Here is a 56328-nt window from a genome sequence, read left to right as displayed (position 1 = left end):
CTTGTTGGGTTGGTACGGCATCGGAGTTATCCTGATCAATGTGCTCATACCGTTTTTCTGGAAAAAGCTGACGATCTCCCTTTATTTAGCCGGCTCTCTTGTATGGGGAATGGGAATCCTAGTATTGGGGTTCGCCACCCACCTTCCCCTTTACTTTCTAGGGGTGCTGATCGCGGCAGTCGGTTTGCCAATCTCCAGTCTTTCTCGTGTCTACTTGATTCAGACATTGGTTCCAGCTCAAAAGCTGGGCCGGGCATTCAGTTCCAATGCGGTCTTTCTCTACGGCTCAAATGCTATTTCCCTCATGCTGTTTGGCGCACTTGCTTCTTTCATCGAGATCAGCGCCATCTTTCTCTTCTGTGGCAGCATGATGGTCCTTTGCGCTGTCTTTTACTTAATTCGAATAACGCTCACGGAAAAAGCTCGGCGGAAATCCGTAGAGGCGTTTAAATAATTGGTTGCAAACCGAAACGGAAGAAAAGCCGCAGCTATGGACGATATCCGTTATGGTTCGCTTTGTATGCAAAAGCAGTTCCTGGCTTCGTACCAATCGATAGAGCTGAAGCCAAGAATACGGGGAAACACCGATCTTTTCTTTAAACAGATGGGCAAATTGAAATTTGCTGATTCCCAGCAGTGCCGCCATTTCTTCCAAGGTCCAAGCATGTTGATAATCGTCTTTTAACGCTGCCACCACTTGAATAAGTGCAGGTTGAACCGCGCGAAATGGGTCCGTATTCAAGTCGGAAGTATGTGTACCAATAGCGGACTTGACCAACAACAGGCTGAGTTGGGCAAAGCTGTGCTCCAAGAATACTTCAGAAGACGGGCTTCCAGCTTCACCTTCCAGCAGCATGTATTGTTGCACAAAATGGACCCATTGTTCCACGAGTGGATGTTTTTGCGTGGTTTGTGCAAAGAAAAGGTCTCCCTGAATATTTGCAATGGCAGCCGTTGCTTCGTTGAGGAATGCGGCGTCTAGTTCCACCAAAAACTTATGATCGTCTACGGCAAGCTGCCGATGCTCGTCATGGGGATTGAACACCATGAACTCCTTTTCCATTAGCGAAAATTCGTTTCGGTTGCTTTGGTAGTTCATGAAACCTTTCAATGAAAACAGGAATTTATAGCAGGGGTCGTTCCGCCAAAGACCTTCCGATTTCTTTTGGTCGGTGGATAACAACAAACAATTAGACGCTTCCACTAGAGTAGTCATGCGTTACACCCTTTCTAGCAATTTAATAAGAAATTCAAGTTAGATACAAAAACTCCATTTCACTTAGCAAAGGAATGATTGAAATGAAACATGCACTTGCAATAGGCGGCACAGGAATGCTGGCTACCGTCTCCACCTGGTTATCGGAAAACGGCTACCACGTTTCGGTGATTGGTCGGAATCCCGAGAAGATGCAGCGGCTCCTGGACCAAAACCCAGCACAGTTGACTCCAGTATTGGTTGACTACACGAATACGAATGAATTAGCGGAACAACTACATCATGTCCAGCAACAGAATGGCCCCATCCAGTTGGTGGTTGCTTGGATCCATTCCAACGGAACACAAGTGATTCCTTGTTTAACGGAATCCCTCCAACGGCTTCAATCATGGGACCTGTTTCACGTTAATAGCAGCAGTTCAAAACTGGAGGACATCAAAGCCAATACGACAGTTCCTCCACATGTTGATTATCATCAAATCCTGCTAGGGTTCAAGATTGAAAGTGGCTTGTCTCGCTGGTTGACCCATGACGAGATTTCTAATGGGGTGATAGAAGCCATCCAGGAAAACAAATCTAAAAATACTATTGGAACGATTACCCCTTGGGAGAAACGGCCATAGGACTGACGATATTATCAATTCTGCTACCTTATCTTTACTTAATACTACTATACGCTTAAATCCCACTAAATCATTTCATCCATAGGTCTGGTTTTTTTATCGACGTGTTTTCCCTCTTTAAGAAGAGTTTACCGATACAATCATTCAGCTCTTTCTTAAAAGTATACTTTTATAGACAAAAGAGGAGGACGGACGCTGATCAGCACCCATCTTCCTCTTTATGTTTTGCTATTGAAATTATACTTACTTCCGCTAACCTCATGATATGTAAACTTGTTTATTTACTATTAGAAGATGCTCATGCTCTTTTTTTCTTTTTGTCCTTACGTCTTTATTTGGATTCTTCTATTTTAATTTAGGAAGAATCTCTCAATGCTAACATATAGCATAAAGGCAGCTGCTAGCATAATAAAATAAGCGAATGCTTTTTTCTCTTTTCGAAGCTCTCTGATCCCCATTACTAAGACCATCAGCCCCATCGAGAGGAGCATCAAATTTTGGTATTCAAAGTTCTCAGTATGGAGTCCAAAGATGGCAAACCCGAATGTAAGTGCCGAAAACAAGAGCTGTAAGATCGTTAACAAGAAACCCATCCTTCCTGATGCCCTTTTTTCACTTTCAACCTAATTGTTTAGTTCTTATCTTTTGCATTCAAACGAATAGCTCGCAAGAAGAGCACTATGTATTTCCAAGCTGGTGTTTCCTCCATTTTCTGCACACTGCAGGCTCAACGAATTAATTTCTCTGGTATTAAAATAACTGGAAGTAATGACTAAAAAAGAAGTCACCAATATAATCCCCATAACCGTCAACCAACCAGTTTTAGCGTTTAGTTTAAACAAAATTATTTCCTCCTTATCCTTGGTTCTTTTTAATTCCAAATATTCTCTCCAATATCTTACCACTAAATCCCTATTTTACCCATATATTACTTTGAAATACCATACGGATATAAAATCGTTTGTAAAAGTACAATTAGATGAAGAAAAAAGGATAGAAGCTGATTTTATCAGTTTCTATCCTTCCTATAATTTCTCATATGTGAGCCTGAGTCCTACTAAAATCCAAACTTCAAACCTTATAGAATAGACTTTTGAATGGATCATTTTTTCTACTAAAATCAGTTTCGTTAATATCAGTTTCGTTAATTTTTTAGAGAAGTTAATGGAATGGGGGTTTTGAATGTAACTTACTTACCAATAAGTTTCATTCAGAACCTTATTATATAGAATTAATTTTAAGTAAAAATAGTCCTTCGTTTATTTGAGTTCCCCTGCAAACCAAACTTCACTTTCATAGTAACCATCCTCATCATCTTCAATTACTTTATAACCTGCGATAGCTACATCGTCCGGAATGGCTAATCCCCATTCAGTTTGAATGTTTCTGTTAGCCGAAAGAGGAATCCATTTGTAGTAGTCGCTATCTCTGTTAAAGAATTCGTTAAAATAATCTTCCCCTTTGAAGATGATGATTTGTGAATTCCATAAACCAGGCAAGTCAATTAAGACAACTACACGATATTTCTCGTCATCATGTGGCTGTAGTTCTTTCAGATACTCTGAACGATCCAATAGCGTTTGAATGCACAGCCGTTGGACCTTCCGAGGAGTTTTATCGGAACTGATAAAACCTTGCGCAAGCGGTAAGCGCATATGCCAGTAACCATTGTAAAATTCTGTTGGAAACACCATCGTATTTTCTTCAATCCGGTTGACCATATCCTCCGTTTTCCGTTTGATTCCTCGAATTTTTTTCTCACGCATCTTTAATTTCTCCCCACTTTAAGTATCATGCTTAGTCATGTGCTAGAATTCATACGAACCAAATTTCTTAGAATTGAATGCAACTAGATTCACATTAAGTTACATTCGTTTTGAATAAATTAAAATAACCTGAGTCGATTTGACAGCGCTGTTCCTTTTCCATTGAGTCCAAGCCGGTCTAGCAATGAACTGGGAAGGACACAGGTCATATAGGGCTTGTTTTGCATAAGCTCTATCGTAATTTCTTCTTGATTGGTCTCCCCAGAAATTTCCTCGCCGATCATCGCAAAATCGAAAGGAGATTTGTGGTAGATGCTCTCTGCTAACCGTACATACACGTCATTGATTTTCTCTAACCAGGGATTCAGCTTGGTTGTGAGAGGATAGCGGCAAGGAAACACCTTATCAAATGCAGCCTGTGGAATTGAAATATCTAACCAGTCCGACTCGCCGTTTACCCTGATGATTGTAATCAGACAAGGCAACTCCTCTTTAGTGGAATTGTGAAGAGATAGGCTGCCGTAAAATGACTTCACACTTTCTTCTTCGATCGTTATCGGCAGGGAAATCGAATGCTTTTGGAAGTCCTTTTTCTCTTCCCAGAACCCGTTGAAGTAACGACTTTCCTCCAAAGCAACAAGTGCTTCATTTACCCTTTTATCGTCCCCATATGGGTGGTATTCGATTGATAGTTCGTAAAATCCATCCATCCAATGATCGGGATTATTGTAGAAATCATAATTCATTTGTCTTCCCCTTCATTTCAATAAACTTTTATATAATTTAGTATCTCAATTTTAAAATTGATTTCTGCTAGTGTGAATGTACCTTAACTGCACTTAAGTTACATTCAGATCCCCTAAATCAGCGCCTTTTATTTGTTCCAGAACCTGTCTCTAGTGGACTGCCGATAATTCCACATGTGTAAATAAAATTCTTTTAAATATCATCTATATCCTTACAATAATCTACTACAAAGTACGTGTTTGAGCATTCTCAGTTATATGAAAATGAATACCAAATGATTCCGCTCCATCGATATGTCTTTGAACATCTGATAGATCAAGTAATTCCTTTATTTGAATAGATTCTTTTTGATTAGCTTCTATCGTAATACGATACGGACCAGCTAAATTCATAAGTGATTCCATTTGAACATCGTCTTCCATGAAAAACGAATCTATAAATTCTAATTCAAATGACACCGCCTCATTACTTCGATTATGTAATACCAGATTACATTCGCCACTCATTTTTTGGTCCATTAACTCAAAATTGCATTGACCATTATTATCATATGAGATGGCTGCAATGCCACTTGCTAAGGTTTCTTGATATATCGTGATTAAAAGATTCGGTAGAAATGTATACACTAGGACAACTGCGAGTATTGTTCTAACTTGATATTTCTTCATGCCGATGAAAAGTAGTATTAAAGCGACTATAAACAGGACAGACCCTATTATCCCAAGTGAAACATATCCTTCTTGATCCTGAATTGGAAATGACATAAATGTGGTGCGAGTCTCTAGCATTACATTATTCGGAAAAGGAAAGAATAAATACATGCATATACATAAAATAACAAATGAACTAAAGAGTGCTAATTTATTTTTCACCATGCCATCCCTGTTCTCCATATTTTCTCCCCTTACTAATGTTTACGATATGTAACTCGTTTCTTAACTCCATCGAGTACTTACATTTATTTTTCACTTCTTGTTTTCTACACTTCAGTAATTATTTATTAAGCCAACATCTTTTTTAACGCGCCTAAAACACAAAAATCCATTCTTTATTGTAGATATTGTAAAATTTGTTAATTTGATTATACCTTGTAAATTCCTCCATACAATAGAGAAAATTAATTCTATCCCTCTCTCAAAACCATTCCTAAAAGTAAACTTATTCAAACTAAAAGAAGAGAAAAGCTCAACTGGCTTCTTCCCTTCTGATAAATCGTGATATGTAAACCCCTAAATACTTTGTAATTCAGGCTTTAAAACTTTATAGTGCAGCCATTTGAATGTAACTTAATTAACATTAAGTTACATTCATTTTCATACTCTTTACTTTACCCAATAGGTCAATCAAAAAAGTTATCGAAATAGGTCTTTCTCCTGCAGCTTACTAAAAACAGGTTGGTTGAAGTTCACAGCAAGTATTATATCGCCTTTTTTTGCGCATTTATAAAAGAAATTGTGAAAACAACAATAGCTAGTGCAAAGAAAAAAACGCTTATAAACATTGGTATGTATGTAAATCCATTCATCATGCTTTCAGATGTTGTCCAAAATCCAGCACCCGAAGGTCTCGAAACAATAATAGCAAGTGATTCTCCGTTGACGCCTACTATTAAAGCTAAAACCCCTAAGCAAAAGAAAACTACAAATAATTTAAATGAATTTAAAAAGCTGTTTTTCACATAAATTTCTCCCTTCTTATTTGTCCTTAATGACTTTTTGAGTGTCACTCAACTGCCTGCATTCTGCATTCAAAAAATAATATTTTCTCCATTCCTATTATTTTATTTTAATTCGTATAAATAGAATAGATACTCTTACGTTAAATATACATAAAGCTTAAAATAATAGCTAGATAATTCTGGAAATTAAACCGTTCGTAAAAGTACTAAAACACTTTACGAACGTTCACTTCATTTAAGGACTTTTACGAACAAAATTGTTTATATTTCTACTCAATATAAACTCAGATAGAAGAAACTCAAAAGTAAATGAAACGAAAAGAGGAAAAATCCAAGGCATTTCAACTTTCACGACAATGAGCAACCGGTGCTCTCCCCGCAGTTTCTTTCGGCTTCGCACCCTTCGTTAATCTTCCAGCGGCTCAATTTATTAAACACGTCCTGGCAAACCAGCCCCGAATACCAGGCAGTTTTGTTTATCCTCACGAGTGATGATGAACTCTATGCAAAGATGGGTCCGATCGAGGAGCAGTAACGAGAAATTAGCCAGTATTTCAAAAGGAAAAAACTGACAATGTTAATTTACATCACTCTACAATAAAATATCGCTCTTGATTTTATTCTTTGAAACAAATTCTTTTAATATCCAATACGGTCGGGAAAGCATACTCCAGCACAATAATATAAAGTACATTACTTGCCTGACAAATTAGGGAACGCAGCTCCTTCCTCAAAGCTAAAAGAATTATGAAGCTATTGCCGTGCTTAACAATCCGCATGCAAAAACTTGTCCTTGATAGATTCCAACAGATATTCCGGCAACAAATCCATTAAGCAAAAAAGGAGCAGTCTTCTCATTAGAAGAAGTCTGCTCCTTTTTGCTAAACTTTATAAACGAAAAAACATCTGCCTTAGGCTTCTTTGCAAGAAGAAAAAGGCAGGCGTTTTTCAAATCTTAATTGTAATACAGGTTCTCAGATGGATATACCGGATCATTGGTGATGTCGATTCCAAGCTTCTTAAAGGTCTGTTCGTTTTCCCTATTCAATATAACCGTGGAATGTGCTTGTGTATCTCTTAAATTTGGAAGTTGCTTATAAGCCAGCTCAGAAGTAGGGTTGGTGACCGCGCTGATTGCCAGTGCAATCAGCACTTCATTGGCGCTTAATGTCGGAACTCGGCTGTTCAAATCATCGGTTTTCAACCGTTGAATCGTCTGCAGAATCATTGGTGACAACAAATTAATTTCCTCCGCAATATTGGTCAATTTCTTCAACCCATTCAGAATCGCTGCTGCTGAAGCATCCATCAAAGTTGTCGTTCGACCGGTAATCATCTCACCATTTGGCAGTTCTATCGCAATTACGGCTTGTAAATTCGTGCTGCCAATTTGCTCTTGGACTGCTTCCGCATAATTACGGGCTGGCAATACAGGTGGCCGATCCTCTTTCTTTAAGTCAGTCTCTTCCAGAATCACTTGCATGTGGCGTATACTATCTTCATCAGCAAGCCCTTTTTTATAGTCGTTCTCTACGCTGAAACTGCGACGAATGATTTCCTGCTTGGCAGCTTCCTGCACGACCATATCGTCGGTGATGCCCGATTTCAGACGATTAACCCCCATATCAGTCGGCGAGCTGTAAACAGACTCTTTACCAGTAATCCGTTCAATAATCCGTTTGATGACAGGAAACGTCTCAATATCACGATTGTAATTGATCGCGACTTTCCCGTATGCTTCATAGTGATAATTGTCAATCATATTTACATCTTTCAAATCGACGGTAGCCGCTTCATAAGCGATGTTTACCGGGTGCTTTAACGGCAAGTTCCAAACCGGAAAAGTCTCAAACTTGGCATAGCCGACTTCATTCCCCAGTTTGTTCTCATGGTACATTTGGTTAAGGCAGGTGGCAAGCTTTCCGCTGCCCGGGCCAGGTGCCGTTACTACCACGATTGGCTTTGTCGTTTTGATATAGGGATTCGTCGCAAACCCCTCTTCCCCAAGGACCGCGTCCACATTTGTCGGATAACCTTCGATTTCGTGGTGAATACAGACGCTAATTCCGCTTCTCTCAAGCTTTGTCATAAATACTTTGACTGTTGGTTGTCCCTGATAACGAGTGATTAAGACACTGTTGACAGAAATGCCATATGCCCGATATTCATCGATCAAGCGCAAGACATCTTGATCATAAGTGATGCCGTAATCTTCACGGACTTTGTTTCGTTCGATGTCTCCAGCGTACACACAAATGATGATTTCCGCATTTTCTTTCAGTGTATGCAATAGTTTGATTTTGGCATCTTCATCAAATCCAGGCAAGACACGCTTGGCGTGTTTGTCACCTATTAATTTTCCGCCAAATTCCAAGTAAAGTTTATCATACTGCTGTACCCGTTCTAAGATGTAGGCAGATTGTTCCTGCAAATATTTCTCCGAATCAAATCCAATTTTTTTCATTTATTTTCCGTCCCGCCTTCTATACTTCAAACTTTCTCTTAAACCGATAGATAAAAACGCTTTAAGAAAAACTACCAACTAAAATGCATCTTTTATCATTATAAAGCTTTGAAAAAAAAAGACAAATGGAAACCTGGCCCAATCATTTCAATGATTGGGTTGTTCTTGTATGTGCAGTGACCATATCATAAATATATTCAACCAAAATAACAGAATCTAGACCCGTGTTTAAGACATTCAAACGACAAAACCTGATGTACTTTGGATAGGTTTTAATAACTAAGATAATTTGATGTATCGACGTAAGAAAACAGTAGAATTCGATTTAATAACTGTATATCTTTAGTATTTGTACAAAACATGCATAAGCTAGAGTTTATTTAATATTATCAGCCTCGTTTAGTTTTGTTACGGTTCTCCTTCATGTTATACCGATTACGTTCTAAAAAGCACACCTATAGAGACAAAAGGGAAAAAGCAGTGCCGCCAGCACTGCTCTTTCTCTTTTTATATTTTGCTATTAGAATTACTGCTACTTCTGGTAATCCTTCAAATGTTAACTATTTCTTTCTCTTTTCTGATTGGCATTCCCTTTCAAGACCATACAGGTACTCGTTGAATGGGCGACCAGGCTCCCTTTTTCATCGTAGATGTGGCATTCCAGCAATCCGATTGTGCCGCCTTTTTTGATTATTCTCCCTTCAGCCCGCAGTTTTGATTTGAAAACCGGTTTAAGGAAATTCAATTTAAGTTCGACCGTTGTAAACAATTCGTCATCGGCAAGCGTACTGACGAAAGTATAGCCCATCGCGGCATCCGCTATATCCCCTAGGATTCCGCCATGCAGCGTGCCCATCGGATTATGTAATCGCTCAGAAGCTTCCAGTTCGATGACCACCCTGCCTTCTTCCACTTCTACCACTTCAAAGCCCAACACTTGTGCTATCGGGGCACCGGGCAATTCACCTGTCATCATTTTCTTTAATCGTTCTAAGTGGCTCATGCTCCACAACTCCCTTTTCGATTCTATGCATTAAGAAACAGTTTTACATGTTCGGCAAACAACTGCGGATATTGGAACAGGTGTCCATGCCCGGAATCCGGGTAAATGATCAGCTGGGCATCCGGCAATTGCTGTGCAAGAATGTAACTGTTCTCCGTAGGAACCATGATATCGACCACGCCGTTCGTCACCAGTACTGGCTGCTTGATTTGATGAAGCCGATCGTAGGATTGGTTATGCACCCGGTCACTCCACTGTTCCAGCGCTTTTGATTGGGCGTTTAACACCTGCTTTGAACTGTTCATTTTTTTCTGTTCCATGATCCGTTTCAGAGAAGCGGTTCCGGCTGCGCGACTGCTTTCGGTCGGGTGATAAAAAAGGAACAGGAAATTTTCGAAGGCTTTTTCTTTGTCATCGGTGCTCGCTGCCATCAATACATCGTGCCGTGTTTTAAGGTTAACGCCGGATTGTGGGGCGGTACCCGAAAGGATTAAACGGCGAACCAAATCCGGCTGCTGCAAAGCCACTTCCTGCGCAACCATTCCGCCAATGGAAAAGCCCAGAACATCGACTTGCGGTAAGCCCAGTGCTGTGATGAAGGATATTGCGTCTTTGGCCATTTCGGCTATCGTAGACGGTGTTTCCCCACTGGATTCCCCGACGCCTGTATTATCAAACAGGATAATCGGTCTGTCCGCAGCCAGCGATCCGATCAGCTCAGGGTCCCAGTTTTCCATCGTTCCGCGGAAATGGATAAAAAATACCAAGGGAATTCCTGTTTCCTGCCCGAACTTTCGATAGGCAAACCGGATTCCTTCAGCTTCGATATAACTTGATTGGGTTGGAATTTTAACTATTGACATGGTTTTCTCTCCTTTTGAATGTATCGTTCGAGTAGTCGTTACTTTATCGCTAAGATAATTTTTCCTTTAGCTCTTCCTGACTCTGAATATTCCATCGCCTTCTGCGCTTCCTTGAATGAAAAAACACGGTCAATCACCGGTTTAATTTTTCCGGATTCGATTAATTCAGTGATAATTTTTAATTGTTCTCCGCTTGATCTCATGAACAAATACGTATACCGGACATCATGCTTCTTTTCAAGTCCAGTAATTTTTTTACTTACTGCATAGAGCAGCATCGTTTTCAAAAAACCTAATTCCCGTTCCTTGGCAAAACGGCCATTCGGCAAACCTGCAACGGATACAAGCTCTCCTCCGTTTTTTAACACAGAAAAAGATTTTTCCAAATTCTCGCCGCCAAGTGTATCAAATGCAGCATCATAATTTTTTAGGATATTTTCAAATTTATCTGCTTTGTAATTAATGATTTTGTCTGCACCAAAAGACTTCACTAAATCCGCCCCCGCTTCACTCGCCGTGGTTGCCACGTAAGCACCCATTACTTTCGCCAATTGAAGCGCAAAGGTTCCCACACCTCCAGCCCCAGCATGAATCAATATTTTCTGGCCTTTTTGCAAGTGAAGGATATCGTGCAAGGCCTGGTAGGACGTCAAGCCAACCAATGGAATCGAAGCTGCTTCCACAAAGCTCAAATTTACAGGTTTTAACGCGATATCGTCTTCATGAACGGAAATATACTCAGCAAAGGTACCAATCTTTTTCTCATGCGGCCGTCCATATATTTCATCACCTACCTTGAAACGGGTCACTTTTGCCCCAACCTGTGCCACAACACCGGAAAAGTCATTCCCCAGGACAAGAGGCATTTTATAGTCAAGCAATAATTTCACTTCTCCGTTGCGGATCTTTGAATCCAGCGGATTTACACTTGCTGCCCGTATTTCTGCAAGCACTTCGTATTCGCCAACTTCAGGTAACGGTATTTCCATCAAACGCAGCGCTGCCTTTCCATACTTATCAATAACCATCGCTTTCATTTCTGTACCTCGACTTCCCTAAGTATTATTTCCAAATTAAAGAACGACCGTTCTCGAATGAACAAAAAAAGAAAGCTTAATCCAAGACGGATAGTGTCGTGTCGATGATGCTTTCTAATTTTTCTCGATTCTCAGTCGTTTTCGTCAATACGCGCAATCCCACTAATGAATTATGGAGAAACATGGAGGTTTTTGCAGCATCCAGGGATTCGGATATTTCTCCCGACTCCTGGCCACTCATCAAAAGTTCATACAGCAGATGTTCCGTCTTGGAAAAGCTGTCTACCACCTTTTCCGCCACTTCTTCGTCATGCAAGGATAATTCAACGGCAGAATTCACGGTCAAACAACCTTTTGGACTTTGTCCGCCGCGAAGGATTGTGATCTCAAACAAACGTCTGATGGACTGTTTTACTGAATCCGACGGTTTGATTTGCGAAGTCATGCTGTTTCCTACCATCTGTTCATAGCGTTCCAATGATTTCAGGTATAACGTGTGCTTGTCTCCAAACGTATCATAGATGCTTCTGCGATGGATGCCCATATGTTCGACCAAGTCTTGCATGGAGGTCTTTTCATAACCCTGCATCCAAAAAAGTTCCATCGCTTTATGCAATACTTCATGTTCATCATATTCTCTGTTTCTCGCCATGCGATTTCTCCTCTTCATTCATAAGATTCGAGAACGATCATTCTAATTTCTTTAAAATGGTTCCTCGCCCTATACATGCTACATTATCATTTTGAGAACGATTAGTAAAGAATTAGAATTGCTGCCTAATTGGTTCGTCATTTTGAAATTCAAAACCACTAAAATTTGTTTCTCCTCAACGTGCCTATCACTCAATAGAATTTGAAAGGGATGCTCTGACGGACAAAAAAGAAGAAGCACATGCTTGAGCTTCTCTTCCCATAATCTGATGATATGTAACTCTAGTTCATTTTAGATGAACTCTTACAAAGCTTGGAAAGCAATACTTGATATAATAATGGTTACGCAGTCAGTTTTTTTAGGCCAAGCCGTTTCAATGCTCGTCAAGAAAGTACTTAAATGCCTTTCCGCTAATAATCGGAAAGGCATTTCTTTATTATTCAGTTTTGTTCCAGTCCTTTAATACCAAGATAATAATGAAAAGGCTGTAAATAAGCAAAAACCATGAATTTTGCCGGTTCCGGATAGTATCGCCAACTAAACGGAGAATTCGACTACCAAATGCTTCAGCTTGCCATGCGTTTTGCGCTTCCCTTGTCACTCCACCGTCACTTCCGCAGCAAGAGAATACGAAAAGTCAGCGGGCAGATCGAACGGCATCACACGCACCAAATCTCCCTCCTTCAATTCTTCATACGCCTCCACTTTTCCCTTGAAAACCGTGGCATCCGTCAAATGCACTTCCTCGACAGATGAATCGCCCCAAAAGCCAGTTGATACCCTTTCCACAGTAAAACTTGCTTCCGCTTTTTCAGTCACGACGCCCTCAATGATTCCTAAAAAGAATGAACTTGACTGGATCAGCAAGGCAACCGCAACGAGCAAGACAAACATTTCGCTCAACATGAAAAGGGACTGCTTCGGGTGCTTGGAAGCTTTCCACTCAAAGTACGCCTCCACTGCATAAGTCAGAATGATAAATACAATGAGATAGACGAGCATATAAACAATTGAATTCTCTTCGGCAATGACATAAAACAACGTTGCCATCCCTGCAATCAACAGGATCCCCCGCACAAACCAGTCCACTTTCAAGTGAGTCTCATTCACATAATTATTCGAAAAGAACTTCTTCTTCCGCGGCTCGACCTTCAGCCACTTCTTGAGAGCGAATTTGATGATGGCGTTCACTGCGTACACGATGAATAGGAACAGTAATAGCTTAAACCACATATTGCGGACCTCCCTTCACTTACTTTTGCTGAATAATCAAAAGAACTCCTTAGGTTAAAATAGAATGGGAGTACTTCCTTGTTTTTTCACTGGATAGAAGCAGGAATACACCTTCGCTACCTATCATATTACCTTACTATTTGCAGAAAATTCAAAATATTATTTTTTGTTGTTTTTCATCGTATCTAGCTCTCCCTTCAAACGGTTATAAAAACATCAATTCATATGAATATCCGCTACTTTAAAAACCTGCAACAAACCTCCTGAGAATATGACCGTTCGTTAAAGTACACTTCTCCAAGCAAAAAGGGAAGAAACCTTAATTGGGTTCCTTCACTTCTGATAACTTTATGATATGTAAACTTAGATTCTTTCAAAAACACGATTTTATAACCATAAAGAATAGCCTTTTGAATGGATCATTTTTTCTAGCAAATCCATTCTTAGCTCTCGCTCTTCGAAGATTACTGAAATAAAGGTTTTAAATGTAACTTACTTTGGATTAAGTTACATTCGATTAAAAGATATTCTCAAGTGGCAGCTTCACTAAATCTATAATTTATGGATAACTTCAAACCGTTCACATACTAGAAGCATGGTTTTGGAATAGAGTAAATCATGTACTTTTAGTTCACTTTTAAAAAATTGTTCATGAGCATTCCACCAAAAGGTATAATCGCCTTCGCCTTCTGCTAAAGCAAATTCAACTGGAACCTCATTCATCGGTAAGATCGATACCTCTGTCACTCTAATAATTGCAACGGGTAACTCCTTCGAATTTAATACAATGTTGTATTGACCTATCTGTGGTAACGGTTCATTCTCCAATTCGTACAATATGTGAGCCGAACATGTGGCTGTTTTTTTCCCTTCCACTACTAAGCTAGCTAACCAATCCGCATCAGCGCCGAATTGAAATGCTTCTACTTCTTTTGTTTGGATTTGACCTTGAATTGCCCAATAATCGTTCCAAAATTTCCATGCTTGTTCATTCATTTTAAAAAACCTCAATTCTTAAATGATTTTATAATTTAATGTCATTGATAACAAAGTAAGGGAATGTAACATAAATAGTATTATGTTACATTCAAAAACAAAAAATCATTCAGTTTAAAAGCCTTCATAAATTGTTATTTTCCACGGCAGCCACATTAAGTCTTCTTCGGCTCCTACCAGGTCCTTGAGCACATCATTCGTGTAACGAGCAAGTTCTTCGGCCTTCTGCCGTTCCGGAAACAAACCGTATTTATTGATTGAAAGGTTTGGATCAAGTGCCAGAAAATATTTGAAAAAATGATTACCCAAGAAAGAGAGAAACCGGCCGCCCAACTCGTATCCTGCAATGTCGTATCCTGCGAATATTCCGCCACTGCTGGGAGGTTGCTTTTTCTTCAAGCAGTAGACAACTCCTTCCCCTTCACCAATTTCATCATTGATAGGATCCCGCCAGTCATGAAAGTCCGGAAGATGCTTCTTGTCAAGACTGATGCCGATCAGACCCACCAAAGGATCCTGGGGTCTTGCTTCACGATAGCCTTCCAGTGCTTCTTCCTGCGCACCAAATACCATGGATACCAAGACCTTATCCAGCACCGATGCGGATAAGATGGGGGTTTGCTTATTAAGCTTTCCACCTGCCCAAATGTCAAAAATGTTTGGGAAAACACCACCCACTTCCTCATCCATCGAAATCAGCCTTTCGACATGGAATCCGCCATCTTCTAATTGGGTGAGGTAAAAGAATTGATTGGCGCTTGTTGCAGAAAGAAGAAAATAGCCACCACTGTATTCCATCCGTTGCACCTCCATCTTTGGTCTTCCGTTTTGCAACCAAATAGATTGCTGAAGTGAATGTAACTTAATTCACATTGAGTTACACTCAAAACTTGTGGAATTTCTATTGCAAAATCCGAAACCTTACTGGGTACCAATAAGTCTAGTCTTCTGTAGAGCTTTAGCATTTTTCCGGAAAATTTGAAGGGAGATCATTAAATGAACTATTTCTTGAAGTTGAATGTAGTTAGTATGCTGTATGCTTTCATCGTGTTTATCCCCTTTGAATTGATGGTGAATGTTTATCGAATCAGCAGACTCACCAGCTGGGATATTGGTACAGTGAACGCTTTAACGAATGTAACTCTGATTGCTACATTTATAGGAGGATCCATACTGATCTATTTCGTTACCAAAAAGTGGTTGAACAATAGAAAAGTAAACTTTATAACCGCGCTATTCTGGCTGCCTTATTTTGTTCTTTTCGTTTTAATATTCGCATCTTTATTCCCACTGACTTATAGCGGTGATGATCCAAATCCTGTTACTGGTCTTTTAGCAATAGGCGGAACGATAGGGTATCCGTTTTACATCCTTCTCCTCAATTCTATTGCGAGGGGAAGAAATGAAGAAATTGCTAATTAGAACTTCTCTATTGGGATAAATCAAACTAACCGAATGTAACTCAACTCCCACTTCCCTTTGATTCGATTCAATCCACTGCACATCACTTAAATTAAATCGTATTCTTCCGAATTCAAAAACAATTGAATAAGATGATTAAATAAAGCTCGCTGCGCCGGATTCTGCCAATCTTCTTCTACATCCGCCATCAGCCACATTACTTCATCCAGGAAAACATGGTCCAGTGCTTTCGGCCAATTCATTTTCTCCTCATGCGATAAGTTTACGAATTCTCTGTATCCCGCTAAAAACAGGTGCCATTGCTGTTTGGTAAACGGTCGGTCTGGAGCAGAGGCCAGTTCATTATGAAACAACAACAGGACAAGTGCCAAATCAAATATTCGGGGAATCCATCCAGCATTATCCGGATCAATCAAATAAGGTTGAGGGGTATAAACAAGGTTATTCGCTTTAAAATCGTGCGGGCTTGCGACAGAAAACAAGCCGGCTTGCTTCAGTTCGTCTTGTTGCCGGACCGCTTGCAGCAGCCGGACTTCTAATAATGGATTGATTGTTAGTCCGTATGGAGCTGCATGTTGCACAATATGCTGGAAGCTCTCTTTGACTTCATCTTCCGTAAAATCAAATACATCGTATGTATCCAATCCAAATTCATTATCTACTGGGGATAATGAGTGAATTCGTCCAAGCAACCTCCCTGCTTCTGTGATCTCCCAATCCTGCCCGGTATAAGGCACGCCTTGAATAAAAGGATAAACGACATAGGTTTCTTCATCGAACGTCCGTGGATTTTCTGCTTGAATTTTTGCCGGAACAATCACCTCAACGCCTTGTTCGTTTAAAGTGCTTGTATATCTCAATAGACGATGTGCCTTCTCGATTGGATGCTGCGTTTTTTTAACGATAAAGTCGCCTTCAGGCCGTGTCATCCGGTAAACTGGCGAAAACGGATAGATACTGACGGGCTCTTCTTCTCCTTCAAAACCAAATTCCTTGACGATTTCTTTAGCTTTCATTTAATTCTGCCCCTTTCTGTTTACTTTCCTTTATACGGACTGCTTTCATCCTCTATTTAATCCCAATGTATATATGGTTATATTACCAATAATTAGAAAATCTTAAAGCACTTTTTATTTAATTTATAAATAATTTAAAAAGCGTCCGTAAAAGTACAGATATAAAGACAAAGGGAAGAAGAGCTGACTAGTCCCTCTTCTTCCCTTTAGCTTTTTGTTATTAGGATAAATACTACTTCTGATAGGTTATGATATGTAAACTGTTTGTCTATCTATTTATATAAACTATTTCATTTCTCAAAATGAAAAAAGCGCTAAAGTTTTATTAAGATACTTTAATTATTTAATTAATATGGCAGACGAGTGGACTAGTGAAACTTTTTCTCACTGGTACCGTAAATAAAGCATGAACGGCCAGTATTAAATCGGAATTAGATTTGAAATAAATTAACTAAAATATACAAAGGCGAGAGTTACTGTTATTAGAACTAACTTTTTCTGATTGCCAGACCTTTATTTAACAAAATTATTCTCAAACTAATTGCGTTGGAAAGGAGTGGGGAATTTGAAACAATATTATTTTAAAGATGGTCTATACATGGGAAAAGGGAAAGTTCTCCCCGTGGAAAATGAAAAAAAAGAGAGTATCGGCTATATCGAAAAGGAAGATATTTCCGTATTTGAAAAAGGAAGTTCATTTTCATTTACTTTTAATAATGGAACTACAGTTGTAATGGGGATTGAAAAACGAAGCATCAAAAACTTTCTTGTTGCTACATATATTATAAAAATGGAAGGCATTACTTATACCCTTAAAGACAAAGCCGGTAATAGTTTGCTCTACTTTTGTGTTGTAGGTGAAATCGATGGGAAAAATATACGAATTGATGAAAATTGGAGCCAGGAAGTAGAAATTAAAATAGATGGAATACATATCGCTACCATTAAACCAGATGACTTCTCATTTAAAACTAGAATACTTCTCGAAGAGAATTTCGATGAATCATCTACTATTTTTGCCGTTTCGGTATTGATGTACTTTATGTACAAGATTTATAAAAAAGAAGCTGCATTTATTGAGAACCTTATATCTGATGAATAACTCTCCGTATGGATCAGCCTGTTGCTGGACAAGATAAACTATTTTGCACTGCGATAGTCGGATTAATTCGAGAAAAAGGAGCGTTCAATGGAATCTTCAAAATTCAGGATCAGTCGGCTGTTGCTGTACTTTCTCTTCGTAACCTTGTTTCTTTTTATATCAGGAAATACTGGACGATATTTAATCGAAACGCATGGTTTTAGTTGGCAAATTGCGATGCTTTTGCAAGGTGTCATATTTACCGGATTAACGACGATGGTACTTTTTTTGCTGAAACAAAAAAATCCAAGCATCTTTAAAAATATTGGCTTAAGTGGAATAAAGTCATATCCTAAATTGATTATCGGGCTTGTGTTGCCTTTTGCTTTAGTAGTATTAGGAATTCTAACAGCCTATTTCATAGGAGGCATTGAAAATGTCACTATAAACTTATCAGTAAATGTACTTATCGCTATTTTTATTAATTCCGTAATAGCACTTTTATTTGAAGCCTTTCCAGAAGAAGTCTTTATTCGGGGGCTGATCTTTGAAGAGTTGAATAAAAAATATCACTTTATTGTCTCCTTGTTATTACAGCCATTGATATTCATTTGTGTGCCAATTGCAGTGACGGCACTAACATCATTATTTTTAAATGAGTCTTTTGAATTTACGCTAGACTATTTCATATTGCTTTACACCTTTGGAATTGCCTTGCAGCTTTATAGAAAATATACAGGTTCACTATGGATGAGCATGGCTTTTCATATTATTTATCTTGAAGTGACTAGATTTATTTCTATGGGTGGTATATATATTCCAGATATCGCTCTTATGGAGTTTGATGAGTCATTTGAAGGGTTTATGTCATTATACTTATCATTTTTGTTTATAGTGGTAATTAGTGTAATGGTATTAATCATTTTACTGCTAATTGACAAGAGGACTAATAGTGGAAAATAAAAAGTACTTTGCAAAATACATTATAAACTATGGTTTGTCATATTAGATCGAACGGTTAGAAAATAAAAACAGCTCAAGTGGATACAAACAATTAACGAGAATCGACTAAGGATTGTCCTCAACTAAGCCCCTTACATACCATGGGAATATATTGTTACCAAGAGTGATTACTTGGAACAGAAATCGTTATCTTACATCGCTTCGAAATTGAAGCGAAGCAAGAGCACCATTTATTATGAGCTCAAACACTGTCAGCCCTATAACACCTTTACGGCCCAGCTCGACTATGTGTCCAAGCGGGATAACTGCGGCTGTCGGCGACCGATCAATCAAGAAGATGTCGACTATATCCTGTCGAAACTCAAGCTGGGCTGGTCGCTCGAAATATTGGGGACCAATACTGGGAATTGCATAAAACTGTTTCCTGTTATTGTCTTGAACATTTACGGGTTCGCTATACTCGGTCTTTTCTAGTTATTTCAAAAGCTATTGATCTGCAAGCTGTGGAAAAACGAAGTGGAGGCCTGGGGCAATGCTGTACCAATGAGAGTAGCAATGGCCGCATCAGCCGGATAATCCAAAAGGAGACCATGGACTTTCTCTTGATATTCAATCAAATCCCCTCGAAAGTACCGAATTACAATACATCATTTGAGGTATTCATGAATGTCTTGTCTCATTCGACTTGAATTGACAACTATAAAAATGTTCCTATTCTTATGAGTTATAAACTACCAAGTCATTCGTGTTAGATCTCCTAAAATTTTAGTTCTTTATAAACCGTTCGTAAAAGTACGCTTTTACGAACCAAAGGGAGAGAAGAGCTGTTTTTCCAGCATCCTCTCTCCCTCTTTTTTTATCCATGCTTCTTCTGATAAATCATCATATGTAAACCAAAAAGAACCTTATATTTACTTATTTGCTTATTTGCTTATCTATATGCTAGCCACTGTAAAGAATAGAAGCTCTCCTCCCAAATTCCCCTTATTCTCCCTTCAAAAGAAATGTCCGACTCAACTAACACTGTTTTAGAACCGATATTCTTAAGGACATTACATTTATTTTGAAGTAATTTCATATTCCTTAAGATTGTTTCTCTTATTTTGTATAAAAAAATCTATAAATTGATATTTCATATAAAAAAATCTATAATTGAATAAAATCCAATAGAATGAGGGAATTAACCATGGAAGAAATCGAGAAAATATTAGAGAGTTTTGTTCCCATAGCAAAATCCACCGCAAAAATGTTCGGTCCAAACTGTGAAGTGGTGATACACGACTTAACGAATCCTCAAGCATCCGTCATGTTTACCGTAAACAATCACGTTACAGGCAGAGAAGTCGGTCAATCTTTCGATCACCTGGTGAAGACTGTTTTGCAGTCCAAAGACTTTAAAGAAGATCATCTCGCCGGCTATACATTCACCACAGAAGACAAGCGCACGATTCGTTCTTCAACTTCATTGATACGTGATTCTAAGCAAAAAGTGATTGGCGCTTTCTGCATCAATTTTGATGTGGAAGCATTGAATCAGATGCAGCACTTTATGGATGCGTTTCTTTCTCCACCAGTCAATATGCAAGAAAATCGTACTCCTTCCTCAGAAGATGAAATTGAGAATGTTGAAGGAATAGTGGACCAGCTGATTCAGCAGATCATTCAAAACAGTGTTCATCCAGTCATGAAACGCCATGAAAAGATTGAATTAATAAGATTTATGGACGAGAAAGGCATTTTTCTCATGAAAGGGTCGGTTGAGAAAGTCGCCTCTTTACTGGGCATTTCTAAAGTAACGGTTTACAGCTATTTGGACGATATCAAAACTAAATCAAGTTAAGGAGAATGACATGAAAAGTCTTTTTGAAGTAGGAAATTTAAAATCCAACGGCCACTATGCATTGGCCACCATCCACGAGAACACGGTCTACGTATCGGGCCAATTTGCCATCAACCCAGAAACCGGTGAAAAAGAATTTGGCACAATCGAAGAAGAAACATTAAAAGCGCTGAAGAACGTCGAAAAGATCGTGAAAGCAGCCGGAAGTAACAAAGAGCGGATTTTGCGCATGACGCTGTATATACCAGATGTGCAACTCTGGAGTCGAGTGGATGGCGTCTATAAGGCGTTTTTTGGTGAATCCAAACCGGCTCGGACCGTTGTTCCGACCAACGAATTGCACTTTGGTTTTAAAATTGAAGTGGAAGCCATTGCCTATATCTAATTTTTTTATTCATGCCATATAAATAAATCTATTTTATATAAAATATTCTTGAAAGGTTGATAAAAGATGACTCAATTTGTTTGCAATAGCTGCAGTAAAAAATACGATATGACGCCTTCTCTCTGGAGATGTGAATGCGGAGGAGTATTCAATATAGCAAAAGACATCCCTAAAATTGATGTCAGCTCCTGGAACAACTACCCGAATTCGTTGTGGCGTTATTTCGAGACCATGCCCTTCGAAAAAGGTTCCAACAAATGGCAGTCTGTGACAATGGGTGAAGGCCAATCACCTTTAATCGTGTTGGATCCTGCAGAACCGAATGTCTACGTAAAAATCGATTACATGATGCCTACGTTATCCTTTAAAGACCGTGGCGCTGCTGTTTTGATGACAAAGGCAAAAGAGTTGGGCGTCTCGAAAGTGATCGCCGACAGCAGCGGCAATGCAGGAACCGCCATTGCCGCGTATGCAGCCCGCTGTGGGATTCCTTGTGACATTTATTTAAGTGATGAGACTTCACCGAAGAAAGTTGCTCAAGTCAAAGCGCATGGCGCCACCATCAAAGAGATCCGCGGTACACGGGAGGATGTGGCAGCTGCGGCACAGAAAGCTGTGAACGAAGAAAACGTGTTCTATGCCAGCCATGTGTACAATCCCTACTTTTACGAAGGCACGAAAACCTATGCTTATGAAATTTACGAACAATTAAACGCTGCATCTGATGCTTTAATAATTCCGGTTGGCAACGGCACCCTTCTCTTGGGAGCGTATTATGGCTTTAAAGAATTGCTCGAAAATGGCTTAATCGATAAAATGCCAAAGATTGTAGCCATTCAAGCGGACAATTGTGCGCCTCTTTCGAAAGCCTTCCGAACCGGCGAGGAATCAGCAGTGCCTGTTGCCAACACAGGGACTTTAGCAGAAGGTATCGCTATCGCTGCCCCTGCCCGTTCCCAACAGATTTTAGAAGCCGTACGCAATACTGGTGGCACCTTTATTAATATTGAAGAAAACGAAATCTTGAGCGCACGTGCCGCCCTGAGCGACAAAGGATTCTATGTGGAAATAACATCAGCAGTAAACTATGCGGGCTATCTCAAATACAATAAGGCACCCGAAGAAAAAATCATCATCCCTCTTTGCGGTGCAGGGATTAAATCGAAATAAGCTGAAGACAGGCTCGGAAAAAAGAGTGAGGAGCAATAGGATGAAGGATAAGTCGACGATTAAAATCATTGCAACTGGCGGAACTATCGCAGGAGCTGGCAGCTCACGTACCATGACGACAGGCTATAAGCCCGGCGCTCTTCCTATCGAAGAATTACTGACGGCAGTTCCTGATTTGGCAGATGTTGCGAACATACAGTTCGAGCAGCTGTTCAACATTGATAGTGTGGATATGACAACCGAACGGCTTCTGGCATTGGGCACCTATGTGAATGAAACTTTAGCGGATGAAGGAATAGACGGCGTTGTAATCACGCATGGCACAGATACGCTCGAAGAAACGGCTTATTTTTTGCACTTAGTAACCAAAAGCCATAAGCCCGTCGTCATTGTTGGAGCGGTCAGACCCGCAACAGCCATCAGTGCAGAAGGTCCGTTGAACATCTACAATGGCGTGAAAGTCGCATGCAAGGAACAATCATCTGGAAAAGGCGTACTGGTTGTTCTTAACGACCGCATCGGGTCTGCACGGTTTATCACGAAAATGAATACCACCACAGTAGATGCGTTCAATGCCATGGAACAAGGCTACATCGGTTCGATCGTCGGAGGAGAAGTTTACTATTTCTACAAAGATATTGCGCATCTCCATACGACTGAAACCGCCTTCGACTTAAAAATGGCCAATGAGTTGCCCAAGGTATCAATCATCTATGCGCATCAAGGCGACGACCGGTTTTTATATGATGCAGCGGTACAAGCCGGCGCAAAAGGAATCGTCGTAGCCCCACTGGCGGCTATACCCTTTCTGCTCAAGCACAGGCTGGAATTCAAGATGCGTTAACTAGCGGAGTCTCTGTCATACGATCTTCACGGCTCGCTACAGGAATCGTAAGCCGGACTGAGATGGACCATCAACACGGTTATATCGTATCTGGATCATTAAATCCCCCGAAGGCGCGTATTCTTCTGATGCTGGCATTGAGCTTAACAAATGAAAAAAATGAGATTCAAAAGTATTTTCATATCTATTAAGTTTTTAGAGACGCTGTTCATAAAATTGCATTTTTATAGACAAAGAGGGAGAGAAGATGCTAAACAAAGCGCATCTTCTCTCCCTTCTTTTGTATGCAGCTACCGATAACCTCATGATATGTAAACTAGAAGTGGCATTTCTTCGAAATGATATGAAATCGTCTTATTTGTTTCGTTCAATAACCAAGTATTAGTAAAAAAGAAACTGTTAAGGCTTATAAAAGTATGGACCACAGCCTTCTTCATGAGTCAGAACATATGTCCAGGTAAAGTGTTCATCGACGACATAGAAATCTGCACGTAATTCTTCAACAGAGTTAAAGTAGGATGGATTATTTTGGACACTGGTAAAAGTTTTTTCAATAGCAGGGCTATCGGTATGGATGATATCTTCTGCTTTTATTCGATTGGCCTTTTTGATGAACAACGCATCGTCGATATTCGCATAGAACAGATAGCATCCTACCTTCTTTTGCTGATTGAACGCATCGACTGCCACCTGCTCTTTTAGGCACTCAATTTTGTTCCAGCTGAATGCATTCCACATGCACTGCGGAAAAGCGATCTTTCTTTTTTGTGCTTTGCTTAAATCCTTCACAAAAGCATCTTCCCATTGCTGTTCTAACTCGCCTCTCTTGCTCAGCAACAGGTCAGCATCAAAATTCATATCCCGTAACCGCTTTATTTGCATTTGTACTAATTCGTCCAACTGCCTACCCCTTTTCTACATAACCCTTATAATCGTCATCTGGGCGTTCTTTTTAAAATAAATGAGAATTCAATAACCTTTTATTCGAATATACCCAAACACCCTAAAGATAGCTAGCTAATTTTGGAAATGAAAGCGTTCGTAAAAGTACACATTTGCGAACGCCTTAAAATCACCTGAAATCCGCATAAAAAGCGTTCGTAATAGTCTCAGACTACTTTACGAACGTTCACTTTGAGACAATGAACCAAAAGTAGACAAATAGTTTATTGTTCCTTCAAACTTGAACCAAGGAGTGATGACTGTGAACACACGAAAAAGCTATACCTATGAAACCAAGAAGCAGGCGGTAGAACAGTACTTTGAAGGACGATCCGTTAACGAATTAGCCCCCCTCCTGGAGATTCAGAACCCTGCCAATATCCGGCACTGGGCGCGGCTGGTGAAGGAAGCCAAGTCTTTTGAGGTGCTTCGTGAAAAACGCAGAGGGCCACGGGAGTCGGGCAAAGACGCGAAAACAGAATTGGAAATTACCAAAGCTGAATTGGAACGCACGAAGCTTGAAGTGATGTACTTAAAAAAGCTTATTGCGCTCCGAAAGGAGTGAAACCGATCGACCTCGACTTTGTGTTCGTTGAAGAGCACAAGAACCGGTTCCCGATTACAGAGCTCATTGGCATAGTCCAGAACCTGAGCCGCGCGGGCTATTACAAACGGCTGAAAAAAGACCCTGCGCAGTCGCAAACGGAACGGGACCAAGCGCTTTTAAAACAGATGCTTTCGCTCTACGTCACCCATGGTGGGAATTTGGGTCACGAACGGTTTAAGCTGGAGCTCGAGAATGTATACACTCATATCGTCAGTCTCAAACGCATCCGCCGGATGCGGGAAATGTATCGCATGCCGCTCAAGACAGCACGCCGAAAGCCACGTCCTGCCGGAAGCGGCCATGCGGTTATCGATAATCTCCTGAACCGGAACTTCAAGGCCATGCGACCGGGTCTCAAGTTTTCCGTTGATATCAGTTACCTGGAAGTGAAAAAGCCATTCCGGGACTTTATCTACTTATGTGCAATTCTGGATCTATACAATAACGAAATCGTTGCTTACACCATCAGCGACACCCTGGATGTGGATTTTGTCCTGGAGGCCGTTCGTCAGTTGGAAGCACGCGGGTTCGAGAAAGAAGCCCTTCTCCACAGTGATCAGGGCATCCAGTTCACCAGCCATAGCTATCAAGGACTCCTGAAAAAAATGGAACTGACCCAGTCAATGTCCCGTCGGGGCAACTGTTGGGACAATGCGCCGATTGAAAGCTTTTTTGGCAAGCTCAAAACCGAAATGCCCGGTTTCACTGTGCCTGAAACGGCAGCCCAAATGCGCGCAGCAGTAGCCGCCTACATCACGTATTATAACGAGACACGACCGCAACTGAAACTCGGTGCGTCACCGGTTACATACCGCAATTTACAAGCACGGGCCGCTTAAACCGCGCACTTAATCAATAGCCACTTTGAGAAGCGTTTTTAGGCTCGAAGAAATTCGGACGGAAGCGAAATCGGCTCTCCGTCTATAATCGCATATGAGAAAAAACGCCGATAAACTCGTGTCTACTTGACAGGTAGGGAGTCACTTTTCTTTATGAACTTTTACGAACACTTCGTTATCCTTTCGCGTCTATATGCAAGGAGAGTCATACATAAAGTTAACTTTTAATGCTGTTCAAAACTTGTTGGCCTTCAAAATCAAAAATTGCGGTTTTTTCATCAGTCGTGCGTAGCTCTCAGGCGCCAGTTCCTTCATTTTCAAGGTTGGCTTCGGTTCAATCACCTTTTCGATGGAAAAATTGCAAAGCGTGCTATTGAGGATATCGCTGAGCGGCCGTCGGTAAAAGAGGATTTCGTACGTTTTGTCTGATTTCGTCCAGTGGTCGGTCAACAATTCAGTACTGAAGTATTGTGCTTCCGGAAGGAGTTCAATATCCGTCATTGGGTGGTGGACCGAAAACAGCAATTGCCCATCTGGCTTTAAAATGCGCTTAAACTCCTGGAATGTCTTCCCCCAGTCTTTTAGATAATGAAGCGTCAGCGAACTGACAACCAGATCAAACGACTGATCTTCAAAGGGCAAGCCTACCTCCAAATCGTGGCACAGAACTTCTGCCTTCCCCTTCGTCCGCTGCATGACTTCTTTAACCATTTCCGGGCTGAAATCAACCGCTGTCACTTTTGCTCCAGCATTTAATAATTGTTCACTATACCAGCCGGCCGCACATCCCGCATCTAAAACAGTCAACCCAGCTAGATCTGCCGGCATTTGGGCCATCATAGCCGGTCGCTCGTATTCGATGTTATACAGGCTCGAACCGTCTGCCTCATTTGCGTAGTATCCTGCCAGGTGATTGTATACATCCGTTACTTTATCTTTCATCGCGCTTCCTCCTGGCTGTTACAGTTATTGGTAACTCAATTTCTTTCTAGCTTATCTGTAACTCGCGATAGATTCAAGGAAATTCCAGAAAACTCTTGTCCGCTCTTTTTATTTGTATTTGATTAATAGAAAGCAGGAAATTGCATGGCTTTAAGTATAAAACCGATTTCTTCTTCGGACCTTGATCTCTTTGAACAGAAGTCCAAAGCACTTGACCCGAATATTCATAGCTGCGGCACAGTCCGGCCGCACGGAGAACAGGAACTGCGCCAGTCCGAAAAGGATTTTTACATCATCGGCGTGAAAAGCTATGGCTGCACTCCGACTTTCCTGATAGCGACCGGCTATGAACAGGTCCGATTTATTGTTGTGCACTTTTGTGGAGATAGATGCCGCGAAGCACGTAGAGTTGAACGTGCAGGGAACCGGCGTTTGTTCAAGCCGGCCGGTTCGGGTAGTCCTGCTTCAGCTAAAGAAAAGCATAGAAGCACCTTTCCAGCCGGAAGGTGCTTTTTGTACTCTGCAAATAAAATTACTGGTTAATGACTAAATTTTTATAGAATCCATTTCTATCCTCCAAATTAATGGTAAACTATGTAAAATGAATTTCAAAGGAGTGGGATGCAGTTGCTAAAAGTTCTGAGGATTGTGGTGGTTGCGTTCTTTCTAGCTGCTTGCAGCCAAGGTACCGGTTCTGGGAGCTATGCGATGATTGTGGTCGTCAATGATGTCGAGTATAACGGCACTGAAGAACAGATCTCGGGCTATGAAACCGGCCAATTGATCGGCAACATCACCAAAAAAGTATCAGCTTCAACACTTCCAAGCAATTTTCAATCCAATTCTTTCGAGGAAGGCACTAAAATTTATTCCGTTATATATAGCAAAGAGTTCATCATTGCAGAAGATACACAAGGGAACCGGCATTTGCTGCAACAATCGCCTGGACAAAAAGAATGATTGTCTTAAGCTCCAAAACCACAACTGTTGGATTGATGATGAGTATCTAGAAAGCAAATTTAGCCGTTTGGAAATTTCAATGCGTTTTCCGCTGTATATTTAATACAAAAAACACTTAAATCCAGGGCGGAACCCGCGAATTTAAGTGTTTTTTGCTTTTTATAAGCCAGTTCGTATTTATGAGAACCATTCAGCACACAGATTCTTATACTTCGTTTCACTGCCTTAGCGATTTGGGCGTTCCTCACTGCGGTATTCCAGCAAATCGCCCGGCTGGCAGTCAAGCGCTTGGCAGATGGCTTCCAGTGTGGACAGCCGGACCGCTTTGGCTTTGCCGTTTTTCAGGATGGACAAGTTCGCCATCGTAATGCCGACACGTTCTGAAAGTTCGGTAACACTCATTTTTCGTTTTGCGAGCATTACATCAATATTGATGATCATTGCCATTGCTTTCACCTCAGATCAGACGATTAAATCGTTTTCCGCTTTGATGCGGATGGCATCTTGCAGCAGTTTCTGGAGAACTGCCGCAAAGACGGCAATCACCAGTGAAGCGAAAATCACAAACAGACCCATCAGGATGCCCGGCGCGTCGTCCGCTTTCGTCAGCCAGTAAAAGAACGGCAGCTCGAGCACGAACAGGGCGCTGATGATCATCGCGCAGTATTTAATGCGTTTTAATGACTTTACCGCCAATTCCGAGAATGCCTGGTTGCGGTCAATATAACCAAGCAGTTTAAGCGTCTGGTACAACGCGATGAAAAATGGAATCATCGCGGCATACATGCCGATCAACAATGGATACTGCAATTTTTCCAGCTCTGGCGTTGCCCAGTAAGGCGAATTCGGATTAAAGCGCGTCAATCCGTACAAGCAGCCGCCCAGAACCGGAAGCCCCAATAATAGGATGACAATCTTCAAAAAGAGGGTCGAACCGTGTTTCATTATAAGCACCTCGCTTCTTTCTTGTTATTTTGATTTTATCAGCATATTTATCGTTTTGCAATAAAATAATATTGAATTTTACTATAATATTATTGTTTAATTAGAAAAAATACGTTATATCCAAATGAAAAACGCTCTTCCATGCGGAAGAACGTTTCGTCAGTAGTTTTGTTTGTTGGCTGATCAAAGAGATTAACCCAGTGAAAACACCAGCACTGGGACCACGATGAACACCCCGACAGTCAGCCAGACACTGGTTTGCGGATCCATCTGTTTGTCCAAAAATTCAAATCGTCCTTCAAGTGCCCGGCCAGCCACGCGCACCGCCATCCAGATTAACAGGAAAACGGCAAAAGCCAACCAGCGGTTTGAATCCAACAACGGGTCCATAAAGCGGAAATAGACCCCAAAAGCTAAAAGCATGAACAATAAGCTGACAAAAAGTTGATCTTTTCATCCGTTCCCCCCTTTTACGCCTTCCAGCATCGATTATTCATGGCTACTACAACAACTCATTTCAAAAAATCAGTAGCTTTGATTGCTCTATCCAGTATACCAGAAGTTTACAATTAGATGGAATTTAGATTACATAACAATAATATTGTACTTATAAGTGATTGCTTATGAACAAGAAAAAGCGCCTCCCGGCAAGGAGGCGCTTTTGTTTTGCTATTCTTTTTTCTCTAATCGGTAGACGGTCACCGGCGTGCCATCGGTTCCTTCATCAAGGACGAATGATCCGTTCGAATAACGGTCAACCGGTTTTAAGTTGTTGACAGCAAGCGTTAAACGCACGCCTTTTGCCGTTTCAATCAGGATTTCTTCGCCTCTGCCCAAGGTGCCGACAACGGCCACCACACGGTGAGGATTGGCTTTCAATTCACGCAGCATCACCACGCCGCGCTTTGCCCTTCCGCCTGTTTCAAATTCCTGCAGCTTCATCTTCTTAGCAGCTCCTCGGTTCGTTACCAGAACCAGTTCCTGCTTTTCTTCTGCATCCAGCATGATTGCGGACACTGCAAAATCATTGTCTTTCAAATTCACACCTTTGACGCCCGCTGTCCGGAGTCCAGTAATCGGCACTTCGTCTAACGGGAAACGTACGCCGTATGCTTGGTTCGTGGCGATAAACAGTTCGGTTTCATCGGTCACGAGCCCGGCAAAGATCATTGAATCGCCTTTTTTCAGGTTCATCGTCTTGATCGTGCGGGAATAGCGCTGGACGTGGTAGTCCTGAAGCGCTGAACGTTTGACCATGCCCAGCTTCGAAACCGTCAGGATGCTGGCGTCCGCCTCAAAGTTTTCAAACGGATAAACCGACAGGATCGATTCGTTCGGTTCGAGCTGGACGATGCTCGATAAGTGCTGGCCAAGGTCTTTCCACTTGATGTCCGGCAGTTCGTTGACCGGCTGGTAGACGAAGTTGCCGTTTGACGTGAACAACAGAATGGTGTTCTGCGTATTCAAATTGCCTTCATACAGCAGGTGATCGCTGTCTTTCATCGCAAAGCCTTGGCCGTTTGATGCCGCATGCGAACGCGGGCTGGTACGCTTCACATAGCCTTCTTTAGTTACAGTCACGATGACGTCTTCACTTGGAATCATCACTTCACGGGTAATCGTGATTTCCTGGATTTTCTCTTCGATGACGGAACGGCGCGGTTCTGAAAACTGCTTACGGACAGCCGACAATTCTTTTTTGATGACGTTTTTCAGTTTTGTGGCACTGGTTAAAATGCCCGTCAGTTCATCGATTGTTTTCTTCAAGGAAGCTGCCTCGTTTTGCAGATCCGTAATATCGGTATTCGTTAAGCGGTATAGCTGAAGGGAAACAATCGCTTCTGCCTGCGCTTCGGAAAACTCAAATGAAGAAATCAAATTGTTTTTCGCATCCCGCTTGTCTTTCGATGCCCGGATCGTCTTGATCACTTTATCAAGAATCGACAAAGCTTTCATCAAACCGTCGACGATATGCATGCGGTCCTTCGCTTTTTGCAGATCGTATTCTGAACGCTTTGTCACGATTTCCTTGCGGTGGTCGATATAGGCGTCAAGCATCGACTGCAAGGTCATCATCGTCGGACGGCGTTTGTAGATCGCGACCATGTTGAAGTTATAGCTCACTTGCAGGTCGGTATTTTTGTACAGATAGTTCAAAATGCCATTTGCATCGACGTCTTTTTTCAGTTCGATGACAATGCGCAGGCCGGTTCTGTCCGACTCGTCGCGCACTTCCGAAATGCCTTCCAGTTTGCGGTCAAAGCGGTGGTCATCAATTTTTTTGATCATGTTCGCTTTGTTCACTTCAAACGGAATTTCGGTAATGACGATTTGTTCTTTTCCGCCTTTTAACGGCTCGACATCCGCTTTTGAGCGGACGACAATTTTGCCGCGGCCGGTTTCATATGCTTTTTTGATGCCGTCGACGCCTTGGATGATGCCGCCGGTCGGGAAATCGGGGCCTTGGATCACCGTCATCAATTCATCGACTGTCGCGTTGGGCTTGTCCATGCGCATCAGGACTGCATCAAGCACTTCATGCAGTGCATGCGGCGGGATATCCGTAGCGTAACCGGCAGAAATCCCGGTCGACCCGTTCACCAGCAGGTTCGGGAAGCTTGCCGGAAGTACCGTCGGCTCCATATCGGAGTCGTCAAAGTTCGGGATGAATTCCACGGTGCGTTTGTCGATATCACGCAGCAATTCCCCTGAAATCGCCGATAAGCGCGCTTCCGTGTAACGCATTGCAGCCGGCGAATCGCCGTCCATCGAACCGTTGTTGCCGTGCATTTCAACGAGCATATGGCGGATTTTCCAATCCTGGCTCAGCCGCACCATCGCTTCGTAAACAGAAGTGTCTCCGTGCGGGTGGTAGTTGCCGATGACGTTCCCGACCGTTTTGGCCGATTTCCGGAACGCTTTGTCATTCGTGTTGCCTTCTTTGTACATGGCATACAAAATCCGGCGCTGTACAGGTTTCAGCCCGTCCCGCGCGTCCGGCAATGCCCGGTCCTGGATGATGTACTTACTGTAACGCCCAAACCGATCGCCGATGACTTCTTCTAAGGGCAGATCTTGAAAACGTTCGGTTTGTGTCATACAACTTCCTCCTCAGCATGTATCAAATCATTTTCTAAAATATTGGCGTCGTCTTCCATTCCGAAATCGACGTTGTTTTCAATCCACTTGCGGCGCGGTTCTACTTTATCGCCCATGAGTGTCGTAATTCTTCTTTCAGCCCGTGCACCGTCTTCGATCGTCACGCGGATCAAGGTCCGGGTTTCCGGATTCATCGTCGTTTCCCACAATTGGTCGGCGTTCATCTCGCCTAGCCCTTTATAGCGCTGCAGCATATAGCCTTTTCCGACTTTTTTCGTCGACGCTTCCAGGTCCGCTTCCGTCCAGGCGTAATCGACGACTTCTTTTTTGCCGACGCCTTTGGATACTTTGTAGAGCGGCGGCAAGGCAATAAACACTTTCCCCGCTTCGATCAACGGCTTCATGTAGCGGTAGAAGAACGTCAGCAGCAGCACCTGGATGTGGGCGCCGTCCGTATCGGCATCGGTCATGATGATGATTTTGTTGTAGGCAATGTCTTCAATCGAGAAATCGCTCGATACGCCGCCGCCGATAGCGTGGATGATTGTCGAGATTTCCTCGTTTTTCATGATCTCTTCCAGCTTCGCTTTTTCGGTATTGACGACTTTCCCCCGAAGCGGCAAAATCGCCTGGAATGTGCGGTCCCGGCCTTGTTTGGCAGAACCTCCGGCAGAGTCACCCTCCACTAGATACAATTCGTTTTTGGACGCATTCCGCGACTGGGCCGGCGTCAATTTGCCGGACAGCAGCACATCCGACTTTTTGCGCTTTTTGCCGTTTCGGGCATCTTCCCGTGCTTTTCGGGCTGCGAGGCGCGCCTGGGAGGCACGGATGGCTTTACGGACAAGCGACGCACTGAGGTCGGCGTTTTCCTCTAAAAAGTACATCAGTTTCTGGGAAACAATCGCATCAACCGTGCTTCTCGCTTCGCTTGTGCCGAGCTTGCTTTTCGTCTGGCCTTCAAACTGCAAAAGGCCTTCCGGTATCCGGACCGATACGATGGCCGCAAGCCCCTCGCGGATGTCCGATCCTTCCAGGTTTTTGTCTTTGTCTTTCAACAAATTGATCTTTCGTGCGTAATCGTTGAAGACACGCGTCATTGCGGCTTTCGCGCCGGTTTCGTGCGTCCCGCCGTCACGCGTGCGGACGTTGTTGACAAACGATAGGATCGTTTCGGAATAGCCGTCGTTAAACTGGAACGCAAACTCCACTTCCATGTCGTCCTGTTCCCCTTCGATATAGGCAACCGGATGCAACACGTCTTTTTCTTCGTTCAAATAAGCGGCAAACGCTTCAATGCCCGTTTCAAAAAAGAAGGTTTCTTCAGTTTCCGTGCGTTTGTCGATCAGTTCGATTTTCAGGCCTTTCAGCAAGAACGCTGATTCACACAGCCGTTCGCTGAGCGTTTCGTAATTGTATTTGGTGGTTGAGAAAATCGATTCGTCCGGCAAGAAATGGATCGTTGTGCCGGTTTCTTTGGTCGATCCGATTTCTTCGAGCGTCGTGACCGCTTTGCCGCCGTTTTCAAACCGTTGGCGGTATTTTTTGCCGTCCCGGTAAATCGTCACTTCCAGGAATTTCGACAACGCGTTGACAACGGACGCCCCAACTCCGTGGAGGCCTCCGCTCGTTTTATAGCCGCCCTGGCCGAATTTCCCGCCGGCATGAAGCACAGTCAAGATGACTTCAGGCGTCGGTTTTCCGCTTCGGTGCATGCCGGTCGGCATTCCGCGTCCGTAGTCCCGGACGCTGATGCTGTTATCTTCATGGATCGTTACGGTAATTCTATCTCCAAATCCGGCGAGTGCTTCATCGACAGAGTTATCAACAATTTCATAGACCAAATGGTGAAGCCCTCTGGTGTCGGTCGAACCAATATACATACCCGGGCGTTTTCTAACGGCATCTAGGCCTTCGAGTACTTGAATCGCTTCTTCGTTGTATGCCGTATTTTTAGTTTTTGCCATTAAGTTCCCTCCAACAAACATCTGTTCGTACTTTCTTCTCTTTTAATCGTATCGGTAACCCGGCCATCTGTCAATTATCATAGAAAAAAGAGCGCAGAGCGCCCTTCTGCCTAAATCGGATTTACTGCCGGTTGGCCAGCCATTGGAATTATTGATTATGCTGGCTGCCCTTTTCCACTACTTCAGGATGGCGTGTTCCACTTTGATGCAGCGGTCCATAATTACGGTGTAGCCGGCATCCGCCAATTCATTGAAAACGTCTTCATCTACCACATTCAACTGCGTCCAAAACACAGGGCAATCGATCCCGACAAACTCTTTTGCGAGCTCCGGCAAAAATTCACTGCGTCTGAAGACGTTGACGATGTCGACCGGATGCGGGATATCAGCGAGCGTCGCATAACTTTTCTCCCCCAGCACTTCGTCGGCAACGGGGTTGACCGGAATGATGCGGTAACCCGCTTTTTGCATCGCTTCAGATACCATATAAGAAGTCCGGTTCGGATTCGGGCTTAGGCCCACGACTGCGATAGTTTTTGCAGTATCGAGGATTTTCTTGATTTCTTCACGGCTTGGATTGTTCATGAGAATCACCTGTCCTTTTATTCTATCATACCTTATTTGAGGGAGTCAGGTGAACAATCAGAGACATATTGTTCAAAGAACTCGCTTCGTGTTAAACTAAAAACGTAAAGTGAAATGGCATTCCGTGGGCGATCCAGCCCAACCGGCAGTCCCTCGCTTGGGTTTTAATGGCCGTTTTTTGGCTGTTGATGCAGGATAAATAGTATGGTTCAAAGGAGTTCAAAATGGATATATTGCTTCCAGTACTTTTAGCTTATTTGCTTGGCTCAATTCCTTCCGCATTGTGGATTGGAAAAATCTTTTACAACACAGATATCCGGACCAAAGGAAGCGGCAACCTCGGCGCGACCAACACGTTCCGGACCTTAGGCGCCAAAGCGGGGATCGTCGTGACCGTACTGGATATTTTAAAAGGGACAGCAGCCACCTTGATCCCGCTTTATATCGACACCAATATCCACCCGCTGATCTTCGGGGTGATTGCTGTCGTTGGCCACATGTTCCCGGTTTTCGCGAAATTCAAAGGCGGCAAAGCCGTAGCGACTTCCGGCGGCATCCTGCTGGGGTACCAATGGCCGCTTTTCCTGGTAGCGGTGGCGGTCCTATTGATCACCTTGAAAATCACCAAGATGGTTTCGCTGTCCTCCATCATTTTGGCGGTTGTAGCCGTCATCTACACCACCATTTATGCAATCAATACAGGCGACTACTTGTTCCTGGCAGTCATCATTGTTTTGGCAACATTCATCATTTACCGTCACCGGGCGAATATTGGCAGAATCAAGGCAGGAACCGAACCGAAAATCAAATGGTAATGTCTACGAAAGGGCGTGCATGGAGTGAAAATCGACATCAGTGAAGATGCGTTCAAGTGGTTTCATGAAGAAATGGAAGTCGAAGCAGGAGAAGCGGTCCGGTTTTACGTCCGCTATGGCGGTTCGAGCAAACTTCAGCCCGGCTTCTCGCTCGGCGTGACAAAAGATGTCCCATCAGAAGCCACAGTGGTACTTGAACACGACGGCGTCACTTATTATGTGGAACAAACCGATGTCTGGTATTTTGATGGACACGATTTGCACGTTACCGTAAACGATGAATTAAAGGAATTGGACTATTCCTACGAAAAGGAAAGTGCCTAACTGAAAAAGATCGACCTGCACTGCTTCGGCAGTGTTTTTTTATCGGCATTATTGTCATTTGACAGAAAGAAACTTCTCATGGAAAGAAGGAATTGGATATGCGGTTTCGCCAGAAAGAATTCAACGAGTCGTTAAAGCAGGAAATCCATCGCAAGGAAATGGAACTTACTCGCTATGTGGAAAGCTGGCTTCCCCGCTTTCAAGGTTTGTTCCTGCAGGAATACAAAGTGCTCGATGCCGGAGTTGAAAAAGACGGCACCGATCCTTTCCAGCCTGGATACCGTTCTTCGCTTGTCGTCAGCATTTGCGATGACCACGGGGAACTCATTGATTTGCATAACATCCCCATTTGGACATGTGAGCGGCTCTTTTTAGGTTTGCCTGTAACTCAGAACCTCCCCGGCAGCCGGCTGGTCGGAGACTTGCTGGATGAAAATTTACAGGACATTCAACAAGAGCTGCAAGCGTACATCGAAGATTTCATCGATTTGTAGTCCTTCTGGTTTTCTTCGTAAAAAAACTGCGGACAGCTTGTGCGCTGCCCGCAGTCTAAAAAGAAAGGTAATCCTCTAATACAGGTCGAACCGCCGTAGATGTTCCGCCTGTCCTTCTGCCAACAAAATGCGGCGCTGATGCTCTCCGAACAAATCAAAATGCGGGTAGTTGCCCCGCAGATCCATCCACTCACGCTTCAAGCCGTATTGTTTTCCCCATTCTTCCAGCTTATCCAGGTCGCTACAGCCCACTTTTGTGACCGTTGCACAACCCGGAAAACGCTCATCGATCCAGTAATGCGTCAAAAATGCGATTTGGCCCGCCTCGACATTGTGTTTCCAGCGGTTCAGTTCCTCTCGCTTAACTCCGAACGCCATCAGTGGCCTGCTTTTTGATTTCTTCGTATTTCTCGTGCCATTCCGGATAGATTTTCTTCAATGATACCGGGCGGAACGAATCTTTTTTAACTACCACGTGTTCAGAAGTTGCGGTTGCGGCAATCGTTCCGTCTTCGTGCAGTATTTCGTAGCCGTACGTGGTGCGCAGGCGTCCGTGGTCTTCCACCCACGTACGCACCGTCGCTTTTTGGCCGTAGCGCATGGCCGCTTTGTACTGGATCGAAATATCGGTCACCGGTGACAGGTAGCCTTCACTTTCCATCCCGGCATAAGTAAAGCCCAGGTCTTCAATCAATTGCGTCCGGCCGATTTCCAGCCAGATAATATAGTTCGCGTGGTACACCACGCCCATTTGATCGGTTTCCGCGTAGCGGATTTCGATTTCTTTGTCGCTTATATGCATGTTCTCTTTCACCTCTATGTAAGTATACAGAAAATCGTTCGATAAATAAAAAATAAGGCTGCCCGAGGGCAGCCTTATTTGAGTGTAAGGAATTGACTTGCTCAGATTCACACGTCCTGATTCAGGGGACGTCTGATCTTTTTTTACTTCGCAGTTTCCGCTTTTCTTGTCCAGCTGCAGCGTCCAGTCCCTCGAGTCGCTTCGGTCTTACAGCAAATGGCAAAGTTCGCCATTCACAGTAAGCCCTCCAGCGCTTGTCGGGACTAAACGGACGCTTCCGCTTTTCTCTTATGCTTCAACCAGTTTTCTTCTCAATACCATTTGCAGGATACCACCATGGCGGTAGTAGTCTACTTCTACTTCAGAGTCGAAGCGCACAAGTGCGTCGAATTCTGTAACGGTACCGTCTTCAGCAGTTGCTGTTACTTTCAGGACGTCGCGTGGTTTCACGTCGTCAGTCAAGTTGACAGAAATGCTTTCGCGGCCAGTCAAGCCAAGTGAGTCAGCGTTTTGTCCGTTTACAAATTGCAACGGAAGAACACCCATCATCACAAGGTTTGAACGGTGAATACGCTCGTAGCTTTCAGCGATGACTGTTTTGATGCCTAGAAGGAATGTACCTTTGGCAGCCCAGTCACGTGAAGAGCCCATGCCGTAGTCTTTGCCGGCAAGAACAACAAGTCCTGTGCCGCGTTCCTGGTATTTCATCGCTGCATCGTAGATCGGCAGAGTTTCACCAGTTGGCCAGTACGTTGTGAAACCGCCTGTTGTGCCTGGTGCCACTTGGTTACGAATACGGATGTTTGCGAACGTTCCGCGCATCATCACTTCATGGTTACCACGGCGAGATCCGTAAGAGTTGAAGTTACGAGGTTCTACGCCTTTTTCACGCAAGTATTTCCCTGCCGGAGTATCTTTGCCGATTGCGCCAGCTGGTGAAATGTGGTCAGTTGTAATTGAATCTGCGAATTTAGCCACTACGCGCAAGTTATCCAGAGACTGGATCGCTTTTGGCTCAACAGAAAGTCCTTGGAAGAACGGCGGGTTCTGAATATACGTAGACTCTTCGTCAAATGCATATAAAGAATCGTCATTTGTTTCAATCGCATTCCAAGTTTGGTTTTCGTCAAACACGCGTGCATATTCTTTGCGGAACAATTCAGGTGTAACGGTGCTCTTCACGACTTCGTTGACTTCTTCCGTCGTTGGCCAGATGTCGCTCAAGAACACATTGTTGCCTTCTTTGTCTTGTCCGATTGGGTCGTTTTGAAGATCGATATCAACTGTTCCAGCCAGTGCATAAGCAACAACCAACGGCGGTGAAGCCAAGTAGTTCGCTTTTACAAGCGGGTGGATACGTCCTTCAAAGTTACGGTTACCGGAAAGTACAGAAGTTACCAATAGATCGCTGTCTAAAATCGCATCTTCGATTTCAGGAAGCATTGGGCCTGAGTTACCGATACATGTTGTACAGCCGTAACCTACCAAGTTGAAGCGGATTTGCTCCAAGTACTCAAGCAGGCCGCTTTGCTGCAAGTAGCCCGTAACAACTTTTGAACCTGGTGCCAAAGAAGTTTTTACGTAAGCCGGTGGCATTAGGCCTTTTTCAGCTGCTTTTTTCGCAACAAGTCCAGCGCCCAGCATTACGTATGGGTTAGAAGTGTTTGTACATGACGTGATCGCTGCAATGCCGATCGCACCAGTCTTCATAACCGCTGTTGAACCGTCTTTGAAGTTCACAGTCGCTGTTTTGTTGATTTCTTCTTCGCTAAGTGCGAAACCGTGCGGGCCTTCAGGAGCCGTTACCGCTTTGTTGAATTCTGTCTTCATTTCAGACAATGGAATCAAATCCTGCGGACGTTTAGGGCCTGACAAGTTTGGTTCGATTGTCGAAAGATCAAGTTCGATTGTGTCTGTGTAAACAGGATCTTTGTCTGCATCGAAGAACATGTCGTTGGCTTGCAAGTAAGCTTTGACAACTTCAATGTGGCTGTCTTCACGGCCAGTCAGGCGAAGGTAATCAAGCGCTTCTTCGTCAACCGGGAAGAATCCGCAAGTAGCGCCGTATTCAGGAGCCATGTTGGCAATTGTTGAACGGTCAGCAAGCGGCAATGTTGTAACACCAGCGCCGTAGAACTCAACGAATTTCCCAACTACGCCTTTTTGGCGGAGCACTTGAGTGATTTTCAGTGCCAAATCAGTAGCTGTTGCGCCGTTTGGCAATGCATTTGTCAATTTAACGCCGATAACTTCCGGAATTGGGAAGAATGAAGGTTGTCCCAGCATGCCCGCTTCCGCTTCGATACCGCCGACGCCCCATCCAAGTACACCAAGGCCGTTGATCATCGTTGTATGAGAATCCGTACCAACTAGTGTATCCGGGTAAGCTTCAAATGTTCCATCTTCGTTTGCGATGGCATGGACAACGCTTGCCAAGTACTCAAGGTTAACTTGGTGAACGATACCGGTTTCCGGTGGAACAGCACGGTAGTTGTCGTATGCTTTTTGAGCCCAGTTTAGGAACTGGTAGCGCTCTGCGTTGCGTTCAAATTCAAGTTTCGTGTTGATTTTCAACGATTCGTTAGAACCGTAGCTGTCTACTTGGACAGAGTGGTCAACAACAAGATCAACTGGTACATCCGGGTTAATTTTGTTCGGGTCTCCACCTAGTTCAGACATAGCTGAACGAAGTGCTGCCAAGTCAACGACAACCGGTACACCCGTGAAATCCTGAAGGATTACGCGTGACGGCTTGAATGGTACTTCTGCATCTTTGTTGGCGTTTTTGCCCCATTTTGCTAATTCTTCTACATGCTCGTCTTTGATGACATATCCGTCATGCTGACGCAATACGGATTCCAAAAGTACTTTAATTGAGTAAGGAAGGCGTGATACTTTCGCGATTCCTGCTTCTTCTAAAGCAGCTAAACGATAGTAGTTATACGTTTTGCCATTTAGCTCAAAAGAAGTACGGCTGTTGTGCAAACTGCTTTTTGCCATGATCATGTTCCTCCTTTAAATCTTTGAAAAGGCCGGGTAAGCGTCTTTTCTCCTCCTCCATCATATCGAAAAGAGAAGCATAAGTAAATTACATTAAATTTATACATTGTAATAAGTTTTATGAATTACCCAGTCTTTTCTGATTTGAGTTTGTCCAAGGTCTTTTCCAACTGCTTTAAATGCCGTTTCTCGTGAAGTCCGACAAATGGGAACCACTGGATAAGCGGTACCTTGCCGAAGACCGGATGGGGCATCGACTTATTTTCCAGCTCTTCAATCGTAGTCCCATCGTAAACGCGGTGCAAGAGCGCCCTTGAATCTTCCAGCCGTTTTTTCATCTCGGTAAGGGAAATATATTCCTCGGACGGCACGACGTGTTTCGGTGCGTCCACTTTCACCATGCGGCTGACAGTCAGCTGGATCGGTTTCTTGACTGCTTTTTCGCTTTTTTCGCTCTCCAACTGCCGGCCCACATTTTTAGCCACCATCCCTTCCATCAGGTAAAGGTGGTCGAGGATCTGTATCGGCGACCATTCATCCATGGACGGTTTCTTGTTCAGGACTTCGTCCGGCCAGCCTTCCACCGCTTGTAAAATAGCCTTCCTGATTTTAGCGTTCTCTTCTTTAAACATTGCAATCCCCCATCTGTGATATGGACTTCTATAGTAGGCATACCCTTATCGTATTTAAATAAAGCTTTCTTTTCGTGTAATTTTTCCTGTTTCTGGCGTATTCAGCCCCAAAAGGCTAAAAACCTGATAAAACCGCTGTTTTACAGGCTTTTCCCAAGGGAAAGTACGTTCTATTTTTCCGGATTAGTGGTATAATTAAGGATAATTATGGAGGAGGGGTGCTGCTTTATGCCTTATGGTTATGAAAAGTATCGGTTAGAAAATGGCATTAGTCCGAATACGGTTGTCCATGAAGTACAATTGATCCGCTCGCTGTTCGCTTATTTGCGAAAAACATATAAGAAACAAGTGGAACCCCATGAAATTCGTCCGATTGATATTCAAAAGTTTCTGCAGGAAGAATACGCGACCGGCATCAAGGACAGCACCTTGAACCGGAAACTGATTTATATTCGGCAATGGTTCGATTATATGTGGAGAATCGGCCGGATTCCGGTGGATTTTATGCCGAAATTTAAATTCAATCAAAAACTGGATTTGCGGCCATCTGATATCCATATCAATTACGAAGTTCTTTTGGAAAAGAAGGCGTCGGTGCTCGATTCCGACCAATTATCACTGACGGCGAAAATTCTTTTCCTCTTATATATGCGCGGGCTTCGCCTGCGTGACATGGCAGCCATCGAAGTGGAAGATTTTGTCGACCGCGGCGATGTGCTCGAGTTGACCGTTGAAAAGAAAGACGGCTATGTGGTCCATATCGAATTTACGGAAAAGGAAATTCCCGTGATGCTGGACGGCATTGAACGGGCGGTTTTCCGCAATACCCCTTACCTGTTGTCATCCAAAGTGAAAGACGAATACACCATGTTTAAAATGGGATCGCTGTCCGACTATACCGAATCGCTGTCCGCGTTTCTCGGCACGCCGATCCGTTCCGGGGACATCCGTTTTGCCTATGTCCATCATTTATACGCGGTTGAACACAAAAACCTGGAAGAAATCCAGGAAATCATGGGTGTCTCGCTCGACTCGGCTTCCCGGATGCTGAAAGATTCCCTGACCCGCTTGAAACGGGATTAACTTATTCCATTAAAATAACCTGCTCCCCGTTTGTATGCGGGAGCAGGTTATTTTAATGGCTGTTTCACATGAACACCTCAAAATCGATGGCAAAATTGATAATGAGCAAAGTATGAAGGACCACAAACCAGAAAGCCTGGCGGTTCAATTTCTCAGTGTTTTCATATACCATATTCTCATCTCCTTTTAAGGAGTATACAGAAAATTCTTTTTCTTTGCAATAATGAATATCTCTTTTTTTAAAAGTTTAATTGTGATTAGATTAAGAGGATAAAAGATTAGGAGGCAGACAGATGAAAAAAGCGTTATTAGTAGTAGATTATACAGTCGATTTCGTGGCGGATGACGGGGCCTTGACCTGCGGAAAGCCCGGCCAGGCCATTGAAGAAAAGATTTGCTCGTTGACGGAGGAGTTTATACAAGCCGGAGACTACGTCGTTTTTCCAGTTGATCTCCATGAAGTCAACAACGACTTCCACCCCGAATCCAAACTCTTCCCGGACCACAATATCCGAGGCACAGCCGGCAGAAATTTGTATGGCCGCCTTTCAGAGGTGTATGAACAGCATCAAGACCGCATTGTCTGGATGGACAAAACCCGTTACAGTGCATTTGCCGGAACCAATCTGGAAATTCTGCTGCGTGAAAGAGGCATCGAAGAAGTTCACATTGTGGGCGTCTGCACCGACATTTGTGTATTGCATACGGCTGTCGAAGCTTATAACAAAGGATTCAATATTGTGATTCACCAAGACGCGGTTGCAAGTTTCAACCCGGTTGGCCATGAATGGGCGCTCGGCCATTTCCAAAACACGCTTGGCGCCGAAGTGCGCTGAATACGACGCCGAATTTCTGATTGGATTTACCAGTACCTTTAATTTTTTCATGCCTGCAGCCTTCTTTCTTACTGCGGCGGAGGGCTTGCAAAAATGGGCGTTTTAAAAATTATTTTCAACTCCATGTTTCAAAAGTCATGATTAAGGTTATATCTAGAGTGTAGCACTTATTCATTATTAAAAAAGGAGTTGGACAGAATGAGTTTCTTACTATTCTTGATTATGGGTGGCATCATCGGTTGGCTAGCAGGTCTAATCCTTGGTAAAGACATCCCGGGCGGCATTATTGGTAACATTATTGCAGGTATCGTTGGTGCTTGGCTAGGTAGCTTATTACTAGGCGATTGGGGTCCAGAAATTTGGGGCGTTTATCTAATCCCTGCATTGATTGGTGCTTTGGTATTAGTATTTGTCTTAAGCCTAATTCTTGGATCTATGCGTAAAGGCAGAACAAGAAGAACTTAATAAGCCAATAAAAAAAGAGATCCCGTTATGGGGTCTCTTTTTTATTGGTCCGGAAATTGCTCTTCATACAGATGGTAATAATGCAAAACGTCTTCTACGTATTGGTCGCTGTGGTTATACTGGAAAATAGCTTTCTCCAGTTTCCCGTCAGCTGCCCCGTTCTTCGACAAGTAATTTGCCGCACTGTACAGGGCATCCATCAAATTATACGGATCGGCCACTCCGTCTCCATCTCCGTCAAGTCCATATCCTCCGTATTTTGCAATCACGGCCGGATCGGTCTTTTCTTTTTCCGGAATTTCGCCTTGGCCTTTTCCGGAACACGTTGGATGGGTCCAGCCGACAAACGTGCACGGCATAAACTGAAGATGCCCTTCTGCCCCAACCGGCGAAAGCAAAGGATCCATCGTTGAAAACTTCGTTTCAATGCGGTGATGTGCAGCAAGCAAAGTCCATGGAATGCCGAATGCATCTGCAGCCTCTTGATAAAGCGGAATGTTTTCTTCAGGCAATTCGATTTCAAATAATTGTTGTGGCGCTTCTTTTAATGTATTCGCGACCGACACTGGATTAAACATATGAAAAACCACGACAAACAGCGTGGTCAGCACAATAACAGCTGGAAACAGGATAATTAAAAACCACAATTTCAAACGGACGCTCCGCTTGAGCTTTCTTTTTTTCTTCATTCTTCCCACACCTAAATGTCCATTTTCCCCAGTTTACCACAGTTTACCTTACTTATCTGTATCGTTCTCCTGTTCAAAAAGGACGAATTCGAATTGTTTTATGCGAATCATGTGTAAAACCATCCGGCCTTTCTCTATACTGAAGTTTAGGAGGTGTTCGTATGTGGGAAGATTTTAAGAAATTTGCTTTAAAAGGAAATGTATTGGACTTGGCGATTGCAGTCGTTATTGGAGCTGCATTCGGGAAAATCGTTTCCTCATTGGTGGAAGACATCATCATGCCGGCAGTCGGAATTTTGCTTGGCGGTTTTAGCGTGGAAGATTGGACTTATACATTCCAAGGGGCAGAGTTGCGGTACGGTATATTTGCACAATCCGTGATCGACTTTTTCATCGTTGCTTTTTCGATATTCCTTGTTATTCGCATTTTCACGAAACTGAAACGCAAAAAAGATGTGCCTGCTGAAGAAGAGCCCGCAGTGCTCGATAAAAAAGAAGAGCTGCTGATTGAAATCCGCGATTTATTAGCAAAAGAAAAAACCGGTCTATGACCGGTTTTTATTTTTGGATCAATTCTTTTAAGTCGCCGGCAATCTCGTCTACCGGAACATCCGTATAGCCATCGTAATTATTGGCGACGGCCCCTTCTGCATCCATCAAATAAAACGTAGTGCCGTGGACCACTTGATCGCTGTTCGGATCGTTTTTGACCAGCGCCTTGAAATTGTCAACGGCATAATCTGCAATTTCTTCTTGGCTGTACCCCGTCAGCAAATGCCATTTCGACTCATCAGGCACGGAAAAATTGCCCAAGTACGCTTGCATTTTCTCCGGTGTATCTTCTTCGGGATCGACACTGAACGCTACAATTTTATAATCTTCGATGCCTTCTTCCACAAGCTTTTCCTGAATGCTGGCCATGTTAAACGTCATCGGCGGGCAGACCGTCTCACAATTGGTGAAGACAAAAGTGGCAAGCCATGGCTTCCCTTTTAAGCTATCTAGGGAAACTTGCTCCCCTCTATGATCAGTATAGGAAAAATCCTCAATTGATTGATTGCCGCAGGCTGAAAGAATCAGGATCAGCCCCATCAGGAGGGCAATTCGCAGATGTCTCATGATGCATTCCTCCATTCATCCATAACCTTAATCATAGCGAATGCCCTCGGCCAATTCAACTGAACCTCTTCCTTCTTTGTCACAAATCTGTGAAGTCAGGAAAGCTTTAATGTCACCAGTGCATCGTGTATCGCCACTAGCTTCGCTTCCACCCGGTGCATCAAGTAAAAAGATACAAAAATCGGGAAGCCCACTTCTTGGATCAACCGCATCCACTCATCCATTTTTCCACCTCGCTTCTATTCAAAAAGGCTCCCCCGAATCAGGAGAGCCCGCTTGTTAAACTTCGTAATCGACGACGTTGCGTTCCACGATGCGGGCGCCTTTGGCGGCAGCAAAACGTGAACCTTCCACTTCAAAAATGTTTTGTGCAATGATTGTCTGCATGCCCGCCTGAAGTTCAAGCGAAGTGACGTTCTCGCGCGGATCCTCTACCGACAGTGTGACTTCTTTGCCCGCTGCTGTAGCAAAGATCAGTTCCAATGTTTTTGCCATTCGTTAATCCCCCTTTGTCATTATGCGTAAATGTTGAGTCCGGACTGTTTTTCCAGGAACATCAGCTCTTTCGTGCCAAAGCCTGTCAACACGATGGCTACGGCGTGGATTGCGTCAGCCGCAGCTGTTTCCGTTACGTTGTGGTACGCTTTTACTTTTTTCTTCGTCTTGCCTTTGTCGTCCAATCCGTTGTCGTATGTGCACCGAATGCTTGCACTTTTAAATTCGCTTGCTGCCATGTCGATCACCTCCTTTCATTCGCTATATAGACACAAATCAAAAAAAGAGATACCTTTTGGATGAATTTTTACGAAAATCCTTCTATAATAGATGAAGGTACGAATAAACGAGGTGAACAAAGTGGCACTTGAAGGCTGGTTTTTATGGTTTATCCTGTTCTGGGTCGTGGTATTGGTCGGCTTGTTTGCTATCGGCGGCTATTTCATGTTCCGGAAATTTTTAAAGTCGATGCCTAAAAAAGACGGCTTATCGGATTTGAACTGGGAAGAGTATTACGTGGATAAAACCATCCACTTATGGGGTACGGAAGAAAAAGCAATGCTGAACGAATTGGTGCAGCCGGTTCCAGACTTGTTCCGCCCTGTGGCTAAGCAAAAAATCGCTGGCAGAATCGGCCAGATTTTGTTGGAAGAAAAAGTGAAGAAAATGAAGCTCGAACACATTATCCGGGGATATATCATTGCGACGCCAAAACGCGACCATAAATTCCTACGGAAAAAGTTGGCGGAAATGAAAATCGACATTTCGCCGTACGAGCAATATTTCGAGAAATAACAAACGCCATTCCTTTTGAAGGAATGGCGTTTTTCTTGCTTTCTGCGCTATATTGCAACAGATTCGATTAAAAAAGCGCAGCCCTCAATTAGGGACTGCGCTTTCCAGTTTTCCCTGCAATTTTTTATACTGCAGGTACATGGCAAGACGCCATGGAACAATCATGCCAAAAGCCAGAATCCAGAACATGCCGCCCAGTTCCCCGATATCAATCGTAGAACTTAACACGACTTTGCCGATCACCCGGATCAGCAATAAGCCGATCAGGATAAAAACAAAGGCTTTCGATTGCTTTAAGTAAATGTCGCCATCGCGGATTTCAAACTTGGACGACCAAATCAGCACCGTGGAAAACAAAGCACCGACGAGCAATGCTTCACCTATCTGGATAGGCGCGACACGGAAAAACGGGAATACGAACATCAAAGCCCCCGTTGACATAAAAAGTGGAGGCAAAATGATTTTTTTAGCCGATGCCGGTTTTTTAGCCGATTTGCTGCGGACAATCATCGCCATAATCCCCATGCCGAGCGCTCCAATAGTGGTCACCACCAGCATGATTTCGGGAGGAACCATTTCCAAAAACTCAAACATGTCGGTCAACTCCGAAGCTCCGTATTTTCAGGCCATTTTCTTCTATTATAAATCTAGTACTCATGCTTCCACCTGCTTCATCATTAGAATCCTTGGAAATCGCCGAAAACCGGGCTCAAAATACGGATCAGGTACGTCATGCCATCAAAGAACAGAAGTACACCGACAGCTATCATAACATAGCCGCCAACAGTCATGATCTTTTGGCTGTTGCGGCGCAGCCATCCCGTCTGTGCCACAAAGAATGACAAGACGAAGAACGGTATCGCAAAGCCGAGAATATAAGCGACCATATACCAGACGCCAGACCCCGGGTTCGTTGCAGCAAGCGCATAAATAGCTGCTGTAATTGGACCGGTACACGGCGTCCATCCTGCGGCAAAAGCCAATCCGATAACGAATGTTCCGAGGAAGCCGGAAGGACGGTTTTTAAACGATACTTTCCGGTCTTGCATCAAGAACTTCGGCGTAAACACACCGACAATCATCAAGCCGAACAAGACGATAAAAATAGCGCCAACTTGGCGGATCAGTTCATCATACCGGACAAACCATTCGTAAAAGAAAGAAGTGCTGAATCCGAGTGCAATAAAAATGGTTGAAAATCCTAACAAGAAAAATAAAGTGTGGTACATGCCGCGTTTGCGCATGACCTTTTTGTCGTTTTTGAGTTCATCTATCGACATCCCGGTTATATACGATAAAAATGCCGGATACAACGGCAGCGTACAGGGCGAAATAAAACTCAAAAATCCCGCACCAAATGCGAGAAACAAATTGATATCACTGGCCACAATTGTCACCCTTTCACTATGCTCTCCCTATCTTACCAAATTTGCCTTTACATGACCGCCTCTTTGCCTGTGACATCTTTGTGGACAATGAAAACCGATGGGATATTTCGAGCGCCATTGCCAGTTTTTTGCTAAATAGTTGGCCGTTGGTTGTTTAAGCGTATTTGTTTTTCATCATATCACCTTTTGGTCGCTTTTATGTAATCTTGTTTTTCTTCTTGTTGCTTGTTTTGATTTTTTATACGTTTCCCTTATGTAGCTTTCTACATGTATTAAGAAAAAAGTGCTTTTCATTTTAACTATGAATTTTTTCACCTTTATGCCTTTTTAATTTTCCCTTTTGTAGTTTTCTACATTTATTAAAGATTTCAGGCTGTTATTCAGAAAAAAAAAGAACGGCCAAAGCCGTTCCCTTCTTTTATTCTACAATGCCGTTTTGAAGCAAGTACATTTTGTGATACAGTCCGCGTTTCGCCAGCAATTCCTGATGGGTGCCGCGTTCAACAATTTCGCCGTGGTGCAGCACCAAAATCAGTTCCGCATCCTGGATCGTGCTGAGGCGGTGCGCAATCGCGATTGTCGTCCGCCCTTGACGCATCCGCTCAAGCCCGACCTGGATTGCCACTTCCGTCTCCGTATCGATGTTGGCTGTCGCTTCATCGAGCACCAGTATTTTCGGATCAGTGGCCATTGTCCGCGCAAATGCAACGAGTTGGCGTTGCCCGCTTGAAAAAGTGGATCCGCGTTCCGTCACCTGCTGCCCGTAGCCTTTTGGCAATTCGTTGATAAATCGGTCAGCCTGCACGAACTGTGCTGCAGCTTGGACTGTCTGATCCGGCATGCTGCGGTTGTGCAATCGGATATTGCTGTCAATCGTGCCATAAAACAGGAATGGGTCCTGCAGCACGAGCCCCATTTTGCTGCGCAGCTCTTTTCCCGGATATGCTTTTACCGACTGCCCATCAATCAGGATATCGCCTCGTTCAAATTCGTAAAACCGCATCAGCAAATTGATGATGGAACTTTTTCCGCTTCCCGTATGGCCGACAAGCGCCACGGTTTCCCCCGGCATTGCGGTGAAACTGATGTTTTTCAATACATCGGCTTTGCCGTCATACGAAAAGCTGACATTGCGAAATTCGATTTTTCCGTCAGCAATCTCGCCGCCTGCCCCGTCTTGCGCCGGTGCCAAATCGTCTTCATCGAGCAATTCAAAAACGCGGGAAGCTGAAACAATGGCCTGCTGGAAAATCGACAACCGCTCCATGACCTGGTTGACCGGTTCAAAAAATCGGTTGATGTACGCCACAAAGGCATACAGGACCCCCACTTCTACCGTATTTGTAAATGATGTCACGCCAAAATAGCTGAGTAAAAGGATCAGTGCCAATGCATACACCAAGTCAATCGCCGGATGCAGCAGCAAGCCGTCCAATTTGATGTTGCGCTTGCCCGCCTGCCAATGTTTTTCGTTGATTTCATTGAATTCATCCTGCAGCCGTGCTTCCTGTCCGAATGCCTGGACCATGCCCATTCCCTGCAGCGATTCGGACAATTTGGCATTCAGCTGCCCGAGCCGCTCACGCAGATCCTGATAGAATTCCGAACTGTATTTGCGGTATAAATACATGATCCATACAAGAATCGGCAGCACCAGCAGGGTGATGAGCGCGAGCCGGACATTCAGGAAGAACATCGCGATATAAACGCCGAATATCAAAAAGATGCTTTGCACAAAGCCGATCAGTACACTGACGAACATTTCCTTGATGGCTTCGGTGTCATTGGTGACGCGTGACACCATGCTGCCGGCAGGAGTCCGGTCGAAATAGCGCATCCCCAGATTTTGGACTTTCGTAAAAACATCGATGCGCAGCTGCTGAATGATTTTCAATGCCGCTTCCTGGAATTTCAGCAGCTGGAAATAGCTGATGACGACATTGGAAACCTGGATGAAAAAGTAGCCGAGCGCGAGCCCGGCAACCGGGCCGGTTGGAAACGAGCCGGGCGTCAAGTAATCGTCGATAAACGTCTTGATCAGCACCGGCCCTAGCACATCGCCAATGACGGTCAGCACCAAGAGGAGCATGGCGACTGCCAGCATTTTCTTATGCGGCGCCAAATACTTCAATAAGCGTTTGAAGACAAGCCACTGGTCTTTGCCGGTCAATTCGTTCGGTTTTTCCATTACGCCTCGCCTCCTTGTTCGACGAGCGCTTCCAATTGCTGCAGCTCATACATTTCGTAATAACGCCCTTTTTTCTTCATCAATTGGTCATGGGTCCCGATTTCAGCGACTGTGCCTTCATGCATGACAAGGATCTGATGCGCATGCTGAATTGCGCTCAAGCGGTGGGACGTGATGATTGTTGTCGCGCCGGTCCGCGTTTTTTTCAAAGATGAAAGAATCGCTTCTTCCGTTTTGGCATCGACCGCTGACAAGGAATCGTCCAAAATCAGCAGTTCCGGCTGCATCATCAAGGCACGCGCAATGGAAATCCGCTGTTTCTGGCCGCCTGACAGCGACACGCCGCGCTCTCCGACAATCGTGCTATAGCCTTCCGTAAAATTCAGGATATCATTGTGGATATGGGCAAGCTTCGCCGCCTCGTGCACTTCTTCCATGGCGGCATCCGGCCGGGCAAAAGCGATGTTCCCGGCCACTGTGGTGGAGAACAGGAAATGGTCCTGCGGCACATAGCCGATCGCTTTTCGCAGCTGCTGTTTTTTGTAGTCGTTGACCGAAATGCCGCCAAACGTAATGTCGCCGACGTAATGGTCGAATTCACGCAGCAGCAGGCGCAAAATTGCTGATTTTCCGGAACCGGTCTTTCCGACAATTCCGAGCGTCTCCCCGCGGCGCAAGGTGAAATAAACATCCCGCAGCGCCGCCCGGTCGTCGCCGGTGAATTGGAATTGTTCAAGTGAAAAGACGATATCCCCTGCCGGGCGCACGTCAACGGCGTCTTCCCGGTCACCGATATCGACCGGTTCTGCAAGCAAACGGCGGATCCGGTCATAAGAAGCGCGCCCGCGTTCGACGATATTGAAAAGCCAGCCGAAAGCAAGCATCGGCCAAACCAATAAGCCAAGGTAAGTCGTGAAAGCCACCATGTCGCCGATGGTCATTTCGCCATTCACTACAAAATACGTGCCAAATCCGAGCGCCAGAAAATAACAGACGCCAATAATCGCCGAAATGGTCGGATCGAACAGCGAATCGACACGGGCCACACGGATGTTTTCATCAACTACACGGTGGGACAATCTTTTGAAGTCGTCAATGTCCTGCTCCTCCTGCCCAAATGTCTTGATCACTTTCATGCCGGAAATGCTTTCCTGCGTCTTGTCATTGAGGCTTGAAAAGGCTTCTTGCGCCCCATGGAAGCGTTCGTGCAGCAGCTTGCCGTAATAATTGGTCATATACGCCATCAGCGGCATCGGCAGCAGCACGATCAATGTCAATTTCCAGCTGACGGTAAGGGCCATCGCGGCAATAACAAAGCCGCCCGTCGCAATCGAATCGACCAGCGTCAAAACGCCGATGCCGGCTGTCTGCTGCACCGCCTGCAAATCGTTCGTGGCATGTGCCATCAAATCGCCGACCCGCCGCTTTTGGTAAAACGCCGGCGACATCTGGGTGAAATGGGTGAACAGCCGCTCACGCAAATTCCGTGCCAGCAGGATTGATGAACCGAAGATCATCAATCGCCAGGCATAGCGGAGCGCATACATCAAAAGCGCCGAGGCGCCGAGGATCCCCAGCCACTTCACCAAAAATGCGGGCGTCAAGGTGCTCCGTCCGATTTCGTCCACAACAAACCCGATAATGCGCGGCGGCAGTACCCCGAGAAATGCCACAAACAAAAGCAGGATGACTCCGGTTATGTATTGCTTTTTTCTTTCCTTGAAAAACCAGCCCAACTCCCAAAAAACGCGCATCTTCTTTTCCCCTTGCTTTATGAAATATATGTATGAATGGATTCTTTTTTTATTTTACCAAGCTTATTTATGGAAAGATAGAAAATAATTCGAGTTTTGAAATAAATTGAGCAGGCGTCAGTCTTCCAGTTCTTCAAAGCTGCCGTCTGCATTATGGCCGCCGATCAGACGGGCGCGTTCGCGTGCCGTGCCGGCTTCTGTATAGGAAACCGCCCGCAAGACGGCGGTCGGCCCGTATTTTGAACGCAGCTGGTCCATCGCTTCTCCGAGTTTGCGCGTCTGCCATTTGCGCTGTTCAAACAAGCTCAACTGCATCGACGTTTCGTCTTCAAGTTTTGTCAATGTAATGGCGAGCCTTCTTGCCGGGCGGCCGTCATAAAACTCCTCCAACAGCTCTTTGCAAACCGCATAGATTTTCAATGTCTCATTGGTCGCTTCATCAATGGTGCGGGCCCGGTGGAAACCGCCGCCGAATGCTTTTTTGCTGTAACCGACCGAAAGCGTTACCGTCCGCCCCGCTTTTCCCGCCGTGCGCGCCCGTCTAGCTACATCTTCTGCCATTTCAAGGACCACCGTCAAAATATCCCCGGCGGTTGTATAATCGCGATATAGAATCTGCCCTTTTCCGTAACTCACTTGCCCTTCAATGATCGGCGGGCCAAGTTCGGACAAATCGATGCCCCAGGCATGGTGGTACAATTGGTTGCCGAGTATCCCAAAACTGGCTTCAAGCTGCGCCAAGTCCGTATGCGCCAAGTCGCCGACAGAAAAAATGCCCATGCCGTTCAATGTGGCTTCAAGCCGTGAACCGATTCCCCACATTTTGCTGAGCGGTGCGACCGGCCACAATTTTTCCGGTACGTCTTTAAAATCCCATTTCACGAACCCTTTGTTTTTGGCTTCCAAATCAAGCGCCAATTTCGCCATCAGCATATTCGGGCCCATGCCGATTGCGGAAGGCAAACAGAACTGGCGGATGATATCGTCCTGGATGCGGGCAATCAAGTGCTCCGGCGTCCCCCATAATTTTTGGGTGCCGCTTAAATCGACAAAACTTTCATCAACACTGTACACATGGATCGCTTCAGTCGGTACGTATTCTTTCAACAAACGCGTGATTTCCATCGACACGTCCAGAAAAAAGCCCATTTTCGGCTCGATTTTCATAATGCGCGGATCGTCCGGAATTTCGAAGAGCCGGGTCCCGGTCCGTACGCCGAATTCTTTTTTCAGCACCGGCGAGGCGGCCAACACCACACTGCCGCGCCGCTCCTGGTTGCCGACGACGGCAATGCAGGCGGTCAATGGATCAAGGCCGAGGTCAATCGCAGTGCAGCTGGCGTAGAAACTTCGCATGTCGAGGCAAATGATCGGCCTTGTGTCCAATCCTTCATACATGCCTTTCGCCTCCTTTTTTTCTCTCTTCCTTAAGCATATAGGAACACTTGTTCTTAATCAATAACCGTTTTTGGCGGAACTCAAACCCGCCATGGTGGGTTCGGCAGGCACAAGGCAACGTAAAAAAACGGCTGGCCTTTGCAAACAGGCAAACCGTTTTGAATCAAAACAAATATAAAAGCCGATTTTCCTTAGGGGAGAGGAAAATCGGCTTTTAGTTTCCAGATGCGGGTACCAAGCGCACCTGGCTTATATGATTGGACTTTTCACCCGATGAGTTGCTTGGCAAGTCCCAATTGATGGTGTACTTGATCAAATCCTGTACCCCCGAGCGAATTTCTGCGCTGAACGGCAGTTTTCGGCTTCAAGGTTTCGTAAATGTCTTCGCCAATCAGTGGGCTCGCATCCTGCAAATCCGAAAGAGGCAAATCTTTTAGGAAATAACCGCGCTGGATGCAAGTGAATACCAGTTTTCCGGTCACGTCATGCGCTTCGCGGAACGGCATGCCTTTTGCCGCCAAATAGTCGGCAAGCTCTGTGGCATTGGAGAAATCCGAATGCACGGCTTTTTCCATCGAATCGGTGCGGACCGTCATCGTGCGGACCATGCCTTCAAATATCGGCAACGAGCCCATCAACGTGTGAACGGTATCAAACATGCCTTCCTTGTCTTCCTGCATGTCTTTATTGTAGGCAAGCGGCAGGCCTTTCAAAGTGGTCAGCAAGCCGAACAAATTGCCGTAGACGCGCCCGGTCTTGCCGCGGATCAATTCCGCCATATCCGGATTTTTCTTTTGCGGCATGATGCTTGAGCCGGTCGAAAAAGCATCGTCCAATTCGACAAAGCGGAACTCTTCGCTTGACCAAAGAATGATTTCTTCGGCGAATCGCGACATATGCATCATCAGCATCGAAGCATTGCTCAAAAATTCTACGATGAAATCGCGGTCGCTGACAGCGTCCAGGCTGTTTTGGTAAACGCCCGAAAAGCCTAATAAGTCAGCCGACATTTCCCGGTCAATCGGGAACGTCGTGCCGGACATGGCACCCGCACCAAGCGGCGACAAATCAATGCGTTTCAGCGATTCGGACAAGCGTTCTTTGTCGCGCTCGAGCATCCAGAAATACGTCAGCAAATGATGTCCGAACGAAATGGGCTGGGCACGCTGCAGATGCGTATAGCCCGGCACAATCGTGTCTACCTGTGCTTCGGCCTGCTCCACAATCGCCGACTGGAAAGCGGCAACCGCTTCGATGATTTCTTTGACGCGATTTTTCAAATACAGATGCATATCGGTCGCTACTTGGTCGTTGCGGCTTCTTGCCGTATGCAGCTTGCCGCCGACCGGACCGATTTCATCGATTAAATGTTTTTCCAAGTTTAAATGGATGTCTTCATTCGAAACACTGAATTCCAGATCGCCGGCTTGTGCTTTTTCTTTCAAAGTCTCAAGACCCGATAGGATCAGCGCCGCTTCGTCTTCCGTAAGGATCTGGCAGGCCGACAGCATTTTCACATGCGCCGTACTGCCTTCCAAATCTTCCATGACTAATTTCTGATCAAAAGAAATTGAAGCTCCGAACTCATCGACCCACTGTTCGGCCGATTTTTGGAAACGGCCTCCCCACAGTTTGGTCATGATTGAACGCCTACTTTCACGTTTTCAGGAACAACGACTTCTTTTTTGTTGACCATGGAGTTAACGACAGTCGGAAGGCCCCATAATTCGATAAAGCCGACAGCCGATTCATGGTTGAACGTATCGTCAGTAGAATATGTCGCCAATTGCTCGCTGTAAAGAGAATTAGCGGATTTACGCCCTTCAATAATGGCATGGCCTTTGAACAATTTCACACGCACTGTCCCGTTGACAAATACTTGTGTTTCTTTCAGGAAGGCCTGCAGAGCCGTACGAAGCGGTGAGAACCATAATCCTTCGTAGATCAATTCCGTCAATTTTTTCTCGATGACCGGTTTGAAATGCGCCATTTCTTTCACCAACGTGATGTCTTCAAGCTCTTTATGCGCCGCAATCAATGTCATGGCCGCTGGAGCTTCATAAATTTCACGTGATTTGATGCCGACCAAACGGTTTTCCACATGGTCGATTCTGCCGACGCCGTGTTTGCCGGCAATTTTATTCAATTCCAGAATGAGGTTCGCGAATGTGTACGAAACACCATTCAACTGAACCGGCACCCCGTTCAAAAATTCGATTTCCACCACATCCGGCGTATCCGGTGTGTTTTCCAGTGAATTTGTAATGTCATAAGCTTCTTCAGGAGGCGAAGCCCACGGATCTTCTAAGACGCCGCATTCGTTGGCGCGTCCCCAGAGATTTTGGTCGATGGAGAACGGGCTGTCCAAATTGACCGGAATCGGCACGTTGTTTTCTTTGGCATAAGCGATTTCTTCATCACGCGACCAAGCCCATGCACGGACCGGCGCTACGACTTCGAGATTTGGATTCAATGATTTAATCGATACTTCAAAACGCACTTGGTCGTTGCCTTTGCCTGTACAGCCGTGGGCAACAGCAGTTGAGCCGGTTTCTTCTGCGATTTCAACCAATTTCTTGGAGATCAACGGACGCGATAGCGCCGACACAAGCGGGTATTTGCCTTCATATAATGTATGGGCTTGAAGCGAAACGAGTGCGTATTCTTCGGCAAATTCTTCTCTTGCGTCAATCATGTAGCTTTCCACTGCGCCAACTTGAAGCGCTTTTTGTTTAATGAAATTTAAATCCTTGCCTTCCCCGATATCCAGGCAAACCGCGACGACGTCGTAGCCTTGTCCTTTCAGCCACGGAATGGCCACCGATGTATCTAAACCGCCTGAGTATGCGAGTACAATTTTTTTATTCAATATGAAAACCTCCAATGTATTTTTATACAGTTATGTGATGTGAATATACATATAATAGCACGTACTATTTATAAGTGCAAGTAAATTAATTCATATTTTTGCATAAAAAAAAGCAGCGTTAGCTGCTTTTACTTTCCACCGACTGTATATTCATGTGTATCCATGTTGATGCGCACTTCCGTCATTTCCCCGTCAATCATATTATTGAACAGGAATCCGATTTCATTGTCCCGCACAATCGGCTGGCCCAGTATGACCAGGCTCGACAATTGTTCCCCTTCTATATAAGCGACAAGCGCTTCGGATTGCTCCGCAGACTCTTCGTCATTCAAAATGGAGACGGTTTGGGCTTCGCCTTCCATAGGAAAGGTTTCGCCGAGCGGACCGTTATAATCGATGCTGACTTTCATGCCGGTTCTGATATCACTGATGACCCCTTCGGTCGTTTCGGTGCCATTATCAAACTGGACCTTCACATCTTTCGGGATCGTAAAATAAATATTATTTACCAGGATCTGATTCTCCTGCGTCACTTGTGTGATGAACCCTTCCTCAGACATTTCCTGCTGTTGCTCGGCAGTCGCTGCTTGCTGTTCTTTTGGCTTGTCTGCAACAGGCTCAGCGGCCTTGTCGTCAGAACACGCAGCCAGAAATAGCAGGCTTGCCATCAAGATGCTTATTTTTTTCAACATAACCCATTCCTTTTCGTTTTAATCTTCGCTGTCTTTATGCATTTTTTGAAAAGTCTAACAGGTTAATTTTAACCGCTGAAAGTCCTCGGTGCAATAAAAACCGTTTAGACTTTCGAATACCGGAAAATCCCTGAATCATCCAGCCGTTCCGTGATTAAACCGTCTTCCAGCAAATAATCAATTTGTCCGATTGTTTCAGACAAGGTCAATCCCAGTTCTTTTTCATACGCATAAGGAAACAGCTGCTTCGTCAAGTCGTATACGTTCTGTTCTTCCTGGCTGAGCATATCGAGCACTTTCAGTGCACGCTGATGCTGCTTCTCTAAACGCCCTGCGACCAGTTCATGGACATTGCGCACTTCATCGCCATGTCCGCTGTAAATCACATCAATCGGCATTTTCAATAAACGCCCCAACGATGCATTGTATTGAAGCAGCGATTTTGGACGGCCGTCAGCAGGATCGAGCGGAGGCTCGATCAGTGGATTCGAAGACACTTTGGCAATCACGTGGTCCCCGCCGATCATTTCTCTGCTTTCGGGATTCCAGAAAGACAAATGGCTTTGTGCGTGGCCAAGCGTTTCCATCGCATGCCATTCTTCATG

General features: G+C 44.2%; 64 protein-coding genes and 1 pseudogene (2 of these 65 running past the window's edge). 23 read left to right on the top strand and 42 right to left on the bottom strand.

Annotated features, from left to right (window positions below; all coding sequences use genetic code 11):
• A protein-coding gene (locus tag QWY22_RS09035) for an MFS transporter (RefSeq protein WP_300984092.1) crosses the window boundary here: on the top strand, positions 1 to 454 show its 3' portion. The gene continues 791 nt to the left of window position 1, outside the view; only the last 454 of its 1245 coding nucleotides appear in the window; its start codon lies off the left edge, out of view; its stop codon occupies positions 452 to 454.
• On the opposite strand, the gene QWY22_RS09030 is transcribed toward QWY22_RS09035, so the two are convergent.
• A complete protein-coding gene (locus QWY22_RS09030) occupies positions 395 to 1216 on the bottom strand; it encodes a helix-turn-helix domain-containing protein (protein ID WP_300984091.1) in 822 nt (273 codons plus the stop codon). The genes QWY22_RS09035 and QWY22_RS09030 overlap by 60 nt on opposite strands.
• A gap of 83 nt (positions 1217 to 1299) precedes the next feature.
• Between QWY22_RS09030 and QWY22_RS09025 the strand changes: the two genes are divergently transcribed.
• Entirely contained in the window at positions 1300 to 1839 is a 540-nt protein-coding gene (locus QWY22_RS09025) for a Rossmann-fold NAD(P)-binding domain-containing protein (RefSeq protein ID WP_300984090.1), read from the top strand.
• Positions 1840 to 2189: 350 nt separating this feature from the next.
• Here QWY22_RS09025 and QWY22_RS19580 read toward each other — a convergent pair whose 3' ends face one another.
• The 14 genes from QWY22_RS19580 to QWY22_RS08960 form a co-directional block, all read right to left on the bottom strand.
• Positions 2190 to 2318, bottom strand: a complete 129-nt coding sequence (locus QWY22_RS19580) for a DUF3953 domain-containing protein (protein WP_367281305.1) — start codon at positions 2316 to 2318, stop codon at positions 2190 to 2192.
• A 159-nt stretch (positions 2319 to 2477) separates the two neighbouring features.
• Positions 2478 to 2681 (bottom strand): hypothetical protein, encoded by a 204-nt coding sequence (locus QWY22_RS09020; protein ID WP_300984089.1) that lies wholly within the window; start codon positions 2679 to 2681, stop codon positions 2478 to 2480.
• Between the two features lie 417 nt (positions 2682 to 3098).
• Positions 3099 to 3605 (bottom strand): DUF3916 domain-containing protein, encoded by a 507-nt coding sequence (locus tag QWY22_RS09015; RefSeq protein WP_300984088.1) that lies wholly within the window; start codon positions 3603 to 3605, stop codon positions 3099 to 3101.
• Between the two features lie 119 nt (positions 3606 to 3724).
• Positions 3725 to 4351 carry a hypothetical protein gene (locus QWY22_RS09010; RefSeq protein WP_300984087.1) on the bottom strand — a complete coding sequence of 209 codons (627 nt, stop codon included), beginning with the start codon at positions 4349 to 4351 and terminating at the stop codon, positions 3725 to 3727.
• A gap of 225 nt (positions 4352 to 4576) precedes the next feature.
• Entirely contained in the window at positions 4577 to 5245 is a 669-nt protein-coding gene (locus tag QWY22_RS09005; RefSeq protein WP_300984086.1) for a hypothetical protein, read from the bottom strand.
• 524 nt (positions 5246 to 5769) lie between these two features.
• On the bottom strand, positions 5770 to 6030 hold the full coding sequence (locus QWY22_RS09000; protein ID WP_300984085.1) for a hypothetical protein: 261 nt from the start codon (positions 6028 to 6030) through the stop codon (positions 5770 to 5772).
• Positions 6031 to 6985: 955 nt separating this feature from the next.
• Entirely contained in the window at positions 6986 to 8494 is a 1509-nt protein-coding gene (locus QWY22_RS08995; protein ID WP_300984084.1) for a DUF1846 domain-containing protein, read from the bottom strand.
• A 556-nt stretch (positions 8495 to 9050) separates the two neighbouring features.
• Positions 9051 to 9497, bottom strand: a complete 447-nt coding sequence (locus QWY22_RS08990; protein WP_300984082.1) for a PaaI family thioesterase — start codon at positions 9495 to 9497, stop codon at positions 9051 to 9053.
• Positions 9498 to 9520: 23 nt separating this feature from the next.
• A complete protein-coding gene (locus tag QWY22_RS08985; RefSeq protein ID WP_300984081.1) occupies positions 9521 to 10360 on the bottom strand; it encodes an alpha/beta fold hydrolase in 840 nt (279 codons plus the stop codon).
• A gap of 38 nt (positions 10361 to 10398) precedes the next feature.
• Positions 10399 to 11397: an NADP-dependent oxidoreductase gene (locus tag QWY22_RS08980; RefSeq protein WP_300984079.1), complete on the bottom strand. Its 999-nt coding sequence runs from the start codon at positions 11395 to 11397 to the stop codon at positions 10399 to 10401.
• Between the two features lie 76 nt (positions 11398 to 11473).
• Positions 11474 to 12049 carry a TetR/AcrR family transcriptional regulator gene (locus QWY22_RS08975; RefSeq protein WP_300984077.1) on the bottom strand — a complete coding sequence of 192 codons (576 nt, stop codon included), beginning with the start codon at positions 12047 to 12049 and terminating at the stop codon, positions 11474 to 11476.
• Positions 12050 to 12646: 597 nt separating this feature from the next.
• Entirely contained in the window at positions 12647 to 13282 is a 636-nt protein-coding gene (locus QWY22_RS08970; protein ID WP_300984076.1) for a DUF4181 domain-containing protein, read from the bottom strand.
• Between the two features lie 552 nt (positions 13283 to 13834).
• A complete protein-coding gene (locus QWY22_RS08965) occupies positions 13835 to 14278 on the bottom strand; it encodes an ASCH domain-containing protein (RefSeq protein WP_300984075.1) in 444 nt (147 codons plus the stop codon).
• Positions 14279 to 14392: 114 nt separating this feature from the next.
• On the bottom strand, positions 14393 to 15076 hold the full coding sequence (locus QWY22_RS08960) for a hypothetical protein (RefSeq protein ID WP_300984074.1): 684 nt from the start codon (positions 15074 to 15076) through the stop codon (positions 14393 to 14395).
• A gap of 198 nt (positions 15077 to 15274) precedes the next feature.
• Between QWY22_RS08960 and QWY22_RS08955 the strand changes: the two genes are divergently transcribed.
• The gene (locus QWY22_RS08955) at positions 15275 to 15700 is read left to right on the top strand and encodes a hypothetical protein (protein WP_300984072.1); all 426 of its coding nucleotides are present in this window, start codon (positions 15275 to 15277) and stop codon (positions 15698 to 15700) included.
• An 86-nt stretch (positions 15701 to 15786) separates the two neighbouring features.
• Here the strand turns inward: QWY22_RS08955 and QWY22_RS08950 are convergent, their stop codons facing one another.
• Entirely contained in the window at positions 15787 to 16716 is a 930-nt protein-coding gene (locus tag QWY22_RS08950) for a phosphotransferase enzyme family protein (protein WP_300984070.1), read from the bottom strand.
• A gap of 565 nt (positions 16717 to 17281) precedes the next feature.
• Between QWY22_RS08950 and QWY22_RS08945 the strand changes: the two genes are divergently transcribed.
• The 8 genes from QWY22_RS08945 to QWY22_RS19575 all read left to right on the top strand — a co-directional run bounded on the left by QWY22_RS08945 (position 17282) and on the right by QWY22_RS19575 (position 23190).
• Positions 17282 to 17818, top strand: coding sequence for a hypothetical protein (locus QWY22_RS08945; protein ID WP_300984069.1), 537 nt, complete (start codon positions 17282 to 17284; stop codon positions 17816 to 17818).
• Between the two features lie 87 nt (positions 17819 to 17905).
• Positions 17906 to 18760, top strand: coding sequence for a CPBP family intramembrane glutamic endopeptidase (locus tag QWY22_RS08940; RefSeq protein ID WP_300984068.1), 855 nt, complete (start codon positions 17906 to 17908; stop codon positions 18758 to 18760).
• A gap of 171 nt (positions 18761 to 18931) precedes the next feature.
• On the top strand, positions 18932 to 19234 hold the full coding sequence (locus QWY22_RS08935) for a helix-turn-helix domain-containing protein (protein WP_300984067.1): 303 nt from the start codon (positions 18932 to 18934) through the stop codon (positions 19232 to 19234).
• A gap of 712 nt (positions 19235 to 19946) precedes the next feature.
• Positions 19947 to 20600: a helix-turn-helix transcriptional regulator gene (locus QWY22_RS08930; protein WP_300984066.1), complete on the top strand. Its 654-nt coding sequence runs from the start codon at positions 19947 to 19949 to the stop codon at positions 20598 to 20600.
• A gap of 10 nt (positions 20601 to 20610) precedes the next feature.
• A complete protein-coding gene (locus QWY22_RS08925) occupies positions 20611 to 20985 on the top strand; it encodes a RidA family protein (RefSeq protein ID WP_300984065.1) in 375 nt (124 codons plus the stop codon).
• 66 nt (positions 20986 to 21051) lie between these two features.
• Positions 21052 to 22155, top strand: a complete 1104-nt coding sequence (locus QWY22_RS08920) for a threonine synthase (RefSeq protein WP_300984064.1) — start codon at positions 21052 to 21054, stop codon at positions 22153 to 22155.
• Positions 22156 to 22195: 40 nt separating this feature from the next.
• Entirely contained in the window at positions 22196 to 22999 is an 804-nt protein-coding gene (locus QWY22_RS08915; protein ID WP_300984062.1) for a type II asparaginase, read from the top strand.
• Entirely contained in the window at positions 22984 to 23190 is a 207-nt protein-coding gene (locus QWY22_RS19575) for a hypothetical protein (protein WP_367281304.1), read from the top strand. Before QWY22_RS08915 ends, QWY22_RS19575 begins: the two co-directional genes overlap by 16 nt.
• A gap of 208 nt (positions 23191 to 23398) precedes the next feature.
• Here the strand turns inward: QWY22_RS19575 and QWY22_RS08910 are convergent, their stop codons facing one another.
• On the bottom strand, positions 23399 to 23899 hold the full coding sequence (locus QWY22_RS08910; protein WP_300984060.1) for a DUF4275 family protein: 501 nt from the start codon (positions 23897 to 23899) through the stop codon (positions 23399 to 23401).
• A gap of 304 nt (positions 23900 to 24203) precedes the next feature.
• Between QWY22_RS08910 and QWY22_RS08905 the strand changes: the two genes are divergently transcribed.
• Complete coding sequence (locus tag QWY22_RS08905; protein ID WP_300982078.1) at positions 24204 to 24506, top strand: transposase; 303 nt, start codon at positions 24204 to 24206, stop codon at positions 24504 to 24506.
• Positions 24503 to 25387: an IS3 family transposase gene (locus QWY22_RS08900; RefSeq protein WP_300982077.1), complete on the top strand. Its 885-nt coding sequence runs from the start codon at positions 24503 to 24505 to the stop codon at positions 25385 to 25387. The genes QWY22_RS08905 and QWY22_RS08900 overlap by 4 nt, the downstream gene beginning before the upstream one ends.
• A 234-nt stretch (positions 25388 to 25621) precedes the next feature.
• Here QWY22_RS08900 and QWY22_RS08895 read toward each other — a convergent pair whose 3' ends face one another.
• On the bottom strand, positions 25622 to 26329 hold the full coding sequence (locus QWY22_RS08895) for a class I SAM-dependent methyltransferase (protein WP_300984059.1): 708 nt from the start codon (positions 26327 to 26329) through the stop codon (positions 25622 to 25624).
• Between the two features lie 210 nt (positions 26330 to 26539).
• Here QWY22_RS08895 and QWY22_RS08890 point away from each other — a divergent pair.
• Both QWY22_RS08890 and QWY22_RS08885 read left to right on the top strand, forming a co-directional pair.
• A pseudogene (locus QWY22_RS08890) lies at positions 26540 to 26879 on the top strand (hypothetical protein); the annotation flags it as partial.
• Positions 26880 to 26956: 77 nt separating this feature from the next.
• The gene (locus tag QWY22_RS08885) at positions 26957 to 27289 is read left to right on the top strand and encodes a hypothetical protein (protein WP_300984058.1); all 333 of its coding nucleotides are present in this window, start codon (positions 26957 to 26959) and stop codon (positions 27287 to 27289) included.
• A 225-nt stretch (positions 27290 to 27514) separates the two neighbouring features.
• Here the strand turns inward: QWY22_RS08885 and QWY22_RS08880 are convergent, their stop codons facing one another.
• From QWY22_RS08880 to QWY22_RS08855, 6 genes are all read right to left on the bottom strand, one after another.
• A complete protein-coding gene (locus QWY22_RS08880; RefSeq protein ID WP_300984057.1) occupies positions 27515 to 27736 on the bottom strand; it encodes a helix-turn-helix domain-containing protein in 222 nt (73 codons plus the stop codon).
• Positions 27737 to 27751: 15 nt separating this feature from the next.
• On the bottom strand, positions 27752 to 28234 hold the full coding sequence (locus tag QWY22_RS08875) for a DUF2975 domain-containing protein (RefSeq protein WP_300984056.1): 483 nt from the start codon (positions 28232 to 28234) through the stop codon (positions 27752 to 27754).
• 192 nt (positions 28235 to 28426) lie between these two features.
• Positions 28427 to 28624, bottom strand: a complete 198-nt coding sequence (locus tag QWY22_RS08870) for a hypothetical protein (RefSeq protein WP_300984055.1) — start codon at positions 28622 to 28624, stop codon at positions 28427 to 28429.
• A 279-nt stretch (positions 28625 to 28903) separates the two neighbouring features.
• The gene (gene parC / locus QWY22_RS08865) at positions 28904 to 31333 is read right to left on the bottom strand and encodes a DNA topoisomerase IV subunit A (protein ID WP_300984054.1); all 2430 of its coding nucleotides are present in this window, start codon (positions 31331 to 31333) and stop codon (positions 28904 to 28906) included.
• Positions 31330 to 33300 (bottom strand): DNA topoisomerase IV subunit B, encoded by a 1971-nt coding sequence (parE, locus tag QWY22_RS08860; protein ID WP_300984053.1) that lies wholly within the window; start codon positions 33298 to 33300, stop codon positions 31330 to 31332. Before parE ends, parC begins: the two co-directional genes overlap by 4 nt.
• A gap of 177 nt (positions 33301 to 33477) precedes the next feature.
• A complete protein-coding gene (locus tag QWY22_RS08855; protein WP_263427823.1) occupies positions 33478 to 33885 on the bottom strand; it encodes a CoA-binding protein in 408 nt (135 codons plus the stop codon).
• A gap of 224 nt (positions 33886 to 34109) precedes the next feature.
• Between QWY22_RS08855 and plsY the strand changes: the two genes are divergently transcribed.
• The 3 genes from plsY to QWY22_RS08840 all read left to right on the top strand — a co-directional run bounded on the left by plsY (position 34110) and on the right by QWY22_RS08840 (position 35518).
• Complete coding sequence (gene plsY / locus QWY22_RS08850) at positions 34110 to 34700, top strand: glycerol-3-phosphate 1-O-acyltransferase PlsY (protein ID WP_300984051.1); 591 nt, start codon at positions 34110 to 34112, stop codon at positions 34698 to 34700.
• Positions 34701 to 34724: 24 nt separating this feature from the next.
• Positions 34725 to 35024, top strand: a complete 300-nt coding sequence (locus tag QWY22_RS08845) for a HesB/YadR/YfhF family protein (protein WP_300984049.1) — start codon at positions 34725 to 34727, stop codon at positions 35022 to 35024.
• 98 nt (positions 35025 to 35122) lie between these two features.
• Positions 35123 to 35518 carry a hypothetical protein gene (locus QWY22_RS08840; RefSeq protein WP_300984047.1) on the top strand — a complete coding sequence of 132 codons (396 nt, stop codon included), beginning with the start codon at positions 35123 to 35125 and terminating at the stop codon, positions 35516 to 35518.
• A 75-nt stretch (positions 35519 to 35593) separates the two neighbouring features.
• Here QWY22_RS08840 and QWY22_RS08835 read toward each other — a convergent pair whose 3' ends face one another.
• From QWY22_RS08835 to QWY22_RS08820, 4 genes are all read right to left on the bottom strand, one after another.
• Complete coding sequence (locus QWY22_RS08835) at positions 35594 to 35896, bottom strand: hypothetical protein (protein WP_300984046.1); 303 nt, start codon at positions 35894 to 35896, stop codon at positions 35594 to 35596.
• On the bottom strand, positions 35880 to 36320 hold the full coding sequence (locus tag QWY22_RS08830) for an acyl-CoA thioesterase (protein WP_036809127.1): 441 nt from the start codon (positions 36318 to 36320) through the stop codon (positions 35880 to 35882). Before QWY22_RS08830 ends, QWY22_RS08835 begins: the two co-directional genes overlap by 17 nt.
• A gap of 288 nt (positions 36321 to 36608) precedes the next feature.
• Entirely contained in the window at positions 36609 to 39320 is a 2712-nt protein-coding gene (acnA, locus tag QWY22_RS08825; RefSeq protein ID WP_300984045.1) for an aconitate hydratase AcnA, read from the bottom strand.
• 125 nt (positions 39321 to 39445) lie between these two features.
• On the bottom strand, positions 39446 to 39952 hold the full coding sequence (locus tag QWY22_RS08820) for a DinB family protein (RefSeq protein ID WP_300984043.1): 507 nt from the start codon (positions 39950 to 39952) through the stop codon (positions 39446 to 39448).
• Between the two features lie 228 nt (positions 39953 to 40180).
• Between QWY22_RS08820 and QWY22_RS08815 the strand changes: the two genes are divergently transcribed.
• From QWY22_RS08815 to QWY22_RS08805, 3 genes are all read left to right on the top strand, one after another.
• Entirely contained in the window at positions 40181 to 41035 is an 855-nt protein-coding gene (locus QWY22_RS08815) for a site-specific integrase (RefSeq protein WP_300984041.1), read from the top strand.
• Positions 41036 to 41328: 293 nt separating this feature from the next.
• Positions 41329 to 41871, top strand: a complete 543-nt coding sequence (locus QWY22_RS08810) for a cysteine hydrolase family protein (protein ID WP_300984040.1) — start codon at positions 41329 to 41331, stop codon at positions 41869 to 41871.
• A 198-nt stretch (positions 41872 to 42069) separates the two neighbouring features.
• On the top strand, positions 42070 to 42336 hold the full coding sequence (locus QWY22_RS08805; protein ID WP_036809143.1) for a GlsB/YeaQ/YmgE family stress response membrane protein: 267 nt from the start codon (positions 42070 to 42072) through the stop codon (positions 42334 to 42336).
• A 41-nt stretch (positions 42337 to 42377) separates the two neighbouring features.
• Here QWY22_RS08805 and QWY22_RS08800 read toward each other — a convergent pair whose 3' ends face one another.
• The gene (locus tag QWY22_RS08800; RefSeq protein ID WP_300984038.1) at positions 42378 to 43025 is read right to left on the bottom strand and encodes a lytic transglycosylase domain-containing protein; all 648 of its coding nucleotides are present in this window, start codon (positions 43023 to 43025) and stop codon (positions 42378 to 42380) included.
• A 161-nt stretch (positions 43026 to 43186) separates the two neighbouring features.
• Here QWY22_RS08800 and mscL point away from each other — a divergent pair, with 161 nt between their 5' ends.
• On the top strand, positions 43187 to 43576 hold the full coding sequence (gene mscL, locus QWY22_RS08795) for a large conductance mechanosensitive channel protein MscL (protein WP_300984037.1): 390 nt from the start codon (positions 43187 to 43189) through the stop codon (positions 43574 to 43576).
• 7 nt (positions 43577 to 43583) lie between these two features.
• Here the strand turns inward: mscL and QWY22_RS08790 are convergent, their stop codons facing one another.
• The 4 genes from QWY22_RS08790 to QWY22_RS08775 form a co-directional block, all read right to left on the bottom strand.
• Complete coding sequence (locus QWY22_RS08790; RefSeq protein WP_300984036.1) at positions 43584 to 44144, bottom strand: SCO family protein; 561 nt, start codon at positions 44142 to 44144, stop codon at positions 43584 to 43586.
• A 95-nt stretch (positions 44145 to 44239) separates the two neighbouring features.
• The gene (locus QWY22_RS08785) at positions 44240 to 44368 is read right to left on the bottom strand and encodes a YvrJ family protein (protein WP_074511431.1); all 129 of its coding nucleotides are present in this window, start codon (positions 44366 to 44368) and stop codon (positions 44240 to 44242) included.
• A gap of 55 nt (positions 44369 to 44423) precedes the next feature.
• Complete coding sequence (locus tag QWY22_RS08780) at positions 44424 to 44639, bottom strand: DUF2922 domain-containing protein (RefSeq protein WP_300984035.1); 216 nt, start codon at positions 44637 to 44639, stop codon at positions 44424 to 44426.
• A gap of 20 nt (positions 44640 to 44659) precedes the next feature.
• The gene (locus tag QWY22_RS08775) at positions 44660 to 44878 is read right to left on the bottom strand and encodes a DUF1659 domain-containing protein (RefSeq protein ID WP_036809158.1); all 219 of its coding nucleotides are present in this window, start codon (positions 44876 to 44878) and stop codon (positions 44660 to 44662) included.
• Between the two features lie 121 nt (positions 44879 to 44999).
• Here QWY22_RS08775 and QWY22_RS08770 point away from each other — a divergent pair, with 121 nt between their 5' ends.
• Positions 45000 to 45434: a DUF2621 family protein gene (locus QWY22_RS08770; RefSeq protein WP_074511469.1), complete on the top strand. Its 435-nt coding sequence runs from the start codon at positions 45000 to 45002 to the stop codon at positions 45432 to 45434.
• Positions 45435 to 45518: 84 nt separating this feature from the next.
• Here the strand turns inward: QWY22_RS08770 and QWY22_RS08765 are convergent, their stop codons facing one another.
• The 9 genes from QWY22_RS08765 to QWY22_RS08725 all read right to left on the bottom strand — a co-directional run.
• Entirely contained in the window at positions 45519 to 46028 is a 510-nt protein-coding gene (locus tag QWY22_RS08765) for a CcdC family protein (RefSeq protein ID WP_300984034.1), read from the bottom strand.
• An 83-nt stretch (positions 46029 to 46111) separates the two neighbouring features.
• The gene (locus tag QWY22_RS08760) at positions 46112 to 46822 is read right to left on the bottom strand and encodes a cytochrome c biogenesis CcdA family protein (protein ID WP_300984033.1); all 711 of its coding nucleotides are present in this window, start codon (positions 46820 to 46822) and stop codon (positions 46112 to 46114) included.
• A 418-nt stretch (positions 46823 to 47240) separates the two neighbouring features.
• Complete coding sequence (locus tag QWY22_RS08755; protein ID WP_300984032.1) at positions 47241 to 49010, bottom strand: ABC transporter ATP-binding protein; 1770 nt, start codon at positions 49008 to 49010, stop codon at positions 47241 to 47243.
• On the bottom strand, positions 49010 to 50764 hold the full coding sequence (locus tag QWY22_RS08750; protein ID WP_300984031.1) for an ABC transporter transmembrane domain-containing protein: 1755 nt from the start codon (positions 50762 to 50764) through the stop codon (positions 49010 to 49012). Before QWY22_RS08750 ends, QWY22_RS08755 begins: the two co-directional genes overlap by 1 nt.
• Before the next feature lie 117 nt (positions 50765 to 50881).
• Positions 50882 to 52162 carry a Y-family DNA polymerase gene (locus tag QWY22_RS08745; protein WP_300984030.1) on the bottom strand — a complete coding sequence of 427 codons (1281 nt, stop codon included), beginning with the start codon at positions 52160 to 52162 and terminating at the stop codon, positions 50882 to 50884.
• 266 nt (positions 52163 to 52428) lie between these two features.
• Positions 52429 to 53802 (bottom strand): argininosuccinate lyase, encoded by a 1374-nt coding sequence (gene argH, locus QWY22_RS08740; protein ID WP_300984028.1) that lies wholly within the window; start codon positions 53800 to 53802, stop codon positions 52429 to 52431.
• Positions 53799 to 55034: an argininosuccinate synthase gene (locus tag QWY22_RS08735; RefSeq protein ID WP_300984361.1), complete on the bottom strand. Its 1236-nt coding sequence runs from the start codon at positions 55032 to 55034 to the stop codon at positions 53799 to 53801. The genes argH and QWY22_RS08735 overlap by 4 nt, the downstream gene beginning before the upstream one ends.
• A gap of 125 nt (positions 55035 to 55159) precedes the next feature.
• A complete protein-coding gene (locus QWY22_RS08730; RefSeq protein WP_300984027.1) occupies positions 55160 to 55723 on the bottom strand; it encodes a hypothetical protein in 564 nt (187 codons plus the stop codon).
• A gap of 104 nt (positions 55724 to 55827) precedes the next feature.
• Positions 55828 to 56328: the 3' portion of an MBL fold metallo-hydrolase gene (locus QWY22_RS08725; RefSeq protein WP_300984026.1), read on the bottom strand. Its footprint extends 447 nt past the window's final position; 501 of the gene's 948 nt are visible here — the last part of the coding sequence; its start codon lies off the right edge, out of view; it ends in the stop codon at positions 55828 to 55830.

The organism is Planococcus liqunii (assembly GCF_030413595.1).
Lineage (GTDB): Bacteria > Bacillota > Bacilli > Bacillales_A > Planococcaceae > Planococcus > Planococcus liqunii.
This window is presented reverse-complemented; position numbering and strand designations above follow the sequence as displayed.

Coding starts and splice junctions, on each gene's coding strand:
- QWY22_RS08785 (WP_074511431.1), bottom strand. CDS start 44,368: ATGGATGAGTGGATGCGGTTGATCCAAGAAGTGGGCTTCCCGATTTTT.
- QWY22_RS08810 (WP_300984040.1), top strand. CDS start 41,329: ATGAAAAAAGCGTTATTAGTAGTAGATTATACAGTCGATTTCGTGGCG.
- QWY22_RS08830 (WP_036809127.1), bottom strand. CDS start 36,320: ATGCATATAAGCGACAAAGAAATCGAAATCCGCTACGCGGAAACCGAT.
- QWY22_RS08755 (WP_300984032.1), bottom strand. CDS start 49,010: ATGGAAAAACCGAACGAATTGACCGGCAAAGACCAGTGGCTTGTCTTC.
- QWY22_RS08855 (WP_263427823.1), bottom strand. CDS start 33,885: ATGAACAATCCAAGCCGTGAAGAAATCAAGAAAATCCTCGATACTGCA.
- QWY22_RS08925 (WP_300984065.1), top strand. CDS start 20,611: ATGAAAAGTCTTTTTGAAGTAGGAAATTTAAAATCCAACGGCCACTAT.
- QWY22_RS08790 (WP_300984036.1), bottom strand. CDS start 44,144: ATGAGACATCTGCGAATTGCCCTCCTGATGGGGCTGATCCTGATTCTT.
- QWY22_RS19580 (WP_367281305.1), bottom strand. CDS start 2,318: ATGGGGCTGATGGTCTTAGTAATGGGGATCAGAGAGCTTCGAAAAGAG.
- QWY22_RS08985 (WP_300984081.1), bottom strand. CDS start 10,360: ATGTCAATAGTTAAAATTCCAACCCAATCAAGTTATATCGAAGCTGAA.
- parE (WP_300984053.1), bottom strand. CDS start 33,300: ATGGCAAAAACTAAAAATACGGCATACAACGAAGAAGCGATTCAAGTA.
- QWY22_RS08950 (WP_300984070.1), bottom strand. CDS start 16,716: ATGAAAGCTAAAGAAATCGTCAAGGAATTTGGTTTTGAAGGAGAAGAA.
- QWY22_RS09010 (WP_300984087.1), bottom strand. CDS start 4,351: ATGAATTATGATTTCTACAATAATCCCGATCATTGGATGGATGGATTT.
- QWY22_RS08870 (WP_300984055.1), bottom strand. CDS start 28,624: ATGGACCCGTTGTTGGATTCAAACCGCTGGTTGGCTTTTGCCGTTTTC.
- QWY22_RS08780 (WP_300984035.1), bottom strand. CDS start 44,639: ATGGCAAAAACATTGGAACTGATCTTTGCTACAGCAGCGGGCAAAGAA.
- QWY22_RS08975 (WP_300984077.1), bottom strand. CDS start 12,049: ATGGCGAGAAACAGAGAATATGATGAACATGAAGTATTGCATAAAGCG.
- QWY22_RS08840 (WP_300984047.1), top strand. CDS start 35,123: ATGCGGTTTCGCCAGAAAGAATTCAACGAGTCGTTAAAGCAGGAAATC.
- QWY22_RS08990 (WP_300984082.1), bottom strand. CDS start 9,497: ATGAGCCACTTAGAACGATTAAAGAAAATGATGACAGGTGAATTGCCC.
- QWY22_RS09015 (WP_300984088.1), bottom strand. CDS start 3,605: ATGCGTGAGAAAAAAATTCGAGGAATCAAACGGAAAACGGAGGATATG.
- QWY22_RS08965 (WP_300984075.1), bottom strand. CDS start 14,278: ATGAATGAACAAGCATGGAAATTTTGGAACGATTATTGGGCAATTCAA.
- QWY22_RS08820 (WP_300984043.1), bottom strand. CDS start 39,952: ATGTTTAAAGAAGAGAACGCTAAAATCAGGAAGGCTATTTTACAAGCG.
- acnA (WP_300984045.1), bottom strand. CDS start 39,320: ATGGCAAAAAGCAGTTTGCACAACAGCCGTACTTCTTTTGAGCTAAAT.
- QWY22_RS08955 (WP_300984072.1), top strand. CDS start 15,275: ATGAACTATTTCTTGAAGTTGAATGTAGTTAGTATGCTGTATGCTTTC.
- QWY22_RS08880 (WP_300984057.1), bottom strand. CDS start 27,736: ATGGCAATGATCATCAATATTGATGTAATGCTCGCAAAACGAAAAATG.
- QWY22_RS08895 (WP_300984059.1), bottom strand. CDS start 26,329: ATGAAAGATAAAGTAACGGATGTATACAATCACCTGGCAGGATACTAC.
- QWY22_RS08930 (WP_300984066.1), top strand. CDS start 19,947: ATGGAAGAAATCGAGAAAATATTAGAGAGTTTTGTTCCCATAGCAAAA.
- QWY22_RS09005 (WP_300984086.1), bottom strand. CDS start 5,245: ATGGAGAACAGGGATGGCATGGTGAAAAATAAATTAGCACTCTTTAGT.
- plsY (WP_300984051.1), top strand. CDS start 34,110: ATGGATATATTGCTTCCAGTACTTTTAGCTTATTTGCTTGGCTCAATT.
- QWY22_RS08915 (WP_300984062.1), top strand. CDS start 22,196: ATGAAGGATAAGTCGACGATTAAAATCATTGCAACTGGCGGAACTATC.
- QWY22_RS08775 (WP_036809158.1), bottom strand. CDS start 44,878: ATGGCAGCAAGCGAATTTAAAAGTGCAAGCATTCGGTGCACATACGAC.
- QWY22_RS08960 (WP_300984074.1), bottom strand. CDS start 15,076: ATGGAATACAGTGGTGGCTATTTTCTTCTTTCTGCAACAAGCGCCAAT.
- QWY22_RS09025 (WP_300984090.1), top strand. CDS start 1,300: ATGAAACATGCACTTGCAATAGGCGGCACAGGAATGCTGGCTACCGTC.
- QWY22_RS08805 (WP_036809143.1), top strand. CDS start 42,070: ATGAGTTTCTTACTATTCTTGATTATGGGTGGCATCATCGGTTGGCTA.
- QWY22_RS08980 (WP_300984079.1), bottom strand. CDS start 11,397: ATGAAAGCGATGGTTATTGATAAGTATGGAAAGGCAGCGCTGCGTTTG.
- QWY22_RS08815 (WP_300984041.1), top strand. CDS start 40,181: ATGCCTTATGGTTATGAAAAGTATCGGTTAGAAAATGGCATTAGTCCG.
- QWY22_RS08970 (WP_300984076.1), bottom strand. CDS start 13,282: ATGTGGTTTAAGCTATTACTGTTCCTATTCATCGTGTACGCAGTGAAC.
- QWY22_RS08765 (WP_300984034.1), bottom strand. CDS start 46,028: ATGTTTGAGTTTTTGGAAATGGTTCCTCCCGAAATCATGCTGGTGGTG.
- QWY22_RS08940 (WP_300984068.1), top strand. CDS start 17,906: ATGGAATCTTCAAAATTCAGGATCAGTCGGCTGTTGCTGTACTTTCTC.
- QWY22_RS09030 (WP_300984091.1), bottom strand. CDS start 1,216: ATGACTACTCTAGTGGAAGCGTCTAATTGTTTGTTGTTATCCACCGAC.
- QWY22_RS08920 (WP_300984064.1), top strand. CDS start 21,052: ATGACTCAATTTGTTTGCAATAGCTGCAGTAAAAAATACGATATGACG.
- mscL (WP_300984037.1), top strand. CDS start 43,187: ATGTGGGAAGATTTTAAGAAATTTGCTTTAAAAGGAAATGTATTGGAC.
- parC (WP_300984054.1), bottom strand. CDS start 31,333: ATGACACAAACCGAACGTTTTCAAGATCTGCCCTTAGAAGAAGTCATC.
- QWY22_RS08730 (WP_300984027.1), bottom strand. CDS start 55,723: ATGTTGAAAAAAATAAGCATCTTGATGGCAAGCCTGCTATTTCTGGCT.
- QWY22_RS08745 (WP_300984030.1), bottom strand. CDS start 52,162: ATGTATGAAGGATTGGACACAAGGCCGATCATTTGCCTCGACATGCGA.
- QWY22_RS08995 (WP_300984084.1), bottom strand. CDS start 8,494: ATGAAAAAAATTGGATTTGATTCGGAGAAATATTTGCAGGAACAATCT.
- QWY22_RS08875 (WP_300984056.1), bottom strand. CDS start 28,234: ATGAAACACGGTTCGACCCTCTTTTTGAAGATTGTCATCCTATTATTG.
- QWY22_RS08800 (WP_300984038.1), bottom strand. CDS start 43,025: ATGAAGAAAAAAAGAAAGCTCAAGCGGAGCGTCCGTTTGAAATTGTGG.
- argH (WP_300984028.1), bottom strand. CDS start 53,802: ATGACCAAACTGTGGGGAGGCCGTTTCCAAAAATCGGCCGAACAGTGG.
- QWY22_RS08750 (WP_300984031.1), bottom strand. CDS start 50,764: ATGCGCGTTTTTTGGGAGTTGGGCTGGTTTTTCAAGGAAAGAAAAAAG.
- QWY22_RS08835 (WP_300984046.1), bottom strand. CDS start 35,896: ATGGCGTTCGGAGTTAAGCGAGAGGAACTGAACCGCTGGAAACACAAT.